This is a genomic window from Streptomyces sp. NPDC051364 (assembly GCF_040682115.1).
Taxonomy (GTDB): domain Bacteria; phylum Actinomycetota; class Actinomycetes; order Streptomycetales; family Streptomycetaceae; genus Streptomyces.
In genome coordinates, this window is sequence record NZ_JBFBAH010000022.1 from 1 (window position 1) to 56,885 (window position 56,885).

50 protein-coding genes, 1 tRNA gene and 1 pseudogene (1 of these 52 running past the window's edge) are annotated in these 56,885 nt (G+C 71.5%); 18 read left to right on the plus strand and 34 right to left on the minus strand.

All coding sequences use genetic code 11. The annotated features are described in order from the left end of the window. Window positions 1-91: 91 nt before the first annotated feature. Entirely contained in the window at window positions 92-1,378 is a 1,287-nt protein-coding gene (gene aceA, locus AB0M76_RS31710) for an isocitrate lyase (RefSeq protein WP_365956185.1), read from the minus strand. Window positions 1,379-1,747: 369 nt separating this feature from the next. Between aceA and AB0M76_RS31715 the strand changes: the two genes are divergently transcribed. Further along, entirely contained in the window at window positions 1,748-3,160 is a 1,413-nt protein-coding gene (locus tag AB0M76_RS31715) for a short-chain fatty acyl-CoA regulator family protein (RefSeq protein ID WP_365956186.1), read from the plus strand. Window positions 3,161-3,196: 36 nt separating this feature from the next. Here the strand turns inward: AB0M76_RS31715 and AB0M76_RS31720 are convergent, their stop codons facing one another. After that, entirely contained in the window at window positions 3,197-3,622 is a 426-nt protein-coding gene (locus tag AB0M76_RS31720) for a secondary thiamine-phosphate synthase enzyme YjbQ (RefSeq protein WP_266660620.1), read from the minus strand. A gap of 390 nt (window positions 3,623-4,012) precedes the next feature. Between AB0M76_RS31720 and AB0M76_RS31725 the strand changes: the two genes are divergently transcribed. Continuing rightward, on the plus strand, window positions 4,013-4,447 hold the full coding sequence (locus AB0M76_RS31725; RefSeq protein ID WP_365956187.1) for a VOC family protein: 435 nt from the start codon (window positions 4,013-4,015) through the stop codon (window positions 4,445-4,447). Window positions 4,448-4,525: 78 nt separating this feature from the next. Here AB0M76_RS31725 and AB0M76_RS31730 read toward each other — a convergent pair whose 3' ends face one another. From AB0M76_RS31730 to AB0M76_RS31740, 3 genes are all read right to left on the minus strand, one after another. Next, window positions 4,526-4,840, minus strand: a complete 315-nt coding sequence (locus AB0M76_RS31730) for a hypothetical protein (protein WP_365956188.1) — start codon at window positions 4,838-4,840, stop codon at window positions 4,526-4,528. 146 nt (window positions 4,841-4,986) lie between these two features. After that, window positions 4,987-5,520, minus strand: coding sequence for an SRPBCC family protein (locus tag AB0M76_RS31735; RefSeq protein WP_365956189.1), 534 nt, complete (start codon window positions 5,518-5,520; stop codon window positions 4,987-4,989). Window positions 5,521-5,579: 59 nt separating this feature from the next. Further along, window positions 5,580-6,611, minus strand: coding sequence for a medium chain dehydrogenase/reductase family protein (locus AB0M76_RS31740; protein ID WP_365956190.1), 1,032 nt, complete (start codon window positions 6,609-6,611; stop codon window positions 5,580-5,582). Window positions 6,612-6,780: 169 nt separating this feature from the next. Between AB0M76_RS31740 and AB0M76_RS31745 the strand changes: the two genes are divergently transcribed. After that, window positions 6,781-7,458: a TetR/AcrR family transcriptional regulator gene (locus AB0M76_RS31745; protein ID WP_365956191.1), complete on the plus strand. Its 678-nt coding sequence runs from the start codon at window positions 6,781-6,783 to the stop codon at window positions 7,456-7,458. Window positions 7,459-7,489: 31 nt separating this feature from the next. On the opposite strand, the gene AB0M76_RS31750 is transcribed toward AB0M76_RS31745, so the two are convergent. Then, entirely contained in the window at window positions 7,490-11,698 is a 4,209-nt protein-coding gene (locus AB0M76_RS31750; protein ID WP_365956192.1) for a bifunctional nitrate reductase/sulfite reductase flavoprotein subunit alpha, read from the minus strand. Window positions 11,699-11,935: 237 nt separating this feature from the next. On the opposite strand from AB0M76_RS31750, the gene AB0M76_RS31755 reads away from it, so the two are divergent. After that, window positions 11,936-12,727: an N-formylglutamate amidohydrolase gene (locus AB0M76_RS31755; protein WP_365956193.1), complete on the plus strand. Its 792-nt coding sequence runs from the start codon at window positions 11,936-11,938 to the stop codon at window positions 12,725-12,727. 70 nt (window positions 12,728-12,797) lie between these two features. Here AB0M76_RS31755 and katG read toward each other — a convergent pair whose 3' ends face one another. Next, complete coding sequence (katG, locus tag AB0M76_RS31760) at window positions 12,798-14,984, minus strand: catalase/peroxidase HPI (RefSeq protein WP_365956194.1); 2,187 nt, start codon at window positions 14,982-14,984, stop codon at window positions 12,798-12,800. A 277-nt stretch (window positions 14,985-15,261) separates the two neighbouring features. Here katG and AB0M76_RS31765 point away from each other — a divergent pair, with 277 nt between their 5' ends. After that, a complete protein-coding gene (locus AB0M76_RS31765) occupies window positions 15,262-16,956 on the plus strand; it encodes a ubiquinol-cytochrome c reductase cytochrome b subunit (RefSeq protein ID WP_365956195.1) in 1,695 nt (564 codons plus the stop codon). A gap of 13 nt (window positions 16,957-16,969) precedes the next feature. On the opposite strand, the gene AB0M76_RS31770 is transcribed toward AB0M76_RS31765, so the two are convergent. The 3 genes from AB0M76_RS31770 to AB0M76_RS31780 all read right to left on the minus strand — a co-directional run bounded on the left by AB0M76_RS31770 (window position 16,970) and on the right by AB0M76_RS31780 (window position 20,159). After that, the gene (locus tag AB0M76_RS31770) at window positions 16,970-17,356 is read right to left on the minus strand and encodes a cytochrome c oxidase subunit 4 (protein WP_266660602.1); all 387 of its coding nucleotides are present in this window, start codon (window positions 17,354-17,356) and stop codon (window positions 16,970-16,972) included. Further along, window positions 17,353-18,933: a cytochrome c oxidase subunit I gene (ctaD, locus tag AB0M76_RS31775; RefSeq protein WP_266672463.1), complete on the minus strand. Its 1,581-nt coding sequence runs from the start codon at window positions 18,931-18,933 to the stop codon at window positions 17,353-17,355. Before ctaD ends, AB0M76_RS31770 begins: the two co-directional genes overlap by 4 nt. A 233-nt stretch (window positions 18,934-19,166) precedes the next feature. After that, the gene (locus AB0M76_RS31780) at window positions 19,167-20,159 is read right to left on the minus strand and encodes a cation diffusion facilitator family transporter (RefSeq protein ID WP_365956196.1); all 993 of its coding nucleotides are present in this window, start codon (window positions 20,157-20,159) and stop codon (window positions 19,167-19,169) included. 242 nt (window positions 20,160-20,401) lie between these two features. Between AB0M76_RS31780 and AB0M76_RS31785 the strand changes: the two genes are divergently transcribed. Together AB0M76_RS31785 and AB0M76_RS31790 are read left to right on the plus strand one after the other, a co-directional pair. Then, window positions 20,402-20,875, plus strand: coding sequence for a DUF6328 family protein (locus AB0M76_RS31785; RefSeq protein WP_365956197.1), 474 nt, complete (start codon window positions 20,402-20,404; stop codon window positions 20,873-20,875). Window positions 20,876-20,962: 87 nt separating this feature from the next. Next, window positions 20,963-21,214, plus strand: coding sequence for a hypothetical protein (locus AB0M76_RS31790; protein WP_365956198.1), 252 nt, complete (start codon window positions 20,963-20,965; stop codon window positions 21,212-21,214). A 5-nt stretch (window positions 21,215-21,219) separates the two neighbouring features. Here the strand turns inward: AB0M76_RS31790 and AB0M76_RS31795 are convergent, their stop codons facing one another. Both AB0M76_RS31795 and AB0M76_RS31800 read right to left on the minus strand, forming a co-directional pair. Beyond that, a complete protein-coding gene (locus AB0M76_RS31795; RefSeq protein ID WP_365956199.1) occupies window positions 21,220-21,942 on the minus strand; it encodes a DUF72 domain-containing protein in 723 nt (240 codons plus the stop codon). A gap of 201 nt (window positions 21,943-22,143) precedes the next feature. Beyond that, window positions 22,144-22,614, minus strand: a complete 471-nt coding sequence (locus AB0M76_RS31800) for a hypothetical protein (RefSeq protein ID WP_365956200.1) — start codon at window positions 22,612-22,614, stop codon at window positions 22,144-22,146. A gap of 328 nt (window positions 22,615-22,942) precedes the next feature. On the opposite strand from AB0M76_RS31800, the gene AB0M76_RS31805 reads away from it, so the two are divergent. The 3 genes from AB0M76_RS31805 (at window position 22,943) to AB0M76_RS31815 (ending at window position 25,524) form a co-directional block, all read left to right on the plus strand. Continuing rightward, window positions 22,943-23,659: a tRNA-dependent cyclodipeptide synthase gene (locus AB0M76_RS31805; protein ID WP_365956201.1), complete on the plus strand. Its 717-nt coding sequence runs from the start codon at window positions 22,943-22,945 to the stop codon at window positions 23,657-23,659. Then, window positions 23,656-24,873 carry a cytochrome P450 gene (locus AB0M76_RS31810; protein ID WP_365956202.1) on the plus strand — a complete coding sequence of 406 codons (1,218 nt, stop codon included), beginning with the start codon at window positions 23,656-23,658 and terminating at the stop codon, window positions 24,871-24,873. Before AB0M76_RS31805 ends, AB0M76_RS31810 begins: the two co-directional genes overlap by 4 nt. Before the next feature lie 129 nt (window positions 24,874-25,002). Next, complete coding sequence (locus AB0M76_RS31815) at window positions 25,003-25,524, plus strand: putative immunity protein (RefSeq protein WP_365956203.1); 522 nt, start codon at window positions 25,003-25,005, stop codon at window positions 25,522-25,524. 16 nt (window positions 25,525-25,540) lie between these two features. On the opposite strand, the gene iolD is transcribed toward AB0M76_RS31815, so the two are convergent. The 13 genes from iolD to AB0M76_RS31880 form a co-directional block, all read right to left on the minus strand. Beyond that, window positions 25,541-27,469 carry a 3D-(3,5/4)-trihydroxycyclohexane-1,2-dione acylhydrolase (decyclizing) gene (gene iolD, locus AB0M76_RS31820; protein ID WP_365956204.1) on the minus strand — a complete coding sequence of 643 codons (1,929 nt, stop codon included), beginning with the start codon at window positions 27,467-27,469 and terminating at the stop codon, window positions 25,541-25,543. After that, window positions 27,469-28,398, minus strand: a complete 930-nt coding sequence (gene iolB / locus AB0M76_RS31825) for a 5-deoxy-glucuronate isomerase (protein ID WP_365956205.1) — start codon at window positions 28,396-28,398, stop codon at window positions 27,469-27,471. The genes iolD and iolB overlap by 1 nt, the downstream gene beginning before the upstream one ends. Before the next feature lie 52 nt (window positions 28,399-28,450). Further along, window positions 28,451-29,374: a deoxyribose-phosphate aldolase gene (locus AB0M76_RS31830; RefSeq protein ID WP_365956269.1), complete on the minus strand. Its 924-nt coding sequence runs from the start codon at window positions 29,372-29,374 to the stop codon at window positions 28,451-28,453. Window positions 29,375-29,379: 5 nt separating this feature from the next. Further along, the gene (gene iolC / locus AB0M76_RS31835; RefSeq protein ID WP_365956206.1) at window positions 29,380-30,453 is read right to left on the minus strand and encodes a 5-dehydro-2-deoxygluconokinase; all 1,074 of its coding nucleotides are present in this window, start codon (window positions 30,451-30,453) and stop codon (window positions 29,380-29,382) included. Then, the gene (locus AB0M76_RS31840) at window positions 30,450-31,367 is read right to left on the minus strand and encodes a TIM barrel protein (RefSeq protein WP_365956207.1); all 918 of its coding nucleotides are present in this window, start codon (window positions 31,365-31,367) and stop codon (window positions 30,450-30,452) included. Before AB0M76_RS31840 ends, iolC begins: the two co-directional genes overlap by 4 nt. Then, entirely contained in the window at window positions 31,364-32,419 is a 1,056-nt protein-coding gene (locus AB0M76_RS31845; protein ID WP_365956208.1) for a Gfo/Idh/MocA family oxidoreductase, read from the minus strand. The genes AB0M76_RS31840 and AB0M76_RS31845 overlap by 4 nt, the downstream gene beginning before the upstream one ends. Window positions 32,420-32,473: 54 nt before the next feature. After that, window positions 32,474-33,286, minus strand: coding sequence for an ATP-binding cassette domain-containing protein (locus AB0M76_RS31850; RefSeq protein ID WP_365956209.1), 813 nt, complete (start codon window positions 33,284-33,286; stop codon window positions 32,474-32,476). Continuing rightward, complete coding sequence (locus tag AB0M76_RS31855) at window positions 33,283-34,359, minus strand: ABC transporter permease (protein WP_266998944.1); 1,077 nt, start codon at window positions 34,357-34,359, stop codon at window positions 33,283-33,285. The genes AB0M76_RS31850 and AB0M76_RS31855 overlap by 4 nt, the downstream gene beginning before the upstream one ends. Continuing rightward, entirely contained in the window at window positions 34,356-35,411 is a 1,056-nt protein-coding gene (locus AB0M76_RS31860; protein ID WP_365956210.1) for a sugar ABC transporter substrate-binding protein, read from the minus strand. Before AB0M76_RS31860 ends, AB0M76_RS31855 begins: the two co-directional genes overlap by 4 nt. 216 nt (window positions 35,412-35,627) lie before the next feature. After that, on the minus strand, window positions 35,628-36,371 hold the full coding sequence (locus AB0M76_RS31865) for a GntR family transcriptional regulator (RefSeq protein WP_365956211.1): 744 nt from the start codon (window positions 36,369-36,371) through the stop codon (window positions 35,628-35,630). Between the two features lie 129 nt (window positions 36,372-36,500). Beyond that, window positions 36,501-37,424, minus strand: coding sequence for an alpha/beta hydrolase (locus AB0M76_RS31870; protein WP_365956212.1), 924 nt, complete (start codon window positions 37,422-37,424; stop codon window positions 36,501-36,503). After that, entirely contained in the window at window positions 37,421-38,164 is a 744-nt protein-coding gene (locus AB0M76_RS31875; protein ID WP_365956213.1) for a TetR/AcrR family transcriptional regulator, read from the minus strand. Before AB0M76_RS31875 ends, AB0M76_RS31870 begins: the two co-directional genes overlap by 4 nt. A 12-nt stretch (window positions 38,165-38,176) precedes the next feature. Continuing rightward, entirely contained in the window at window positions 38,177-38,950 is a 774-nt protein-coding gene (locus tag AB0M76_RS31880) for a class II aldolase/adducin family protein (RefSeq protein ID WP_365956270.1), read from the minus strand. 282 nt (window positions 38,951-39,232) lie between these two features. Here AB0M76_RS31880 and AB0M76_RS31885 point away from each other — a divergent pair, with 282 nt between their 5' ends. Further along, a complete protein-coding gene (locus tag AB0M76_RS31885) occupies window positions 39,233-39,892 on the plus strand; it encodes an amino acid permease (RefSeq protein ID WP_365956215.1) in 660 nt (219 codons plus the stop codon). A 463-nt stretch (window positions 39,893-40,355) separates the two neighbouring features. Here AB0M76_RS31885 and AB0M76_RS31890 read toward each other — a convergent pair whose 3' ends face one another. Further along, window positions 40,356-41,126, minus strand: a complete 771-nt coding sequence (locus AB0M76_RS31890) for a CAP domain-containing protein (RefSeq protein WP_365956216.1) — start codon at window positions 41,124-41,126, stop codon at window positions 40,356-40,358. 697 nt (window positions 41,127-41,823) lie between these two features. On the opposite strand from AB0M76_RS31890, the gene AB0M76_RS31895 reads away from it, so the two are divergent. Further along, the gene (locus tag AB0M76_RS31895) at window positions 41,824-42,591 is read left to right on the plus strand and encodes an NPP1 family protein (RefSeq protein WP_365956217.1); all 768 of its coding nucleotides are present in this window, start codon (window positions 41,824-41,826) and stop codon (window positions 42,589-42,591) included. 427 nt (window positions 42,592-43,018) lie between these two features. Here AB0M76_RS31895 and AB0M76_RS31900 read toward each other — a convergent pair whose 3' ends face one another. Next, window positions 43,019-43,399 (minus strand): hypothetical protein, encoded by a 381-nt coding sequence (locus AB0M76_RS31900; RefSeq protein ID WP_365956218.1) that lies wholly within the window; start codon window positions 43,397-43,399, stop codon window positions 43,019-43,021. Window positions 43,400-43,524: 125 nt separating this feature from the next. Between AB0M76_RS31900 and AB0M76_RS31905 the strand changes: the two genes are divergently transcribed. Together AB0M76_RS31905 and AB0M76_RS31910 are read left to right on the plus strand one after the other, a co-directional pair. Beyond that, window positions 43,525-44,217: a hypothetical protein gene (locus tag AB0M76_RS31905; RefSeq protein ID WP_365956219.1), complete on the plus strand. Its 693-nt coding sequence runs from the start codon at window positions 43,525-43,527 to the stop codon at window positions 44,215-44,217. A 327-nt stretch (window positions 44,218-44,544) separates the two neighbouring features. Then, window positions 44,545-44,961, plus strand: a pseudogene (locus tag AB0M76_RS31910) (DUF4231 domain-containing protein); the annotation flags it as partial. On the opposite strand, the gene AB0M76_RS31915 reads toward AB0M76_RS31910, so the two are convergent. Beyond that, a complete protein-coding gene (locus tag AB0M76_RS31915; protein ID WP_365956220.1) occupies window positions 44,918-45,241 on the minus strand; it encodes a hypothetical protein in 324 nt (107 codons plus the stop codon). The pseudogene AB0M76_RS31910 and the gene AB0M76_RS31915 overlap by 44 nt on opposite strands. A 6-nt stretch (window positions 45,242-45,247) precedes the next feature. Here AB0M76_RS31915 and AB0M76_RS31920 point away from each other — a divergent pair, with 6 nt between their 5' ends. Continuing rightward, window positions 45,248-45,343: a hypothetical protein gene (locus tag AB0M76_RS31920; protein WP_365956271.1), complete on the plus strand. Its 96-nt coding sequence runs from the start codon at window positions 45,248-45,250 to the stop codon at window positions 45,341-45,343. Between the two features lie 221 nt (window positions 45,344-45,564). On the opposite strand, the gene AB0M76_RS31925 is transcribed toward AB0M76_RS31920, so the two are convergent. The 6 genes from AB0M76_RS31925 to AB0M76_RS31950 form a co-directional block, all read right to left on the minus strand. Further along, window positions 45,565-45,639 (minus strand) — tRNA-Trp (locus AB0M76_RS31925). Between the two features lie 46 nt (window positions 45,640-45,685). Then, the gene (locus AB0M76_RS31930) at window positions 45,686-46,786 is read right to left on the minus strand and encodes a substrate-binding domain-containing protein (protein ID WP_365956272.1); all 1,101 of its coding nucleotides are present in this window, start codon (window positions 46,784-46,786) and stop codon (window positions 45,686-45,688) included. Between the two features lie 85 nt (window positions 46,787-46,871). Next, window positions 46,872-47,948, minus strand: a complete 1,077-nt coding sequence (locus tag AB0M76_RS31935) for an ABC transporter permease (RefSeq protein WP_365956221.1) — start codon at window positions 47,946-47,948, stop codon at window positions 46,872-46,874. Next, a complete protein-coding gene (locus tag AB0M76_RS31940; protein ID WP_365956222.1) occupies window positions 47,945-49,531 on the minus strand; it encodes a sugar ABC transporter ATP-binding protein in 1,587 nt (528 codons plus the stop codon). Before AB0M76_RS31940 ends, AB0M76_RS31935 begins: the two co-directional genes overlap by 4 nt. A gap of 169 nt (window positions 49,532-49,700) precedes the next feature. Next, on the minus strand, window positions 49,701-52,445 hold the full coding sequence (locus AB0M76_RS31945) for a SpoIIE family protein phosphatase (RefSeq protein WP_365956223.1): 2,745 nt from the start codon (window positions 52,443-52,445) through the stop codon (window positions 49,701-49,703). 117 nt (window positions 52,446-52,562) lie between these two features. Then, complete coding sequence (locus AB0M76_RS31950; RefSeq protein ID WP_365956224.1) at window positions 52,563-53,540, minus strand: cyclase family protein; 978 nt, start codon at window positions 53,538-53,540, stop codon at window positions 52,563-52,565. 251 nt (window positions 53,541-53,791) lie between these two features. Here AB0M76_RS31950 and AB0M76_RS31955 point away from each other — a divergent pair, with 251 nt between their 5' ends. The 3 genes from AB0M76_RS31955 to AB0M76_RS31965 all read left to right on the plus strand — a co-directional run. Next, window positions 53,792-54,841, plus strand: coding sequence for a PP2C family protein-serine/threonine phosphatase (locus tag AB0M76_RS31955; RefSeq protein WP_365956225.1), 1,050 nt, complete (start codon window positions 53,792-53,794; stop codon window positions 54,839-54,841). Window positions 54,842-55,096: 255 nt separating this feature from the next. Next, complete coding sequence (locus tag AB0M76_RS31960; protein ID WP_365956226.1) at window positions 55,097-56,506, plus strand: family 2B encapsulin nanocompartment shell protein; 1,410 nt, start codon at window positions 55,097-55,099, stop codon at window positions 56,504-56,506. A 137-nt stretch (window positions 56,507-56,643) separates the two neighbouring features. Next, on the plus strand, window positions 56,644-56,885 hold the start of the coding sequence (locus tag AB0M76_RS31965) for a family 2 encapsulin nanocompartment cargo protein terpene cyclase (protein ID WP_365956227.1). 1,006 nt of this gene lie beyond the right edge of the window; the window shows 242 of its 1,248 coding nt (coding positions 1-242); its start codon is at window positions 56,644-56,646; the stop codon falls past the right edge of the window.

Genomic DNA, 56,885 nt, shown 5'->3' on the forward strand with positions numbered 1-56,885 from the left:
ACGTACGTCCAGTACGAGCGCTTGCGGCCGGCACGCCGAGAGCACGCACCGGACGCCGCTCCTTGACGGGCAAACGCTGCCTGACGCGGCACTAGTGGAACTGCTCCTCCTCGGTGGAGCCGGCGAGCGCCGTGGTGGAGGAGGCGGGGTTGACGGCGGTGGAGACCAGGTCGAAGTAGCCGGTGCCGACCTCACGCTGGTGCTTGACGGCTGTGAACCCGTGCTCCTGGGCGGCGAATTCGCGCTCCTGGAGGTCCACGTACGCGGTCATGCCGTGCTCGGCGTAGCCGCGGGCGAGGTCGAACATGCCGTGGTTGAGGGAGTGGAACCCGGCGAGGGTGATGAACTGGAAGCGGTAGCCCATCGCGCCCAGCTCCCGCTGGAACTTGGCGATCTGGTCGTCGTCCAGAGAAGCCTTCCAGTTGAAGGAGGGCGAGCAGTTGTAGGCGAGCATCCGGTCCGGGTACTCGGCGTGGACGGCCTCGGCGAACTCGCGGGCCTGGGCCAGGTCCGGGGTGCCGGTCTCGACCCAGATGAGGTCGGCGTACGGGGCGTACGCGAGGCCGCGGGCGATGACCGGCGCCATGCCGTTCTGGACGCGGTAGAAGCCCTCGGCGGTGCGCTCACCCGTCACGAACTGAGCGTCGCGCTCGTCGACGTCGCTGGTCAGCAGGTTCGCGGCGAGCGCGTCCGTACGGGCGATGATCAGGGTCGGGGTGTCCGCGATGTCGGCGGCCAGGCGGGCCGCGTTCAGGGTGCGGATGTGCTGCGAGGTGGGGACGAGCACCTTGCCGCCGAGGTGGCCGCACTTCTTCTCGGAGGCGAGCTGGTCCTCGTAGTGGATGCCGGCCGCACCCGCCGCGATCATGGCCTTGGTGAGCTCGAAGGCGTTCAGGGGACCGCCGAAACCGGCCTCGGCATCGGCGACGATCGGCGCCAGCCAGTCGATGCCGTCCACGCCGCCCTCGGCGGTGGAGATCTGGTCGGCGCGCAGCAGGGCGTTGTTGATCCGACGGACCACCTGGGGCACGGAGTTGACCGGGTAGAGGCTCTGGTCCGGGTAGGTGTGCCCGGCCTGGTTGGCATCGGCGGCGACCTGCCAGCCGGAGAGGTAGATGGCCTGGAGGCCGGCCCGGACCTGCTGGACGGCCTGGCCGCCGGTCAGGGCGCCGAGGGCGTGGATGTAGTCCCGCTCGTGGAGCTGTCGCCACAGCCGCTCGGCGCCGCGCCGGGCCAGGGTGTGCTCCTCGCGGACGCTGCCGGAGAGCCGGACCACGTCCTCGGCGGAGTAGGTCCGCTCGATGCCGGCCCAGCGCGGGTCGCTCGCCCAGCGCTCGGTGAGGTCCGCTGCCGCTGCCGTCGTGTTCGTGTCTGCCATGACCGTCACCGTCTCCATGATGTCGATTGAGCTGCGCCTGTACGTCAAAGATGCAAAGGCTTGGCACTGTGTGCCGTTCGTGGTGGTCGCGGCCCGCCGTCCGTGCGTGGAACGAGCTGAGCAATGTTGTCGAACCCCAGCCGGAACCTGCCGGGATCGCCGACATCAGGGCATGAATCGCGCCCGGTTGTTCCGTGCCGGCCGCCGAGTCCGGCGGGCCGCAGGACGACTCTCCCAATGACACCCAGTGCCATCAAGAAGGGATGTCTGCTAAGTTCTGCGCATCTTTTCGCGCTGGTTTGCCAAGTCTGCAAAGGCGGACCGATGTGGACTCCCGAGCCGGGTCGGCGCGGGACACGAGGGGGCATCGTGAGCAAGACGTACGCGGGAGCGCGGCTGCGGCGGCTGCGCGAGGAGCGGCGGATGAGCCAGGCCGACCTGGCCCGGGTGCTCGCGATCTCGCCCAGCTACCTCAACCAGATGGAGCACGACTCCCGCCCGCTGACCGTGCCCGTGCTGCTGCGGCTGACCGAGGCCTTCGGCGTCGACCCCGGCTTCTTCTCGGAGCGGGACACCAGCCGCCTCGTCGCGGACCTGCGCGAGGCGCTGGCCGGGGAGGTCGCCGAGGCCCGGGTCTCCACCTCCGACCTCGCCGAACTGGCCTCGCGGATGCCCGCGGTCGCCCAGGTGCTGCTGGACCTCGGCCGACGCAGCCAGCGGCTGGCCGAGGGCCTGGCCGGGGTCGCGGACGGCCGCGACGGGGAGGGCGGCGGACCCCTCTCCCCGCACGAGGAGATCCGCGAGTTCTTCTACCGCCGCCAGAACTACCTCCACGACACCGACCTGGCCGCCGAGGAACTCGCCCGCACCATCGGGATCCGGCCCGGCGAGGTCGTCCGCGCCCTCTCCGCCCGGCTGGCGGACCGGCACGGCGTACGGGTCGTGGTCGCCGGCGACTCGGCGGCCGGCTCCGAGCGGCTGCACCACTACGCGGAATCCGGCCGCGTGCTCCAGCTCTCCGCCCGCCTGAGGCCGGGCCAGCAGGCCTTCCGGATGGCCACCCAGCTGGCCCTGCTCGAGTACGGGGAGGAGCTGGACCGGCTCGCCTCGGAGGACTTCCCCGCCGGTTCCACCCCGCACGGCCTCGCCCGGATCGGCATCGCGAACTACTTCGCCGCCGCGCTGATCCTCCCGTACAGCGCCTTCCATACGGCCGCCGAGGGATTCCGCTACGACATCGAGCGGCTCACCGACCACTTCGGCCTCGGCTACGAGACGGTCTGCCACCGCCTGAGCACGCTCCAACGCCCCAGGCTGCGCGGGGTCCCCTTCTCGTTCGTGCGCGTCGATCGCGCCGGGAACATGTCCAAGCGGCAGTCCGCGACCGGATTCCACTTCTCCCGCGCGGGCGGCACCTGCCCGCTGTGGAACGTGTACGAGGCCTTCGCCGCGCCCGGCCGCATCCACGTCCAGGTCGCCGCCATGCCGGACGGGCAGCGCTACCTGTGGACGGCCCGCGCCATCACCCGCCACCGGGGCGGCTGGGGCGAACCCGGCAAGACCTTCGCGATCGGCCTCGGCTGCGAGATCCGGCACGCCTCGAGGGTCGTCTACTCCGACGGCCTCGACCTGGACAACACCTCCGCCGACACGCCCATCGGCATGGGCTGCCGGATCTGCGAGCGCCTGGAGTGCCCGCAGCGCGCCGTCCCGCCGCTCGGGCGCCCGCTGGCCGTCGACGAGAACAGCAGCACGTTCGTCCCGTACCGGGTCGCCGAGTAGGGCCCCCGCTCCCGGGGGTCGAGAACCGGTGGACGGCTACGAGGACAGGAAGGACAGCCGTACCGTGCGGTGGGGGTTGTCGCGGTTGGTGTCGACCAGTACGACGGACTGCCAGGTACCCAGGGCCAGCCTGCCCCGCACCACCGGCAGCGTGGCGTGCGGCGGTACGAACGCGGGCAGTACGTGGTCGCGGCCGTGCCCCGGGGAGCCGTGCCGGTGGCGCCAGCGGTCGTCGGCGGGCAGCAGGGTACGCAGGGCATCCAGCAGGTCGTCGTCGCTGCCGGCGCCCGTCTCGATGACGGCCAGCCCGGCCGTCGCATGCGGAGTGAACACGTTGAGCAGTCCGTCGCGGCCCCGGGAGGCGTCCTGCAGGAACTCCGTACAAGCCGCGGTCAGGTCGTGCACGGTCTCCGAGGAGCCCGTCGTCACGTCGAGCGTGCGTGTGGTGAAGGTGTCTGCCATGGGCCCATCCTCGCCGGGCACCACGGCGCGGCCGCGGCGCCGCGCCCCGGACCACGGCCAGCCCCGTCCGATCCGGACGGCCCGGACACACGGGGCCTTCCTCCGGCGAGTTCCCCCACGAGACCAACGACGGCGCCAAGGCCGAGTCCTGCATCACCCCCGAGGCTTCGGCGGCTTCCACGAACAGCTCCTCGACCTCGCCTGACCTCTCGCTCGCGATCCGCGGCGGCCGCATCGCCGACCCGGCCGGGGCGCCGGCGTTGGCGTTGGCGTGGCTACAACTCACCTGCGCGCATGCGACGTTCCCGAAGTCGTCTGCCGCTTGCGTCACAACCTGGCCGGGGGCGGGCCCGTGGGGACGACGAGGGCCCCCGCCCCTATGCTGGACCGATGCCATCGATCAAGCAGGTCCAAATCACCTTCGACTGCGCAGAACCCGAGCGCGTCGCTCGTTTCTGGTCCGAGGTGCTGGGGTACGTCGCACCGCCGCCGGAGGGGTTTGCCACTTGGGACGACTTCGATCGCGCAACGAGCCCTGAGCATCAGGGTGCAGCGTACGCATCATGCGCCGACCCCTCGGGTGTGGGCCCGCGACTGTTCTTCCAGCGCGTTCCCGAAGGCAAGATCGTCAAGAACCGGGTGCATCTTGACGTGCGGGTCGGCACCGGGCTCGTGGGTGAAGAGCGACTGGCCGCACTTGAGGCCGAATGCGCACGACTGGTCCCGCTCGGCGCGGTACGCGGACGACTGCTGCTGGCCGATGACGAGAACGAGTCGTGCCTCCTGATGCAGGACATCGAGGGCAACGAGTTCTGTCTCGACTGAGTGGCGAGGGTCGCCGTCCCTCGGCAGGTGGGCGCCGACCGCGTCGACGACGACCGGCTGAGGGTGATCCGGAAGCTGCTACGCCGGCCCTGGCCCACCCTCGTGGGCGTCTGCCGGCAGGTTGCGGGGGACGGTGGCGGCCCCACCGGTGCGTACGGCGTCCACCACGGCCTGGTGCAGGAGGCGGCTGCCGTCCTCGGAGGCGCAGGGCACCGGACTTCCGGTGACGGTGAACCAGTCCGAGCCGCCGCTGTACTGCACGGCCACCTGGGCCTCCTGGCCCGACCACGTGGTGTGCACGGTCAGGTCCCCGCTGAGGACCCCCGCCTCGTCGGTGCTCACTCCGCCGCGTCCGGCGAACACCCCTGTCGTTGTCCACGAAGCCCAGGTCATGGCGCATCGCCCCTCACCACGGAGTCCTCTGACCCTTCCACGTTACGGCGGGTCCGGCGATCCCGCGTGGTCGCCGCCGTGCCGCGCCCGGTATCCGCCCGGTTCGTACGAGCAGCTCACCATGGCGGCCCACGGGCTGACGGGGCTCAGGCCCGGTCTTCGGCCTTGGCCTTCAGGCGGTGGAGCCAGGTGTCGAGCGAGGCGTCGAGCGCCTGCTGGAGAGCGGGGGTGTTGGCGTTGACGGGCGCGCCGGCCCAGGACTCCTCGGTGTGGACGTGCACCCCGTCCTTGCGCTGGGTGAAGGTCCATACGTGGACCGCGGTGATCCCCTGCGCCGGTCCGCCCCACGCGATGCGGCGCTGCGGTACGACCTGCTGGACGGTGGAGTCGATGTCGGCGAGGCCGTGAACGGACCAGCGGAACACGGAGCCGGCCCGCAGCGGGCCTGGCGTGCGCTTGGTCGCCTCGATGACCTCGGGCTGCCACGTCGGCCAGGCTTCCACGTCGGTCTGGATCTTCCAGATCTTGTGCAGCGGCGCATGGATGACGATGTCGTCGCGCGTGATCACCGGGGCGTCGTGGTCGATCTCCACGGGGTGATGGGAGGCGCCGGTGCCGGAGATGCCGATCGTGAACGCGAGGGGCAGGGCAGCGGTCTTGGCGAGCAGGGTGGTCAGCATGGCGGTTCTCCTGGGGAAGTGGGGAAGCGGGGGAGCGGTGACGGCGACGGGTCGGCGGGTCAGGGGACGAGGACGACCTTCCCGGCGACCGTCCCCGACTCGGCCAGGCGCATCGCCTCGGCGACGCGGGCCAGCGGGATCTCGGCCGCGACCTTGGCGGTGATCTCACCGCGCTGCAGCGCCGTGAACACCTGGGTGAGGTCGGAGCGCAGGCGCGCCCGGAAGCGGTTCCTGGCGTAGGCGCGGCCGGCCCACACGTTGAAGAAGTACGCGCGGCGGCCGTTCGGCAGCGCGTTCCACAGCCACACCCGGCCCAGGAGCTTGAGGATCGGCGACGAGCCGGAGCCCTCGTCGTCGCGGGTGGCGGCGCTGCCGTACGAGACGAGCGTGCCGCCGGGGGCCAGGAGCCGCCAGGAATCGACGATGCCCTCACCGCCGACGTGGTCGAACACCGCGTCCACCCCGCCGGGCGCGAGGGCCCGTACCCGTGCGGGAACGTCGCCGGAGCGGTAGTCGACGGGGGCCACGCCGAGGGCGCGCAGTGCGTCGTGGTGGCGGGCGGAGGCGGTACCGATCACCCGGGCGCCCGCGGCGAGCGCCAGCTGGACCAGGATCGAGCCGACACCGCCGTTGGCGCCGTGGATCAGGACGGTCTGGCCTGCGCGCACCCGGGCCTTGCGGTGGAGCATCTGCCAGGCGGTGATGCCGTTGACGACCGCGGTCTCCGCGTCCACCGCGCTGACGCCGTCGGGTACCTCCACCACGTCGGCGGCGTCGAGCGCGATGTGGCTTGCCCAGCCTCCGGTCTTCGTCAGCGCGGCCACCCGCCGGCCGAGGAGGCCGGAGCCGACGCCTGCGCCCACGGCCAGCACCGTGCCGACCAGGTCGTATCCGGGGACGAAGGGGAACGCGGGCTGGTCGTAGTACCGGCCGCGGCGCATCTGCTGCTCGGCGAAGGACACGCCCGTCGCCTCCATCGCGACCACGACCTGTCCGGCGGCCGGTACCGGGACCGGCCGCCGGTGCAACTCCAGGCCTTCCGGCTCGACCTTGCCCGGGAGAACGATCTCGATCAGCTCGGCGGTGTTCATCGCGACCTCCAGTGGTTTCTGCTTCTCGTGTTTGTTAGAAGCTGTAACCAGAATGAGTGGCTGTATCGCCGATGTCAAGGGAGTGGCTCGTCCGATCGCGAGTGGCCCTGCCGATGGTGATAGCCTCTAACCGTCATCTGGTGTGATGGGCGATGAGAGGGTGGCGGGCATGACCGGGAGTACGAAGACCCCCCGTGAGCGGTACCGGCAGCAGGTGCGCGATGAGGTCAAGGAAAAGGCCTGGCAGCAGATCGCCGGCTCCGGCGCCTCCGCCCTCTCCCTCAATGCGATCGCCAAGCAGATGGGCATGAGCGGACCGGCGCTGTACCGGTACTTCGCCAACCGCGACGAGCTGATCACCGAACTCATCCGCGACGCCTACCGCAGCCTCGCCGACGCCTTCATCGCCGCCGGCGACGGGGGGAAAGGCGGAGCGGGCCGACCCGGCCTCGTCGCGCTGGCGAAGGTGCTCCGTCGCTGGGCCCTGGAGGACCCGCACCGCTACTTCCTCGTCTACGGCACCCCGGTACCCGGCTACCACGCACCGCAGGACATCACCGTGATCGCCTCGGAGATGATGTCCGTCCTGCTCGACGCCTGCACAGCCGCCGGGCCGGACCCCGCCCCGGGTGCGGAGCCCCATGCCTTCGAGGACCACCTGGCCGGCCACCGGGAGTGGGCCGCGAGCCACCCGGACGCCCCGCCGCAGGCCCTGCGCCTCGCCCTGGCCTTCTGGACCCGCCTGCACGGCGTGCTGTCCCTGGAGCTGGCGGGCCACTTCACCGGCATGGGCCTGGACCCCGCCCTCCTCTTCGAGGCCGAGGTGGACGGCCTGACCACGCGCTGACCCGCACGCACCCCCCCCGCACGCGCAGCGCTCAGTACACGTCGCGGCCGTACCGCTTGTCGGCGGAGAGCTGCTTCAGGTACGCGGCGGCCTCGTCCTCGTCGAGGCCGCCGTGCGCCACGGCTATGTCGCGCAGCGCCTGGTCGACGTCCTTCGCCATCCGGCTCGCGTCACCGCACACGTAGAAGTGGGCGCCGTCCCGGAGCCAGGACCACAGCTGGGCGCCGTGCTCGCGCATGCGGTCCTGGACGTAGATCTTGGTGCGCTGGTCGCGGGAGAAGGCCAGGTCGAGGCGGCTGAGCGTGCCGTGCCGGTGGAGCTCCTCCAGCTCTTCGCGGTAGTAGAAGTCGGTGGCCCGGCGCTGTTCGCCGAAGAACAGCCAGTTGCCGCCGTGGTGGCCGAGGGCGCGGCGGTGTTCGAGGAAGGCCATGAACGGGGCGACGCCGGTACCCGGGCCGACCATGATCGCCGGTGTGTCCGGGCCGACGGGCGGGCGGAAGTGGGCAGAGCGCTGCACGAACAGCGGTACCGGGGTGCCCGGTTCGGCATCCGCGAGAAAGGCCGAGGCGACGCCTTTGCGCTGTCGGCCGCCCGGCCCCTCGTAGCGCAGGACCGAGACCGTCAGGCTCACCTCGCGCGGGTCGACGAGGGGGCTGGAGGAGATGGAGTAAAGGCGCGGCTGGAGGCGTTTGAGGCGCTCGGCCCACTCCTGGGCGCCGAGGCGGACCGGGAACTCGGCCAGGATGTCGACGGGCTGCCGCCCCCAGGCCCATTGGGCGAGGCCGTCCTTGTTGTCGGGGCGCGTCAGCTGCTTGAGCTTGCGGTCGCCGGTGTGCTCGGTGACGAACCTCAGGAGGTCTGGCGTGAGACGGGTGATGTCCAGGTGCCGGTGCAGCGCCTCGGCGAACGGCATGGGGGCGTGTCCGGGCACGGCCACCTCCGCGTCCGGGGCGAGGCCGGTGGCGGCCAGCCATTCCGTCACCAGGTCGGGGCAGTTGACCGGGAGGACGCCGAGGGCGTCACCCGCCTCGTACGCCGGGCCGTCCTCGCCCAGGTCGAAGGTGAACCGGCGGACCTCCTTGGTGGCGCCGGGCAGGCTCAGCAGCCGGTTGCCGGACAGCCGGGCGGTGTACGGGGAGTTCTTGTCCGGCACCGGACGGGACGGCCCGGCGGTCGCCGGGTCCGGGGCCGCCGGCTCCGGGGCGGCCGCCAGGGCGTCGCGGACCCGCTCCAGCCACTGGGCGGCGGGCTCCTCGTAGTCGGGCTCGCAGTCCACGCGCGGCAGGAGGCGCCGGGCCCCCAGCTCTTCGAGGCGCCGGTCGAGCCGGCGGCCGTGGCCGCAGAACGCGTCGTAGTTGGAGTCGCCGAGCGCGAGGACCGCGTACCGGACGTCCTCGAGCCGGGGCGCGTCGGACTCCTCGAGGGCCTCCCAGAACGGGGCTCCGTTGTCCGGGGCATCGCCGTCGCCGAAGGTGCTCGTGACGACCAGCAGATCCGTTCCGGGAGTGAGGGAGGCGGGGGTGCGGTCCGCCATGCTGTGCACGGTCGCCGCGGTGCCGACGGCGGCCAATTCCGTGCCGATGGTGGCGGCGAGGTCCTCGGCGTTCCCCGTCTGGGAAGCCCAGAGGACCACGGTCTGCCGGGTCGGCGTACCCGGTGCGGCGGGGACCGGTGCCGGGGCGGCCGGAGGCGTGGCGGCCCGGGCCGTCGCCGTACGCGAGTACGTGCCGGCGAGCACTCCGTCGACCCAGAGGGCGTGTCCGGCCTCGAACGGGGCGCCGGCGGGAAGGGCCGGGACGCCCGTGCCGGGCGGGGCGGAGGCGAGCCCGGCGAGGAATCCGGCGAGGTACTGGCGTTCGCGGTCGCAGAGGGCGGGCGGTGTGTGGCCGTCCAGCCCGAACAACGAGGTGAGGGCGGGCGCCACCGCGCTCGCGGCCGTCGTCGGGGCGGTTACGGGACGCATCAGCGTCGCAATGGCACCGCCCGGGTGCGCCCCGGCGGCGACGGGGCTGCCGAGGGCGGGCTCGGCAGCGGGCAGGGCCACGGGAACCGGGGCCCGTGTCTTCGTCAGCGTCACCGCGCACATCTTGAACCCGGGCTGGAAGGAAACCGGGTCGACGGCGTCGTCGGTGACGGCGTTGACGCTGAGGTATTCGCCGAACAGGTCGTTCCAGTGGAAGGGGGCGAAGCAGTTCCCGGGCCGGACCCGGTCGGTGACGACGGCGGGTAGCACGGCCCGCCCGCGCCGGGAGGCCACCTCCACCCCGTCGCCTGCCACGATCCCGAGAGCGGACGCGTCCTGCGGGTGGATCTCCACGAACGGCCCGGGGTTGAGCTTGTTCAGCTTGGCGACCTTGCCGGTCTTGGTCAGGGTGTGCCACTGGTGTTGCAGGCGGCCCGTGTTGAGTACGAACGGGTAGTCGTCGTCCGGGAGTTCGGCGGCCGGAAGGTGGGGCCGGGCGAAGAACACGGCCCGTCCCGTCGCCGTGGGGAACACGAGACGGGGGCGGCTGCCGTCCGGGCGCTCCGACAGGGTCTGGCTGACGCCGTCGTTGAGGTAACGGACCGGGTTGCGGTCCGGCCCGCCCGGGGCGGCCGGCCACTGCACCGGGCCCCCGCGCAGCCGCTCGTACGTGACACCGCGCAGGTCCCAGCCGCTCTTCGGGTTCCAGGCCTGCCGCAGTTCCGCGAACACCTCCTCGGCGCAGCTGTACGTGAACGCCTCGGCGAATCCCATCGCGCAGGCGACCCGGGCGATCAGCTGCCAGTCGGGCAGGGCCTGCCCGGGCGGGTCGGCAGCCCCCTGCACCAGGGTGAGGTTGCGCTCCGAGTTGATCATCACGCCGTCCGTCTCGGCCCAGAGGGTGGCGGGGAGCACGATGTCCGCGTAGGCGTTCGTCTCGGTCTCCGCGAACACGTCCTGCGTGACGACCAGTTCGGCGGTCTCCAGCGCCTTGATGACCGTGCTGCGGTTGGCGACGGAGGCGACCGGGTTGGTGCAGATGATCCAGCATGCCTTGATCTCACCGGCGGCCATCTGCTCGAACATCTCGATGGTCCCGCGTCCGACGTCGGTGCGCAGGGTGTTCTCCGGCAGGCCCCACAGCTTCTCGGTGAAGTCGCGGTCCTCGTCGACCAGTACCGAGCGCTGGCCCGGCAGGCCGGGCCCCATGTAGCCCATCTCGCGGCCGCCCATGGCGTTGGGCTGGCCGGTGAGGGAGAACGGGCCGCTGCCGGGACGGCAGATGGCGCCCGTGGCCAGGTGCAGGTTGACCAGGGCGTTGGTGTTCCAGGTGCCGTGGACGGACTGGTTGAGGCCCATGGTCCAGCAGCTCATCCACTCGCCCGCCTCGCCGATCCAGCGGGCGGCCAGCCGGATGTCCGCCTCCGGTATGCCGGTGATCTCGGCGACCTTCGCGGGCGGGTACTCCCGCAGGAAGGCGGGCATGTCCTCCCAGCCCTCGGTGTGCTCGGCGATGAAGTCCGGGTCGGTCCAGCCGCCCTCGACGAGCAGGTGCAGCAGCCCGTTGAGGAGGGCCAGGTCGGTGCCCGGCCGGATCTGCAGGAACAGGTCGGCCTTGTCGGCGGTGGCGTTGCGCCGGGGGTCGACCACGATCAGCTTGGCGCCGGCGGCCTTGACGCGGTCCATCATCCGAAGGAAGAGGATGGGGTGGCAGTCGGCCATGTTGGCGCCGATGACGAAGAACGCGTCCGCCCGCTCGAAGTCCTCGTACGAGCCGGGCGGCCCGTCGGCGCCCAGCGAGAGCTTGTAGCCGCTGCCGGCGCTCGCCATGCACAGCCGGGAATTGGACTCGATCCGGCTCGTCCGCAGGAACCCCTTGGCCAGCTTGTTGGCGAGGTACTGGGCCTCCAGGGACATCTGGCCGGAGACATAGAGCGCCAGCGCGTCGGGGCCGTGCGCGTCGAGGATCTCCCGGAGGCGGCGGGCCGTCTCGGCGACGGCCGCGTCCACCGCGACGGCGGCGGGCCCGTCACCCCGCTCGCCGCGGATCAGCGCGGTCTCCAGCCGGCCGGGCGCGGCCAGCATGTCGGCGTGCGTGGCGCCCTTGGTGCACAGGCGCCCGGCATTCGCGGGGTGCTGCTTGTCGCCGCTGGCCTTGGCCACCGTACGGCGCCCGTCGGCGCCCCTGGCGATGTCCAGTACGACCCCACAGCCGACGCCGCAGTACGAGCAGACCGTACGCACCTGCTGACCGGCCGCGGCCCTCGCCTCCGCCACAGCAGACCTCCTCGCGCCGCCGGCCGACCCCACCGCGGCCGTGTGCAGGTCGATCCCGTTGCGGCCCAAAGTAGAAAGTCCGTGTTGCGTGCATGTGACGGGCGGTGCCACCCGGGGGTTACAAGCGTCTGCGCCAAGGTCATCACGGGAGGTGAGACACCTCCCACGGGGTCCCTGCCGACCGGACATCATGTCGGTGGCACCTTGATCCGTACGCGACATGCAGCGAGGAACCAGATGAGCGACGCAGCCGCCCTCCTCCACCCCGGGGCTCCCGACTCACCCGTGATACTCCACATCCCGCACTCGTCCCGCGCCATACCCGCGGACGTGCGCGCCGGGATCCTGCTGGACGACCGGGCACTCGAAGGGGAGCTGGACCACATCACCGACTCGCACACGGCGGAGATCGCGGCCAGGGCGGCCGAGGCCGCCCGCGTCACCCCCTGGCGGTTCGAGAACCGGCTTTCGCGGCTGGTCGTCGACCCCGAGCGGTTCCCCGATGAACGGGAGGAGATGCTGGCGCGGGGGATGGGCGCGGTCTACACACGGACGACGCACCGCGACGAGCTCCGCCCGGCCGACTTCGACGGACGACCGCTGATCGAGCGGTACTTCCACCCGTACGCGCAGGCGATGACGGACGCGGTGGAGGAGCGGCTGGGGGCCGTCGGGCGGGCGGTCATCGTCGACGTGCACTCGTATCCGGCGAAGGCACTGCCCTACGAGCTCCACGGTGACGGACCGCGCCCGCCGATCTGCATCGGCACGGACGCTTTCCATACGCCCCGTCCCCTGCGCGAGGCGGCGCAGCAGGCGTTCGCGGGCTTCGGTGGCACGGGGCTGGACAGCCCGTTCGCGGGAACGTACGTGCCGCTGCGCCACTACGGAAAGGACGCGCGGGTCGGCGCGCTGATGGTGGAGATCCGGCGGGACCTCTACATGAGCGGGCCCGGAGGACCGGCGGGCCCCGGTCTGGACGCGCTGGCGGGCGCGCTGGCCGCTCTCGTCGAGTGGGCGACGGGGTGACGTGAAAGGTATGCCGGACGTCCCGATCGGCCGGTGCGCGGCCGGCCGGGACGTCCGGCGAGGCTCAGGTTCAGGCGAGGTCGAACCGGTCGAGGTTCATCACCTTGTCCCACGCGGCCACGAAGTCACGCACGAACTTCTCCCCACCGTCCCCGGACGCGTAGACCTCCGAGATGGCCCGGAGCTGGGAGTGCGAACCGAAGACGAGGTCGACGGCGGTGGCGGTCCACTTGGCCTCGCCCGTGGCGCGGTCCCTGCCCTCGAACACGTTCTCGGTCGAGGTCGACGGCTTCCACTCCGTGCCCATGTCGAGCAGGTTGACGAAGAAGTCGGTGGTCAACGTCTCCGGCCGGTCCGTGAACACGCCGTGCGGGGATCGCCCGAACCCGGTGTTCAGGGCCCGCATGCCACCGATGAGGACCGTCATCTCGGGAGCGGTGAGCGTCAACAGGTTGGCGCGGTCCAGCAGGAGGGTCTCCGGCGACAGCTTCTCCCCCTCCCGCAGGTAGTTGCGGAACCCGTCCGCCGGGGGTTCGAGCACGGCGAACGACTTCACGTCGGTCTGCTCCTGCGAGGCGTCCGTACGCCCCGGTGCGAACGGGACCGTGATGTCGTACCCGGCGTTCTTCGCGGCCTGCTCGACGGCCGCGCACCCGCCCAGGACGATCAGGTCCGCGAGCGAAGCCTTCTTGCCGCCGGCCGAGCCGTTGAACTCCTGCCGGATCTGCTCGAGGGTCTGCAGCGCCTCGGCCACCTCGGGTACGGCGTTGACCTCCCAGTCCCGTTGCGGCGCGAGCCGGATCCGCGCCCCGTTGGCCCCGCCCCGCTTGTCGGTGCCGCGGAAGCTCGCGGCCGCCGCCCAGGCGGTGGTGACCAGCTGGGGGACGGACAGCCCGGAGGCGAGGATCCTGCCCTTGAGGGCAGTGATGTCCGCGTCCCCGACCAGCTCGTGATCGACCGCGGGGACAGGGTCCTGCCACAGCTGCGGCTCGGGAATCCACGGGCCGAGGTAGCGCGGCAGGGGCCCCATGTCGCGGTGCAGCAGCTTGTACCACGCCTTGGCGAAGGCCACCGCGAGCTTGTCCGGGTTCTCGTGGAAGCTCTTCACGATCGGCGCGTAGATCGGATCCCTCTTCAGCGCGAGGTCCGTCGTCAGCATCATCGGCGCGTGCCGCTTCGACGGATCATGGGCATCAGGCACGGTGCCCTGGGCCGACGGATCCGTGGGAGTCCACTGGTTCGCACCGGCGGGACTCGTCGTCAGCTCCCAGTCGTACCTGAACAGGTTGTCCAGGTACCCGTTGTCCCACTTCGTCGGCTCGGAGGTCCACGCGCCCTCGAGCCCACTGGTCAGCGCGTCGACGCCCTTGCCGCTGCCGCACGTGTTCCGCCAGCCGAGGCCCTGCTGCTCGATGGGGCCGGCCTCGGGCTCCGGGCCGATGCAGCCGGGGTCGACCGCACCGTGGCACTTGCCGAACGTGTGGCCGCCGATGATGAGCGCAGCCGTTTCCTCGTCGTCCATGGCCATGCGCGCGAACGTCTCGCGAATGTCCTTCGCGGCTGCCATCGGATCCGGGTTGCCGTTGGGCCCTTCCGGATTGACGTAGATCAGGCCCATCTGTACGGCGCCGAAAGGACCGGTGAGTTCCCTGTCGCCGGCGTAGCGCTCATCTCCGAGCCACGTGTCCTCGGGCCCCCAGAAGATTTCCTCGGGTTCCCAGGTGTCCTCCCGCCCGAATCCGAATCCGAACGTTTTGAAACCCATCGATTCCATGGCGCAGTTTCCGGCGAAAATCAGCAGATCGGCCCAGGAGATCTTCCGGCCGTACTTCTGCTTGACCGGCCAGAGCAAACGGCGCGCCTTGTCCAGGCTCGCATTGTCCGGCCAGCTGTTGAGGGGGGCGAAGCGCTGGGACCCGGCGCCGCCACCGCCCCGGCCGTCGGCGATGCGGTACGTCCCCGCGGCATGCCAGCTCATCCGGATGAAGAGCGGCCCGTAGTGGCCGTAGTCGGCAGGCCACCAGTCCTGGGACGCCGTCATCACCTCGAAGACGTCCCGCTTCAGCGCGTCGACGTCGAGGGCCGCGAATTCCTTCGCGTAGTCGAAGTCCTCGCCCATCGGATCGGACAAGGGTGAATTCTGGTGGAGGACCTGCAGGTCCAGCTGATTCGGCCACCAGTCCCGGTTCGTTCTGGGGCGGGTCGGCGCGGGGGTGGGGGAGGGGATTGCTGGGTTCTCGCTCTCGCTGCCGGACACGTCCGCCCTTCTTCCTGTCTCGGTGTTTCTTCGATGGTCGCGCACCGCGGACCGCGCGGCGGCGAGAACACGCAGGGCGCCGCTTCGTATGAAGAACTCGCGCGCGAGAAGAGCGGTTTATTCAGATGATCGGGATCGTTGCGCGGTCCGCGGCGGGGCTGTCCGCGTGCTTCCGGCCGGCGGACTGCGTGCCTACCGGGCCGTGGGACGCGGGCGCGCGATGCTCCTCCCACGCCGTTCGGGCCCGGTCGGCGGATGTGAGGAGGGCGTGGAGCCGGTGGTTCTCGAGAGGAAGAAAGCCCGTGCGGTCCGCGTGCTGCGACGCTCGGCCGGGCGTACCGTGCTCAGCCTCGACGCCCGGCTGCCCCTGCTGGACGTGGCCAAGGGCGGTGTGCGGAAGGCCTTTCCGGACCACTGGGCGTTCCTGCTCGGCGAGATCGCCCTCTACAGCCTGGTGGTGCTGCTGGTGACCGGCACGTACCTCACGTTCTTCTTCGACCCGTCCATGCGCGAGGTCACGTACAAGGGCTCCTACGGCCCCCTCAGCGGCGTGCCCGTCTCATCCGCCTACGCCTCCACGCTGCGCATCAGCTTCGACGTGCGGGGCGGTCTGCTGATCCGGCAGATGCACCACTGGGCGGCCCTCGTGTTCGTGGCCGCGATCGGCGTCCACCTGCTGCGGGTGTTCTTCACCGGCGCGTTCCGCAAGCCCCGCGAGGTGAACTGGACGGTCGGCGTCACGATGCTGCTGCTCGCGCTGGTCGAGGGGTTCGCGGGCTACTCGCTCCCAGACGACCTGCTGTCGGGTACGGGCCTGCGCACGGCCCAGGGCATCATGCTGTCGCTGCCGGTCGCGGGCACATACCTGAGCCTCTTCGTCTTCGGCGGTGAGTTCCCGGGCGAGGACATCGTGTCCCGGCTCTACCCGGTGCACATCCTCCTCGTACCAGGACTGCTGGTCGCCCTGGTCTCGCTGCACCTGCTGCTGGTCGTGCACCTCAAACACACCCAGTGGGCGGTGCCCGGCAGCAGCGGCCGCAACGTGGTGGGCAAGCCGTTCTTCGCGCAGTACACGGCGAAGTCCGCGGGACTGTTCTTCATGGTCGCCGGCGTGCTGTCCGCGCTCGGGGCGCTGGCGCAGATCAATCCCGTGTGGGCGTACGGGCCCTACCGCCCCGACCTCGTATCGACCGGGTCCCAGCCGGACTGGTACGTCGGCTTCCTCGAAGGGGCCCTGCGGCTGATGCCGGCCTTCGAAACCCGCCTGTGGGGCCACACGCTGAACTGGAATCCACTGATCGCGGGCGTCGTCCTGCCGGGACTGCTGTTCGCCGGCCTGTACGGCTATCCGTTCTTCGAACGCTGGATCACCCCCGAGGGCGGGGAGCAGCACCTGTGCGACCGGCCTCGCCACCGGTCCGCCCGCACCGCGCTGGGGGTCGCCGTGCTCGCCGCCTACACGATCCTGCTGGTGGCCGGTGCGCAGGACATCGTCGCCTTCGTCTTCGAGGTCCCCCTCCAGGCGATCACCTGGTCGCTGCGCTGCGCCGTGCTCGTCGTGCCCCCGGCAGCCTTCTGGCTCACCCGTCGGATCTGTCTCGCCCTCCAGGAGGAGGACGTCAAGGCGCTGAAGAGCGGACTGCCGACGGACGAAGTACATCAGTCGGTCGAGGGCGCGTTCCACCCCACGCACCGGCCGCCGACGGGGGCGGAGCGGTACGTACGGGCCGTCCACCGCGTGCCGGCGCCCGTACCGGTACCCCAGCCCGGGCGGACGGCAGCGGAGCGGCGGACGGCAGGCGAGGGGCGTCCGGCCGTACGGGGCTTCGCGGAGCGGCTGAGGCAGGGCCTGAGCCACTGGTACTACCGAGACCAGCTGGTGCCGCCGCTGACCGAGACACAGCGCCGCCGCGTCGCCGCCGTGCTGGCCGGCCCGGACGGCGAGGGAGCCGGGGCCGGCGGCGAGCACTGACCCCGGTGCCGGATCAGGCGTCCTGGCCCGGGCGGAACACGAATCCGTAGAGTCCAGGGATCACCACGCCGCCGCCGATGAGGGCCAGCCAGAGCCCCTGAACGGCGCCGATGCCCATGAGCGCCGTACCGACGGCGGTGATCACGGGCGCGAAGCTCCTCGCGGGGAACGAGAACTCCCTGCCCCCGCCCGTACGGATCTCCGCATCGGCGGTGTCCTCGGGCCGTCGGCCGCCGCGGCCGTACTGCCGCCACAGGAACGCGGCGACCAGCGCCGACATGAGGAACGACACCGCCAAGGCGGCAATCCCCGCAGGATCACGGGAGAACACCGCGTAGACGCCGCCGGTGACGGCGAAGAAGACCGCCACACCGCTGAACAGCCAAGCCTCCGCCTTCATCGGGGCACCACTTCGGGGTGGTGCAGGTCGAAGGCGGGCGAGTCCGACCGGATCCGGGGCAGCGCCTCGAAGTTGTGCCGGGGCGGCGGGCAGGAAGTGGCCCACTCGAGGGACCGGCCCCACCCCCACGGGTCGTCCACGTCCACGCGCCGGCCGTGGCGATGCGTTTTCCACACGTTGTAGGCGAACGGCAGCACGGACAGCCCCAGGAGGAAGGATCCGATGGTGGAGAGCGTGTTGAGCAGGGTGAACCCGTCGGCCGCCAGGTAGTCGGCGTACCGGCGGGGCATGCCCTGCTCGCCCAGCCAGTGCTGGACGAGGAACGTCAGCTGGAAGCCGGTGAACAGGGTCCAGAAGTGCATCCGCCCCAGGCGTTCGTCGAGCAGTCTGCCCGTGAACTTGGGCCACCAAAAATAGAACCCGGCGAAGGTGGCGAACACGATCGTGCCGAAGAGCACGTAGTGCAGGTGAGCGACCACGAAATAGCTGTCGGTGAGATGGAAGTCCATCGGGGGCGAGGCCACCAGGACCCCCGTCAGACCGCCCAGCAGGAACGTGACCAGGAATCCGATACACCACAGCATCGGCGTCTCGAAGGACAGCGACCCGCCCCACATCGTGCCGATCCAGTTGAAGAACTTCACCCCGGTCGGAACGGCGATGAGGAACGACAGCAGGGAGAAGAACGGCAACAGCACGGCGCCGGTGGCGAACATGTGATGGGCCCACACCGTCGCGGACAGACCCGTGATCGCGATCGTCGCACCGACCAGGGCGGCATAGCCGAAGATGGGTTTGCGGCTGAACACCGGGATGATCTCGCTGACGATCCCGAAGAACGGCAACGCCACGATGTACACCTCCGGATGGCCGAAGAACCAGAACAGGTGCTGCCACAGCAGTGCGCCGCCGTACGCCGCGTCGAAGACGTGCGCCCCGAACTTCCGGTCCGCCTCCAGAACCAGCAGCGCCGCGGTGAGCACCGGAAACGCCAGCAGCGCCAGAATCGAGGTGAACAGCACGTTCCAGGTGAAGATCGGCATCCGGAACACGGTCATGCCCGGCGCCCGCAGGCACACGATCGTCGCGATGAAGTTCACCGCACCGAGGATCGTGCTCAGCCCCGACACCGCCAGCCCCATCACCCACAGGTCGGCGCCCACACCGGGGGAGTACGCCGCCGCGTTCAGCGGGGCGTAGGCGAACCAGCCGAAGGCGGCGGATCCGTTCGCGGTCAGGAGCCCGCTGATCACGGTGAGGCCCCCGAAGAGGTACACCCAGTACGTGAAGGCGTTCAGGCGGGGGAAGGCGACGTCCGGGGCGCCGATCTGCAACGGCATGATCGCGTTGGCGAAGCCCGTGAACGTCGGGGTGGCGAACAGCAGCATCATGATCGTGCCGTGCAGGGTGAAGAGCTGGTTGTACTGCTCGGCGGAGACGATCTGCAGGCCGGGCCGGGCCAGCTCCGCCCGCATGACGAGCGCCAGCACGCCGGCGAACAGGAAGAAGCCGAAGGCGGTGACCAGGTACATGTTGCCGATCACCTTGTGGTCGGTGGTCGACAGCAGGCGCAGCACGTATGACCCCGCCCGCACCCGTCGACCGGTGACCCGCTCCTCGTCCTCCTCCTCCGCTGCTGCCGACAACGGGTCAGTGAGCGACACCAGGGCCTCCAGAAGCGACGACGGACCGGCCGGCCGACGGCCTGTCGGTCAGCCTGGCACCCGGCGTCACCTCCACCGACCAAGCGGGACGGCGCGCCGCCGAGAGTTACCCGCATCGAGGAGCGGAGGCGGTACGTGAGGGCGGTTCAGGCCCTCGCCGGGCCCCGGTCACGGGCCGCTGCGCGGCGGGCTGCCGCGGCGTCCGTGACGTCGAGGAACACCCGGTCCAGCTCGGGCCAGCGCCTCTTCAGCTCGGCCCTGATACGGACCATCGCGTCCTCGACGGTCTCACTGTCGTACCCGGCCGTCAGGTCGACGCTCGCAGCCAGCAGCACGGAATCCGGACCCAGGCGCATCGTCAGCAAGGAGGTGACGGAGTCGATCTCCGGCTGCTGCTGCAGCAGCTCCTTCACTCCGCGCTGCACCTCGGGGTCGGCCGCCTCGCCGATCAACTGGGCGCGGGCACCCTTGCCGAGCGTGTACGCCACGTAGACCAGCAGGACGCCGATCAGGACGGAGGCGGACGCCTCGTACGCCATCTGCCCGGTCGCCATGTGGAGGCCCATCCCGGCCATGGCCAGCAGGACGCCCGTACAGGCCGTGCTGTCCTCCGCCAGAACGGTCCGCAGCGCCGGGTCGTGGCCCGCCCGGATCTCCTCGCGGATGCCGTGCCCGGCGGCCGCAGCCGCGGCGCGGACCTGGAGGACGGCACGGACCAGGGAGGCCCCCTCGGCGAGCAGTGCCACGAAGAGCACGACGAAGCCGATCACATACCCCTCGTGGGACTCGGAACCGCCCGAGCGGAACGCCTCGATGCCTTGGAACACCGAGAAGCAGCCTCCGGTGACGAAGATGCCGACGGCGGCGAGCAGGGACCAGAAGAAGCGCTCCTTGCCGTAGCCGAAGGGGTGCCGCCGGTCGGCCGGGCGCCGGCTGCGCTTGACCGAGGCCAGCAGGAACACCTCGTTGAGGCTGTCGGCCACCGAATGGGCCGCCTCGGACAGCAGGGCGGGCGACGCGGCGACGACGCCACCGATGGCCTTGGCCACACAGATGACGAGGTTGGCCGCGAGGGCCACCCACACCGTGAACCGGGTCTCGGTGTCCCGTTCGGCCGGGGTCCCCTCGGGCTGGGTCATGCACGCTCCGTACCTTGCGGTGGCGGGCCGTCACCTTGCTCCGTCGCGCGGGCTCCTCTCGTACCCCGGGCGCCTGCCCGGAAGGAAACGTCTCAATCAGCGCCGCCGGGGCGGTGGGGCCGCCCGAGGACCGCTCAACTCGCCGACATCGTGTTGCCGGCTCCCGGCGCGGCGTCGCAATAGGCTCGGGAGCGGCGGGTGCCGGTGGCCTGCTGTTTCCCTATGCGGAGGAGGTCCGCCCCATGCCGGACGATCGGGACGAGACCCCTGCGGAGCGGGCCGACCGCCGCTGGAACGAGACGCTGCAAGAGGTCCGCGTCGCCCAGACCGGAGCCCAGATCCTCTTCGGCTTCCTGCTCAGCGTCGCCTTCACCGCCCGCTTCGAGGAGCTGGGCCATTTCGACCGCGGCCTGTACGTGGTGACGGTGGCGCTGGGCGCCCTGGCGACCGGGACCCTGATCGCCCCGGTCGCGTACCACCAACTGCTCGCCGGGCACCACCTCAAGCCGCAGCTGGTCAAGGCGGCGGGCCATCTGGTCTCCGTCGGCATCGTGCTCCTCGCGCTGACCGTGACCTTCTCGGTGCTGCTCCTGCTGCGGGTCGCCACCTCGCACTGGATCGCCTGGCCGGTGACCGCCTGTGTCACCGGCTGGTTCGCGATCTGCTGGCTGGTCATGCCGAGCCTGCTCCTGCGCAGCAATGCCGGGAGCGGGTGAGGCGCGCCGCCTCGTACGCCGTGTGAACAGCCGGCCGCGCAGGGCGACCGCAGGTTTTCGGCCGCGGCGTCGGGGCAGGCGCCGGGTATGGGGGACCGCACGACGTACGAGGAGGGACGGGCCATGGAAGACCAAGGCGGCGCCGGAGGCGTTCCCCTGCACGGCCACGACGACAAGGAACGGCGTCGCGCCCCGCACGTGGCGCCCGGGGCCGGGGCCGGCGGCAAGGACCTGCCGCCCGTCCGGGCGGCGGACACCGACGAGGCGAGCCGTCTGGACCGGCCGAACGAGGCGGCCGAGCCGCCACGCAAGACCCGCCGCCGGGAGTCCGGAGGCTGATCTCGTCAACGGACCAGTCGGGCGAAGGCGCGGGCGTTGACGACGGCGGCACCGCCGGAGTCGTTGTTGAAGTATGCGAAGACATCGGCGTCCGGGGGCCAGGTGCCGGCGATCCGGTCGGCCCAGGAGCGCAGCGCCGTCCGACCGTACCGTGGCGCCGGATCGGCTCGTCCCTCGTGGAACCGTACGTATCCCCAGTCGGCGGTCCGCCACAGCGGGGTCACGGGGCGTGAGCCGCGGTCGGCCCAGCACAGGGCGGCCCGGTGGTCCGCGAGGACCGTGCGCACGTCGGCTGTCCACCACGACTCGTGCCGCGGTTCGACGGCGATGCGGGCGCCGTTGGGGAAACAGGCCAGGCAGGCGTTCAGCAGCTCCGGGTCGGCCTGCAGGGTGGGCGGCAGCTGGAGCAGGATCGGCCCCAGCCGGTCGCCCAGGGCGGCCGCGTGTGTCATCAGCCGGTGGACCGGTTCCTCCGGGTCGTGCAGTCGCTTGATGTGGGTCAGGTACCGGCTGGCCTTCACGGCCATGACGAAGCCCTGGGGCGTGCGTTCCCGCCACTGGGCGAAGGTCTCCGGAGAAGGCAGCCTGTAGAACGCGTTGTTGCTCTCCACGGTGGCGAAGTGCTCCGCGTACACCTCCAGCCACAACCGCCGGGGCCGGTCGGGCGGATAGAGGACCCCTGCCCAGTCCAGGTACTGCCATCCGGAGGTGCCGACGCGTACGGGCATGTCGTCACCGGCTCACGGGGCGAGCGGGGTGTGGTCGGCCGGGACGGCCTCCGCGGCCGTGACGGCCGTCGGCGGTGATCCGGGTGGTGAGGTACCGGTCGTCGCGGGAGTACTCCTTGCCTCGCGTCACATGGCTCACGCCGTCCGCCTACCCGAGAACCACGGCGGCGAACGCGGATGCGGCCCGGAACCCGCCGCGGTTCAGTAACGCAGGGCGGTTCCCGTGCCGGCTTCGACCTCGCCCGACAGCCCCCGGTTGCTGCGGGCCGTTCCCTCACCGGCTGCCCCTGCGGCGACGTCCGAGATGGTGACCACAAGCGTGTCGAGCAGGTTCCCGCCGGTGTCGCGGAAATCGACCTGGACCGCGAACGACTTCTTGCTCGTGACCGTGTTGGACACCGTGACCCGCACGGAGGCGTGCCCGTCGGCGTCCTTGGAGGGTGTTCCGAGCCGGACATCGCTCTTCGCGTCCACCCCGTCCTTCACGCTGTCGAGCTTCTTCTTCGCCTCGGCCGCCGCGGCATTCAGATCCGCTCCCACCGAGGCCACGGCGGAGGCCGCCTTCGACGCGACGTCGGAGGGCGTGGTGTCGCCCGAGCACGCCGTGGCACCCAGCGCGAGAGCCGCGATCACGGCGACCGAGGGCAGGATGCGCCTGCGCACACGGGTCATGCGGGCCTCCACGGGGGTGGTGGGTCGGAGTGCCGCAGGACCGACAGGTTACAGACGGGCGGGTCGCCGACCGCGTGACGACGCGCGGCCAGGAGTCGGAATCCGCAGATCCGGGCGACTGTCGAGCAGGTGACCTGCGGGTAAACCGCCGGTGCCGTCAGCGCCCGCCCGCCTTCGGGGCATGCCGCCGACCACAACGAAATCCGTAGAGTAACCAGCCGGTAGCTCTAGATCATCTGATGGTTTCTCGGCTACCGTCGTGTCTCGCGCCGCCACACCCAGGGCACAAGGCCCTGTTGGGACTCGCGGTGCAGGGGAAATACTCACGTTGACGACTGCCATTCAAGGCATCTTCGCCGTCCGTCCCTATACGCCTCACTGCCAGGTGATCCACGACGAGGGAGACCATGCCGTCATCGGCATCTCGTCCGGGAACTCCTACTTCACCCACGACCGCGTGCTCGATCTCGCCCGGTGGGGGCTCGAACACTTCCGGCAGGTCGATCTCATCTGGACCGACATGCACGTCGCCGAGATGTTCGTGGCCCTCGGCTACCCCGAGGTCGAGGCGCAGCGCAAGGCGGTGAAGAACCTCCGCGGAGTCCGCGCCAAGGTCACCGCCGCCGTCGCCGCCCTCGACCCCGAGGGAGAGCGGCTGCGCGGCCGGCCCATGTCCGCGCTCCTGGAGCTGCCGGCCTACCAGCGCATCCGCTCCCGGCTCGACACCCTCATGACCGACGACCCCGAGTTCCGCGAGGTGTGCGACCAGCTCGCGGCCCGGTTCCTCGCCGACAAGCTGAACGGCCAACCGCCCACCGAGCTGCAGCGCGAGGTGTGCATCAAGTACGTGTGTGCCGAGGTACCCCTGTTCCTCGACACCCCGGCCATCCTCGGGGTCTCCTCCTCGCTCAACTGCTACCACCAGGCACTGCCGTTGGCAGAGCTGCTGTACGCACGGGGCTGGGGTCTGCGTGCCTCGCGCAATCAGGGCCACGCCGTCATCACCCCCGCCGAAGCACCCGAAGAACAGGACCGCTCCGCATGACCACCGCCATCGACCCCACCTCGGCCGCCCCGGCCGACGAGCTCACCCGGTTCCCGTTCGACGCCAACGGCACGCGACTGCCCGACGAGATCACGCACCTGCTCACCAACGAGCCGGTCAAGAAGGTCCGCACCATCGCCGGAGCGGAGGCCTGGCTGGTGTCCTCGTATCCCCTGTGCAGGCAGGTGCTCGACGACGCCAGGTTCTCCCTCAAGGACACCTCCGCCCCGGGCGCGCCCCGCCAGTACGCGCTGACCATCCCCCCCGAGGTGGTCAACAACATGGGGAACATCACGGGTGCCGGGCTCCGCAAGGCCGTGATGAAGGCCCTCAACCCGAAGGCCCCCGGGCTGGAGGAGTGGCTCACCAGCCACGCGCACGCGCTCGTCGACCAGTTGGTGGCGACGGGAGTGCCGGCCGACCTGCGCCGCGACTTCACCGTCCCCTACTCCACCGGGCTGCACTGCCACATCCTCGGCATCCCCCAGAGCGACGGCCCCGACCTCTACCGGTCGCTGCACGTCGCGTTCATGAACAGCCCCCGCACCATCCCCGCGGCGGGCATCAACTGGGACCGCGACATGGGCCACATGATCGACCGTCTCAACGACCCGGCGACGACGGGCCTCATGGCCGAACTCGCGGCCCTGCGGGACGACCCCGACTACGCGCACCTGACGGACGAGATGCTCGCCACCGTCGGCGTCACGATGTTCGGCGCGGGCGTCATCAGCGTCATGGGCTTCCTCACCATGGCACTCGTCTCCCTGATCCAGCACCCCGAACTCAAGGACCGGTTGATCGCCGACCCGGCCCTCATCCCGGCCGCGGTGGACGAACTGCTGCGCATCAACCTGTCGATCGCCGACGGCCTGCCCCGGATCGCCACCGAGACCATGCAGCTCGGTGACGTCACCGTGCAGAAGGGGGAGCTCGTCCTCGTCCTGGTCGAGGCCGCCAACCACGACCCCGCCGAATTCGAGGACCCGCACACCGTGCGCCTCGACCGGCCGAACCCGAACGCGCACCTGTCGTTCGGCGGAGGCGGCCACTACTGCCCCGCCACCGCCCTCGGCAAGCGGCACGCACAGATCGCCGTCGAGGTCCTCCTCGAGCGGCTGCCCGGTCTCGACCTCGCCGTGCCGATCGAGCAGCTGGTGTGGCGCACCGGGTTCATGAAGCGCATCCCCGAGCGGCTGCCCGTGCTCTGGTGATGCAGGGCTAGCGTCCTTCGGACACCGGCAGCCGGGACACCCGGCTGCCGGTGTCCGGTACCCCGTATCCCGTACGCAACAGGACGCAATTGCGGCGACAGGGGACACCGGAACCGGCAGGATGTGCGGGTGAACAGTGTGACCATCAGTGAGGAAGACCGCCGGTCCCTCGGACGCTGGGCTGCCGACTGCGCCGAGCGGGTGCTCCCGCTGTTCGAGGCGAAGGCTCCCTCGGACACCCGCCCGCGCGAGGCCGTCGAGGGCATCCGCTCCTACGCGCGCGAGGAGCTGCGGAAGGGGCCGCTGCGCTCCCTCGCCCTCGCGGCCCTCACCGCCGCGCGTGAAGTCGGGGATCCGGCTGCCACAGCCGCCGCTCGCGCCGCGGGCTACGCGGCGGCGACCCCTTACATCCATGCCCTGGCCACCCCTCACCAGGCGAAACACGCCCTGGGGCCCGCCATGTACGTGGCACGCGCTCGCGAGCTCGCGGCGGACGAGGACACCGGCGTGGGCGACCAGGAGATCTGGTGGGCGATCGAACACGCCCCGCCGGAAGTGCGCGGGATCCTGCGGCAGATGCCGGTTTTCACCCCGGGGCGCAGCCGGCTGGACGAGCTCCGCCACGAGCTCGACGCAGCTCTTCGCCACTGAGGGCCGTCCTTGCCGGTCACAGGTGCCGGCGCTGGGCGCGCCGCTCGGTCTCGTAGCGTTCCCGGGCTTCCCGGGCGGCAGGGGACGCGGAGACCTCCGCCACCGCGACCTCCCACCAGGCGTGGGACTCCAGGGCCGGCAGGTCCGGCTCCGGGGGAACGGTCTCGACGTAGATCGCCGTGGGCCGCTCCGCCTTCCTGGCGTCGAGCACCGCCTGCCGCAACTCCGCGACCGTGCGCGGGCACAGCACGTCGACTCCCAGGCTTTCCATGTTGGCGGCGAGATCGACCGGCAGCGGATGGCCCGCATAGCGGCCGTCGGCCGTGCGGAAGCGGTAGTCGGTGCCGTAGCGTTCCGCGCCCACGCTCTCGGACAGGGCCCCGATGGAAGCGTAGCCGTGGTTCTGCACCAGCACGGGGATGATCTTGATGCCTTCCTGGACGGCCGTCACCAGTTCCGTCGGCATCATCAGGTACGTGCCGTCGCCCACCAGCGCGAACACCTCGCGCTCCGGCGCGGCGAGCCGGACCCCGAGCGCGGCCGGGATCTCGTAGCCCATGCACGAGTAGCCGTACTCGACGTGGTACTGGCGGCGCTCGCGCGGACGCCACAGCCTGTGGAGGTCGCCGGGCATCGATCCGGCCGCGTTGACGACGACATCGGTCGGCTCCAGGAGTTCGCCCAGGATGCCGAGCAGCTGGGCCTGCGTGGGCCGGCGGCTGCCGTTGGGGGCGGCGACGGCCTCGTCGACGGCGCGCTGCCAGCGCGCCACCCGGTCGGCGTACTCCGCCCGATGGCTCTCCGGGACCCGGTACGTGCCCAGGCGCGCGGTCAGCGCCTCCAAGGCGACGCGGGCGTCGGCGACCAGCGGCTGCCCGGCGAGCTTGTGCCCGTCCGAGGCGGCGACGTTGACATTGACGAACCGGACGCCGGGCTCGGCGAACAGCGTGGCCGAGGCCGTGGTGAAGTCGCTCCAGCGGGTGCCGACCCCGATCACCACATCGGCCCGTCGCGCCACCGCGTTGGCCGCCGCCGTACCGGTGTGGCCGAGGCCGCCGAGGGCGCACGGGTGGTCCCACTCCAGCGCGCCCCGGCCGGCCTGGGTCTCCGCGACCGGGATCCCGGTGGCGTCCGCCAGCGCGCGCAGCGCATCCTCGGCGGCGCTGTGGTGGACGCCTCCGCCGGCCACGATCAGCGGGCGCTCGGCGGCGCGGACGAGCCGTACGGCGCGCTCCAGTTCGCCGAGGTCGGGCTGCGGACGGCGGATGTGCCAGACCCGGTCGGCGAAGAACTCCGCCGGCCAGTCGTGGGCCTGCGCCTGGACGTCCTGGGGCAGGGCCAGGGTGACGGCGCCGGTGTCCACCGGATCGGTGAGCACCCGCATCGCCTGGAGCGCCGCCGGGATCAGCATCTCCGGCCGCCAGATCCGGTCGAAGAAGCGGGAGACCGGCCGGAGCGTGTCGTTCACGCTCACGTCGCCGGCCCACGGGGTCTCGAGCTGCTGCAGTACGGGGTCGGCCGGGCGGCCCGCGAAGACGTCACCGGGCAGGAGCAGCACAGGGATCCGGTTGATCGTGGCGAGGGCGGCTCCCGTGACGAGGTTGGTCGCACCAGGGCCGATCGAGGTGGTCACCGCGTGCGTGCTCAGGCGCCCGCTCTGGCGGGCGAACCCGACGGCGGCATGGACCATCGACTGTTCGTTGCGGCCCTGGAGGAAGGGAAGGCACGCCGGGTCTTGTGCCGCGGCCTCGACCAGCGCCTGGCCGAGGCCGGCCACGTTCCCGTGGCCGAAGATGCCCCAGCAGGCCGTGATCAGGCGCTGCCGGTGGCCGTCGCGCTCCGTGTACTGGCAGGAGAGGAAGCGTACGAGCGCCTGGGCGGTGGTCAGCCGGACCGTGCCCGCGGGGGAGACGGTCGCGGGGGTGGTGTCGGGCGGGGTCAGCATCAGTGCGTGCCTTCCGGGGACGGGGCGGTGTAGAGGGGCAGCCGGGGGTCCGCGGGCTCGTCCGGCCAGGTCCCGCGGACCCAGGCGTGCGCGGGGTCGTCGCAGATCAGCCAGCGCCGCTCGGCGCCCGGACCGGCCATCACGTTGAGGTAGTACATGGGGTAGCCGGGGGCGGCCATGGACGGGCCGTGCCAGCCGTCGGGGACCAGGACGGCGTCACCCGTGCGGACTTCGGCCAGGACGTCCGAGGGACCGCCCGCGCCCGAGGGGTACACCCGGTGGTAGCCCATGCCCATGCCCTCGCCCTCACCCATGCCCTCGCCCTTGCCCCCGCTGCCGTCCGGCCCCCCGCCGATGGCGAACCAGTAGACCTCCTCCAGCCGGCACTCCTCGCCCGGCCGGTCCTCGTCATGCTTGTGCGGCGGGTACGAGGACCAGTTCCCGGCCGGGGTCAGGACCTCGACCGCGATCAGCCGGTCCGCCTCGAAGGCCTCGGCGGAGGCGAAGTTGTTGACCTGGCGGGCGGCCCGGCCCGCCCCGCGGATCTCGACCGGCACTCCGGACGCCGGTCCGTAGCGCAGCGGCAGCTTCGAGGTGCACCGGGCCCCGCAGAGCGCGAAACGGCCTCCTCCCGCCGAGTTCACCCGGGCCGTCGCGTCCCGCGGCAGGTAGGCGAAATCGCTGACGGCGCTGAACACGTCCGGACGGCCGTGCAGCCGCAGCCGCGCCCCGTCGCACACGACCTCCGCAGAGCCGGACAGCGGCAGCAGGATCCACTCGCTGTCGCCGGTTTCGAGGGTGTGCGAGCCGCCCGGCGCCAGGTCGAGGATGCGCAGGGACGTGTGGGTCCAGCCGGCGGACTCCGGGTCGATCCGGCAGCGGTACCCGTCCCGCGCCGCGGCGCCGTCGGGCAGGTGGAGTTGTGTCACGTGGTGCTCCAGGTGCAGGGGCGGGGCGAGGGCGGGACGAGACGGCAGGGGTTCAGCGGTCCAGCAGGCCGACGGCCGTGTCGACGGCCCGGGCGACGTCCCCGTCCGGCGGATACAGCACGGTGCGCCCGATCATGAGCCCGCGTACCTGCGGGATGCGCAGGGCCTGGCGCCAGGACTCGTACATGGCGTCGCGGTCCGGGCCGCCCTCGCCGCCCAGCAGCATCGTCGGCAGCGTCGTCGAGGACATCATCCGTTCCATGTCCGCGACGATCGGGAGCTTCAGCCAGGTGTGCGCGGTCGTACGGCCCAGGCCCTGGGCGATGTTGTTCGCCCACATCTGCTCGTCCGCGGTCAGCAGGTTGACGATCCTGCCCCGCTGCCGGCGCGAGCTGAACGGTTCGACCATGGCCATGAGGGATCGCTCGTTCAGGGCGTCCACCGCCCGGGCGGCGCTCTCCAGGGTCCGGATGGTGCGCGAGTCGTGCGGATCGATGCGCAGCAGCATCTTCCCGCCGTCGAGACCGGAGTCGGCGATGCCGGCGGCGTCGTACCCGGTGAACCGGTCGTCCAGCTCGAACGTGGCGCCGCTCAGACCGCCCCGGTTCATCGAGCCGAGCACCAGCTTGCCGTCGAGGGCCCCGAGCAGCGTCAGGTCCTCGACCAGGTCGGCGGTTCCGAGGAAGCCGTCCACACCGGGACGGGCGAGTGCCTCGGCGCAGCGGGCCAGCAGCTCGTGCCGGTCGCCCATGGCGGCGGGGTCGCCGCCGGCGGCCATCGCGCCGCGGGCCGGATGGTCGGCGGCCAGGACGAACATCGGGCGGGCCAGCCGTTCCCGGTCGAACCGCGGGCGCTGGCGGACCAGCCGGCGGACGGCCTCGGGGTCGCAGGCCCGCAGCTCGGTGAGGGCGCTGAGGTCGAACGGCCGCCGCAGGAGGGGCGGGGAGCCTGCGGTCGGCGCGGCGGCCACGGACATCTCGGTCATACGATCATCTCTCGGTGGCCTTCGGTACGGGGGTCCTTGAGCCGGTGTGCAGCCGGCGGCACGGCCAGGACCGGATCGTCCGGGCGCCGCCGCCAGTGGCGGGCGAGCAGCGCCTGGATCTCGTGGGGTTCGGGCATGTCGTCGGCGCACGCGAGGCGTCCGGCGACGAGGGCGCCGGCCGCGTTGGCGGTCTCGACGACCTCCCGCAGCGGGCGGCCGCGGCGCAGCCCGGCGGCCAGCGCGCCGCCGAACGCGTCACCGGCGCCCAGTCCGTTGACGACCTTGACCGCCAAGGGGGAGACCCGGACCTCCTCGCCGGCGGTACGGGCCAGGACGCCCGCCGGTCCCTGCTTGACGACGGCGAGCCGTACGCCCCGCTCCAGCAGCAGGTCGGCGGCCCGGTCGGGGTCCCGGGTACCGACGGCGACCTCGGTCTCGTCGCGGTTGCCGACGGCGACGGTGGCCAGTTCCAGACCCCGGGCGTACCAGGCGGGGGCCTCGGACGGGTCGTCCCAGAAGGACGGGCGCCAGTCGAGGTCGAACACCACGTCGGCGTCGGGCGCGCGCTGGGCCGCCGCGAGCAGGGTGGTGGTCCGTGAGGGGTCGACGGCCAGTCCGCCGCCGGTGATCCAGACGATCGCCGCGGCACGGATGACGTCGAGGTCCAGGGCGTCCGGGGCGATGCACTGGTCGGGGGCGACGGGCCGCCGGTAGAAGACGAGCGGGAAGTCGTCCGGCGGGTGCATCTCGCAGAAGACCACGGGGGTCTGAGTGCCGGGGACGGTGACCACCTGGCGGTCGTCGACGCCGAACGCGCGCAGAGTCTGCCGTACGTACGGGCCGAAGGGGTCGTCCCCCACTCCGGTGACGACCGCGGTGCGCAGACCGTGCCGGGTGGCGGCCACGGCGACGTTGGTGGCCGTGCCGCCGAGCGATTTGGCGAACGTTCGCACATCGGCCAGGGGCAGGCCGGTCTGCTGCGGATAGAGGTCGACTCCCACGCGCCCCAGGGCCACCAGGTCGTACGACGGGGTCCGGCCCCCGCCCCCGGCGATGCCCGCGGCGCTCATCGGCCGACCGTCCACTGGCCGGCGCCCAGGCCGGCGAGGAACCGCAGCCCCGCGGTGACGTCGCGGACGGGTCCCTCGCCGGGCGCGGGTTCGGCGGTGAGGACGGCGTCCTGCTCCATCACGTACCAGCCGTCGTACCCGCCGGCCTCCAGCACGCCGACCAGTTCGGCGATCTGCGCATCGCCCTGGCCGAGCGGCCGGTACATGCCGGCTGCGACGGCGGAGGTGTAGCCGAGCCTGCCGGCGCGGACCTGCTCGGCCGTCGCGGCGTCGACGTCCTTGAGGTGGACGTGGGCGATCCGGTCGGCGGCCCGGCGGGCCAGCGCAAGCGGGTCCGTCCCGCCGACGAGGAGGTGGCCGGTGTCCAGGCAGAGCAGGACGTCGCTGCCGTCGAGCACGCGCAGGACCTCGTCCACCCGCTCGACCATCGTGCCCACATGGGGGTGGAGGGTGGCGGTGATGCCGTACTCGCGGGCTGCGGCGCTGATGGAGTCGAGGCGGGTGAGGAGGGTGCGCCAGCCGTCGGTGCCGAGGCTCGGGCGGCTGTCGTACCCGTCCAGGCCGGTGGCCGCGGCGAGTACGAGGGTGTCCGCGGAACAGGCGGCGAAGGCGGCGAGGGCCGCGCGGACCGCCGGCAGCGGATCGAGGTCCGGATCGTGCAGCACGGCGGGGACGAAGCCGCCCACCGCGCGCATGCCGTGCGCGCCGAGTACGGCGAGGCGCTGGTCGGGGGCGTCCGGAAGGAATCCGTCGGGCCCGAACTCGGTGGCCGCGAGGCCCAGTTCCCGCATCTCGCGCAGCACCCGGGCAGGCGACATCTGATGGCCCCAGCCGGGGACCTCGCACACGCCCCAGGAGATCGGGGCCGCGGCGATCCGGTCGGCCAGGGGCCGGGCGGTGTCCGTCGTGCTCATCGGGCATCCCCTTCGGCTTCGGCCTCGGCTTCGGCTTCGGCGCGGACGTCGTCGACGCGGACCGGGCTGCCGAGCCGCCGGGAGCGTTCGCAGGCCTCGGCGACGAGCAGTGCCTCGAGGGCGTCGTGCCCGCTGCACGGGCTGGGGCGCAGACCCCGCGCGACATCGAGGAAGGCGTCCAGCTCGGCGACGTAGGCGTCGTGGAAGCGGGCGAGGAAATCGGGCCAGGGGTCGGCGGGGGCCTTGGGGCCGTCGGGTTCGGCCGAGGTCAGCGGAGCCCGGGCGTCGAGGCCGGCGACCAGGGTGCCCCGGCTGCCGGAGACCTCCATGCGTACGTCGTACCCGGCGCCGTTGTAGCGCGTGGCGTTGCAGCTGACCAGGGTGCCGTCGTCGAGGGTCAGGAGCGCGGCCGCCGTGTCGACGTCACCGGCCTCGGAGAAGAAAGGCTCACCGAGGTTGGAGCCGGTGGCGAAGACACTGACGACCTCACGGCCGGTGACCCAGCGGACGATGTCGAAATCGTGGACGCAGCAGTCCCGGAAGAGCCCGCCGGAGGTGGGCACGTACGAGGCCGGGGGCGGGGCCGGGTCGGCGGTGACGGCCCGGATCGTGTGCACGAAGCCGAGGCCGCCGGTACGGACCGCCTCGCGGACCGCGCCGTACCCGGCGTCGAAGCGCCGCTGGAAGCCGAGCTGGAGGGCGGTACCGCAGCGCTCCACCTCGCGCAGCGCCGCGAGCGTGCCCGGGACGTCGGTGGCGATCGGCTTCTCGCAGTAGGCGGGCAGCCCGGCCCGGGCGGCGCGGATGATCAGATCCGAATGGGCGTCCGTGGCGGTCGCGATGACCACGGCGTCGACGCCTGCCCGGAGCACGGCGTCGACCGTGTCGAGAGCGGCGACGGATGCCCGGGCGTCCGCGAGGCCGTCCGCCACGTCGTGCGCGCGGGCGGGATCGGTGTCGGCCACGAGGAGCTCGGTGACCGCGGGGTGGGTGGCCAGTGTTCTGGCGTGGAAGGAGCCGATACGGCCCGTTCCCAGAAGACCGACGCGCATGGTGTCGCCTTTCGATGGAGCGGAGATCAAGGGAGAGATGGAGCGGGCCTGCCGTCAGTCGGAGGAAGCGGGGGCGGGCGCGCGGAGCTCGTGCTCCAAGGCCTCGAGTTCGGCTCCGCCGGCCATCTGGCGGGTCAGCTCGGCCAGCGAGATGTCGGCCTTCTCGAAACAGCCCAGACTGCGGCCCCGCTTGAGGAGCAGGAACCGGTCGCCGACCGGGTAGGCGTGGTGCGGGTTGTGCGTGATCAGGACCACGCCGAGACCCCGGTCCCGTGCTTGCGCCACGTAACGCAGCACCACACCGGCCTGCTTGACGCCGAGCGCGGCGGTCGGCTCGTCCAGAATGAGCACCCGGGCCCCGAAGTGGACCGCCCGGGCGATGGCGACGCACTGCCGCTCACCGCCCGACAGCGTGCCGACCGGCTGCTCGACGTCGCGCAGGTCGATGCCCATCTCGCGCAGTGCCGTACGGGCCGTCTCCCGGCCGTACTTCCGGTCGAGGAGGCGCACCGGCCCGAAGCGGCGTACGGGCTCGGAGCCCAGGAAGAAGTTGCGCCACACGCTCATCAGCGGCACGACCGAGAGGTCCTGGAACACCGTGGCGATACCCCGGTCGAGTGCCGCGCGCGGTGAGGGGAAGTGCACCGGCTCGCCGTCGAGGAGCAGTTCGCCTCCGGTGTGCTGGTGCGCACCGGCCAGGATCTTGATCAGCGTGGACTTGCCGGCTCCGTTGTCGCCCAGTACGCAGGTGACCTGGCCGGGGTTGACGACCGCGCTCACGTCGCGCAGGGCGATGACGGAGCCGTATGACTTGCCGATGCCCTTGGCCTCCAGCAGCGGGCGTACCGCCCGGGATGCGTCCTTCATCGCCGTACCCTTTCCGCCCGACGCCGGAACGTGTTGTTCACCAGGACGGCGGAGAGCAGCATCACGCCGAGGAATGCCATGAACCAGTCGCTGTTCCACTGGGCGAAGACGATGCCCTGGCGGGCCATGCCGAAGATGAGCGCGCCGATCGCGGCGCCGACCGCCGAGCCGTACCCGCCGGTCATCAGGCAGCCGCCGATGACCGCCGCGATGATGTACTGGAACTCCAGCCCGACGCCCTGGTTGGCCTGCACGGTGGTGAACCGCAGGATGTTGATGGTGCCGACCAGCCAGGCGGCGGCCGCCGTGGTCATGAACAGCGTGATCTTCGTACGCTCCACGGGCACGCCCACCTGACGGGCGCTCAGTGCCGAGCCGCCCACCGCGAAGATCCAGTTTCCGCCGCGGGTGCGCATCAGGACGAGCGAGGCGAGCACCGTCGCCACGACCCACCACACCAGCGAGATCTGGAACGATGTGCCCCCGATGTCGATGGTGGAGGCGAACACATAGCCTGCCGATTCGAACCCCGGCGCGCTGCGCATACCGCTGACCTGCACGGTTCCCGTCACCGCGCGGGTCACGCCGAGGTTGAGGCCCTGGAGGGCGAGGAACGAGCCGAGGGTGACGATGAAGCTCGGCAGGCCGGTGCGCATGACCAGCCAGCCGTTCAGGGCTCCCACACCGAGGGCGAAGGCCAGCGAGACGAGGAGCGCGAGCCAGACGTTCCAGCCGAGCTCGACCGAGAGCAGCGCGGTCACCAGGGCCGTGGACGCCGTCATCACACCGGCCGAGAGGTCGAACTCGCCGCCGATCATGAGCAGTGCGACGGCGACGGCGACGATGCCGAGCGTCGCCGAGTCGTCGAGCCAGGTCGCCGCGCCCAGCGGGCTGAGGAACTGGCCGGTGACCGCGGAGAAGAAGGTGAAGACGAGCAACGCGCCGAGGAGCGCGCCGAGTTCGGGCCGCAGGAGCAGCCGGCCCAGCGGGCCGCGCCGGGCGAGCCGCTCGTCGGGGGCGGAACCGTGCTGCGGGGCGGCAGGGGTGGTCGGGGCGGGGGAGGTCGCCGTCATCGGGTGCCCCGGGCCGCGTACTTCGCAACCTGGTCGACGTTGGACGCATCGACGAAGGCGGGGCCGGTGAGAACGGGCAGGCCGCCGCCGACGGTGTTGCCGTTGTCGTGCTGGAGCTTCAGCATGACGACGGGCAGGTAGCCCTGCTCGTACTGCTGCTGGTCCACGGCGAAGGCGATGGCGCCGGCCTTGACGGCGCTGATCACGTCGGTGTTGAGGTCGAAGGTGGCGACCTGCGCCTTGGAGCTGAGGGCCTTGACCGCCTCGGTGGCCGTCGCGGCTATCTGGGCGTTGAGGGTCAGGACGCCGTCGACCGCGGGGTCGGCCTGAAGGGCGCCGCGGATCCGGGACAGTACGTCGGTCGGGTTGGCCGCGTCGACCTGGAGGTTGACCACGTCGCCGCCGAAGCCCTTGCGGGCGCCGTCGCAGCGCTGGTTGAGGCCGATGTTGCCGGCCTCGTGGATCACGCAGAGGACCTTGTGCCGCCCGCTCTGCTTGAGCTTGGCGCCCGCGCCCTCACCGGCGACCGATTCCTCCTGGCCCACGTGCCCGATGGCGCCGAACTCCCGGCTCTTGGCGGATCCCGAGTTGATGGTGATCACCGGGATCCCGGCCGCGACGGCGGCCTTGACCGAGCTCTGGAGGGCGTCGGGGTTGGCCATCGAGACGACCAGGCCGCCGACGTGCTGGGCGACCGCGTTGTCGATGAGTTTGGCCTGGCCGGACGGGTCCGGGTCGGAGTTGTAGTCCACCTGTACGCCGAGCTGCTTGCCCGCGTCGGTGGAACCGTTCTTCACCACGTTCCAGAAGGCGTCGCCCGGACCGCCGTGGCTGATCACCGCGATGTGCAGGGATCCGTTTCCGGGAGCCGGCTTGGCACCGGACGCGTCGGCGGCCGGACTCTTGGCCGAACCGCCGTCGGCGGCAGGGCCGCTGCAGGCGGCGGCGAAGGCGAGGACGACGGCGACCGCGGCGGTGGGCAGCAGGCGGGGCAGGCTGCGTCTGCGGGACGCGGAGGGGCGGCGTGCGGGTACGGAGTGGTTCACGTTCATGGGGTGCGACCTCCGATGAGGGGCTGCGGGGCCGGAGGCGAGGTGTCGGCCCTGAAGGGGAGTACGTGCGCCGGTCGCTGGGGCACCCCGGGTGGCGGGTGGGTGTGCCGCAGCGATGTGGCATCACCTTCGTCCCGCGCAAGTCAGTATGTCAAGACATACGGACTTGGTTGATGGGTGTGTGAGATCGAACCGTGATGGGTCCGGGCGTACGCCTCAGCGCGCCATGAGGGTGATTTCGAAGGAGTAGAGCGAGGCTCGGTAGAGGTGGTCGCCGTACTCCACGGGGCGGCCGTCGCTGTCGTACGCCGTGCGCCGCATGGCCAGCAGCGGGGCGCCCCGGACCTCGGAGAGCAGCCGGGCCTCGGCGGTGGACGCCCGCCGGGCGGTGATCGACTGGTCGGCGAGGCTCAGCCGGGTACCGGCCGCGCGCAGCAGCTCGTACAGGCCCCGGTCCGCAAGATCCTCCACCGTGAACCGGCACAGCTCGACGGGGACGTGGTTGCGGAGCAGGGCGAGCGGCTCGTCGTCCGCGTAGCGCAGCCGCTCGAGCGCGACGACCTCGCCGCCCGGCGGCAGGCGCAGCGCGGCCGCCACCTCGTCCGGGGCCGGAACGCGCTCCATCGACAGGACCTCGGTGCGCGGATGCCGGTCGGCGCGGAGCAGGTCGTCGTGGAGGCTGGTCAGTTCGACCTGGCGGCGGACCCGGCTGTGCACCACCTGAGTGCCGACGCCGCGCTTGCGGACCAGCAGCCCCTTGTCGACGAGATGCTGGATGGCCTGCCGCATGGTGGGACGGGACAGGCCCAGGTCACCGGCAAGGGCGACCTCGTTCTCCAGCCGGGATCCCGCGGGCAGCTCGCCGCCGGCGATCAGCTCCTCCAGCCGCACGGCCACCTGGAAGTACAGGGGAACCGGGCTGGTGCGGTCGATGCTGATCAGCGAGGCGAGCGAAGACATCGTGGGCTCCAGCGGCCGGTGGGCGAGAGTGCCATTATCCCTCGCGCCGCCTCGTTGATCAGCATGATGTCCTGACGTCCTGATGCCCGGACGCCTTGACCGGTGGAACCCCGATGGACTCCTGGGGCCTCAGGGCGTGAGGAACGCGGTGAGCGCGGCCGCCACCGCTTCGGGATCCTCCAGCTGCGGGTAGTGCCCGACGGCCGACGGCCCGGCGAGCTCAACGACATGGGCCTGTGGCATCCGTTCCCGGATCCGGGGGAGTACGTGGGCCCCGCTGATCGGGTCGGCGGGTCCCCACACGAACAGCGTGGGTCCGGGGAAGCCCTCCAGGGCCGAGGTCCAGCGCGCGGCATGCCGGCGGCGCTCGTCGATGTAGCGCAGCAGCCGGGGGGCGAGGCGGTGGCCGCCTGCCCGGGACGCGGCTGCCCACAGGTCGTGCAGGTCCTCGTCGTGGACCGGTCGTCCGAGCACGGCGCGCAGGGACGCGGCGAACCGCCGCTCCGTGGTGAGGGGCGCCAGCAGCGGACCCAGCGGGCCGTGCAGCAGGCGCTGGATCGGCACGGGGCGGTGCAGATCGGGGTAGAGGCCGCCGTTGAGCCAGGCCATGCGGGTGATCCGGGCCGGGTCGCGGGCCAGCAGCTCCTGGCCGACGCTCACCCCATAGTCGTGTGCGACCAGGGCGGTACCGCCGATCCCGTACCGCCGCCAGACCTCCTCGACCAGTGAGGCCTGGTCGAGCACCGAGTAGCGGTGGCGCCGGGGCTTGTCGCTCTCCCCGAAGCCGAGCAGGTCCAGCGTGGTGACCCGGAGTCCGGCCGCGACGAGCGCCGGGACGACGGCGGCCCAGTCGTGTGAGGAGGTCGGGAAACCGTGGACGAGGGTGACGGGCGCGCCGTGCGCGGGCCCGTCCTGGCGAACGAAGACCGCGTGGCCGTCGATCCGTACGGTGCTGCCGCCCTCGGTCCAGCGGCGCAGCGGCGGCAGAACGCGTGGGCTGGTCATGCGGCCGCTCGAGTTGCCGGTCGTGCCGTCGCTCATGCCGTCGGTCATGCGCGGGCCTCCTCGTCGTGCAGGTGGCCCAGGCCGTGCAGCAGCGCCCGCAGGCCGAACGCGAACTCGGCCTCGGCGTCGAGCGAGTTGAGCAGTTCGGCGTGGCGGTGGACCACCGGGTGGGTGCGCGGGGAGAGGGAGGCGAACAGTCCGGCCATCGCGGCACGTTGGCCGGCGGTACGGGCCGCGCCGCCGGAGTCGAGCACGGCGGCACCGATCACGAAGTGGGTGACCGTCAGGTAGACATGCACGGCCGACCGCGGGGCCCAACCGTGCGCAAGGAGCTGTCCGAGGGCGTGCTCACGGGCCCGCAGGGCATTGGGGCCGAGCAGCTGACCGGCGGTCAGCAGCGGGACGACCGCCGGGTGTGCCGCGAGCACCCGGCGGAACTCCCGGGCCCCGCCTTCCAGCCCGGCCCGCCAGTCCCCGTCGAGGGAGGGCAGCCGGATCTCCCCGAGCATGTGGTCGACCGTCTCGATCAACAGCTCCTCGCGGCTCGCGACGTGCCGGTAGAGGGAGGTGTGGCGGACCTGGAGGTGATCGCCGAGCCGGCGCATCGTGAGCGCCTCCAGGCCCTCGTGGTCGGCCAGTTCGAGTGCGCCCGCGGTGATCCGGTCGAGCGTCAGCCCGCCCTGGCGGGGCCTGCGCCGGTCGCGCTCGGCGTACCGGTCCTGCCACCAGGCGGGGGAGCCGGGCTCCGCGGGGGCGGGTTCGCCATCGGCTTCGGGCTGGAGTTTCATGGGTGGTGGCGCCTATTCGAAGAGGTCGGGTTCCGTGCGGGCGATCTCGTCCCAGAGGGGCTGGAAGGAGAACCAGCCCGCGAGCGGGAATCCGGTCTGGTCCCTTGTGTGCCGGGCGGCCTCGGGGTCGATCAGGTGAGGGGTGCCCGCGGCTTGCGCGAGCAGCTGCGCCTGGGCGCTGCGCTCCATGGATATGAACCACCAGGCCGCCTCGTCGACCGATTCGCCGACCGTGAAGATGCCGTGGTTCTGGTGGATGACGGCCTTGTGCTGCCCCAGCCCCGCGGCGAGCTGCCGGCCGGCCTCCTCCTCGACCACCACGGCGCCGGCGCCGTCCCGGTGGACGGTGTGCTGCTCGTACACGGCGCACGCGTCCTGGGTGATCGGGTCCAGCAGGCGCCCCAGGCTGGAGAACGCCTTCCCGTGGACGGCGTGGGCGTGACAGGCGGCGATCACGTCGGGGCGGGCGGCGTGGATGGCCGAATGGATCACGAATCCGGCCCGGTTGACCGGGCGCCTGCCGTGGCGGACCTGTCCCTCGTGGTCGACGAGGATCAGGTCGCTGACGCGGACGTGCCGGAAGGACATGCCGAACGGGTTGACCCAGAACATGTCCGGGTACTCCGGGTCCCGCACGGTGATGTGTCCCGCGACACCTTCGGAGAAGCCGAGGCGGCCGAAGATGCGGCAGGCTCCGGCGAGCCGCTGCTTGCGGTGCTCGCGCTCCTGCGCGAGGTCGGTGAACACGGGCGGCAGGGGCAGTTCGAGGTTCTCCTGGCGCGGCACGAACGCACTCCCGCGCAGCCCGGCCCCTGCCGCTGCGCCTGTCCCCGTATCCGTCTCCGTGCCCGTACCGTGCTGCCCTCGGGTGCCTGTCGTCCGGTCCACGCCCGCCTCCTCTGTTATGCGTCCATTGGACGCACATATTGAGTCCAATGGACGCGTGATGCAAGACCTCCGATGCCGGCGGGCGTGCGGCGGCGGCGCGAGGCCGATCCCTTGACGGATTAAGTAAACGTTCTTAATTTTATCGCGGCCGATGCCCCAGCCGAGTCCAGGGAGCCCTCCATGTCCGGATCGCCACCTCCGAGCGGCGGGTTCGTCCGCCGCGTCGGGCTGTTCCAGGCCACCGCCATCAACATGAGCCAGATGTGCGGAATCGGACCGTTCGTCACGATCCCGCTCATGGTCGCGGCCTTCGGCGGGCCGCAGGCCGTCGCCGGCTTCATCGCGGGCGCCGTCCTCGCCCTCGCCGACGGCCTCATCTGGGCCGAGCTCGGGGCGTCGATGCCGGGCTCGGGCGGCAGCTACGTCTACCTGCGCCAGGCGTTCCAGTACCGTACGGGGCGGCTCATGCCCTTCCTGTTCGTGTGGACCGCCATGCTCTTCATCCCGCTGATCATGTCCACCGGAGTCGTCGGATTCGTCCAGTACCTCGGCTACCTGGTCCCGGACCTCGGGCAGACCGGCGGTGACCTCGTCGGGCTCGCCGTGATCGCACTGGTGGTCCTGCTGCTGTGGCGGGGCATCGAGCACATCGCCAAGATCACCGCCGTCATGTGGGCCGTCATGATCGCCGCCGTGAGCCTGGTCATCGTCGCCGCGGCCAAGGTCCCGTCGGGCGGCAAGGCCCGCCGCTCGAGATGGCTCAGTTCGCCGCGCCGTCGACGCGCTCGTAGGTCACAGTCGCGGAATGGTGGTGGAGGCCGGTACCGGCCTCCAGGTTGACCGGGCCGGCCACGGTGTCCGCAGAGGCCGCAGCCGCTCCTCCCGCTACGGTCGCGGCGACCATCGCGACGGTGACAGACAGGGCGGGTATGCGCATGTTCCGTCTCCACGTGGCCAGTTGAGGAGACCTCGCCGTATCCGGGCGGGCGGGCCTGCGCGGTACCGGCATCCGTCAACCGGTGGCCGGAATCGAAGGAAGCCCGCGTCGTCCGGTGCCGTGCGACGGCCCGGGCGGCCGAGCGGGCGGTCGCGGAGGGCGGTGACTCCCCGGTCCCCGGCCTGCTGCTCAGCGACCGGCACCCGGGCCGATCCACCACCCGGGTGCGCTACACCCACCGCCGGCCGGCCGGCCGGCCCGCCCGTCGACGATGCTGCTCGGCGCCGTCCGCGAACACCCCGTCCTGCAGGGGGCGCCGAAGTGCGCCCTGGTCGCGACCGGGGACGAGGTGTTCGGCACCTCCCGCTAGCGGGCCGTGCCGAAGTCCTGCGTCCAGAAGAAGTTCGGCTGCGCGAGGCCGACGCCGATCTCCTTGAAGGCACAGTTGAGGATGTTCTCCCGGTGCCCGGGGCTGTTCATCCAGCCGGTCATGACCTGCTCGGGCGTGTTGTAGCCGTAGGCGACGTTCTCGCCGTAGGTCGTCCAGGTGTATCCCGCACGGGTGATGCGCTGGCCCGGGTCCGAACCGTCGGAGCCGGTGTGCGACATGTTGGCGTGCGCGGCCATGTCCTCGCTGTGCTTCAGCGCGGCATCCGTCAGCTTCGCATTGACGGTCAGCGCGGAGCACCCGACCTTGGCGCGCTCCTTGTTCACGAGGGCCACCACCTGGGCGGCCGGGCCGGAGGGCGCAGCGGTCGGGGTGGTCGGCTTCTGCGGAGTCACGGGAGCCGTCGGCCGGGCCGGGGCCGGCTGCGCGGGCTTCGGCGCCGCGGGGGCTGTCGACGGCTCGGTGGGCTCCGTCGTCTGCGGAGCCTGCTCGGTCTGCTCGACCGGCACGGCCGGTGCCGTCTCGACCGGGGCGTCCGCCGGACCCGCCTGGATCTGGATCGACTCGCTGGGGGACGGGGCACTGTGGGAGGGGCGCATGCCGTGGTGCCGGCCGGCGGCCCTCGCAGAGCCCGCCTCCTGGGTGTCCAGGCACGCCATGGCGGCGGTGGGTATGCCCACGATGCCGAGGGTGACGGCGGCGATGGTTATTTTCTTGTAGTGCGTCCGCTTTTTACGGTGCTTTTGCATGCGTGACCTCACTTGGTTTCTGCGATGCGTCCTGCGCCTGAGCTGCTGGAGCGCCGGGGCCGGGCCGCCATTCTTAGAAGCCCTGGAAGGGGCTGGCAAGTCTCGCCGCCGGGCCCCGCGGCACCTCCGTACAGCGGGCTTGAAATGGGCGGAAACTCGTGCTGCCCGTCCGGTCGGCCGACTGCGCGAGACGAAGACCGACCATCAGACACGGCTGTGACGTGGCGAGTTGCCGCAGAACGCCCTGCTCCTCAAAATGCCCATTTCGATGAAGAGGGGAATGTCGATTCCAGTGGGACAAATATCGACATGTCGGTGAAACGTGAGCGGACGTAATGCTTCCGTGATCTCTCGCCTCATGGTGATGCATGTCACTGTTTCGCGCGGGAACCAGGTGCCGGCGGCAGGCGTCCGATGGGTCCTGTGACGGCGCCGGCGGATGGCTCGCGGCGTCGCGCGACGCCGGTCACTGCGCCGGGCGCCCCGTCGGCTGCCGCGCGGCGGGGGCGCTCCGGATCCCGGGCCGCCTCAACTCACCCTGAAACCAGCGCTGTTGCGAGAGCCCGATTGCAGGTGAACAGCTGCTGTCGGGACCCTTGCTGTGCCGTCGGGGTTCGCGAATGATGCTCGCTGAGCGACGCCGGCCACACAGCCGGGATCCGACCGCCCCCCGAATCGACCGCCCCGGAGGCCTGCTTTGCGGACGAGCCAGCACATCCGGAGATCATCCTTGGTCGTCGGCGCCGCCCTCGCGCTGGTCGTCGCCGCCGCCCAGACGGCCTTCGCGGCTCCACCCCCGGCGCTCCCCGCCAACGCCGAGGCCATCGAGGTGACCTTCCAGCCGGCGTACGACTACGACACCGACGGCTGCTATCCGACGCCCGCCATAGGCCCGACCGGCGTCCTGAACGGCGGTCTCAAGCCCAGCGGGGCCCTCGACGGCAGCTGCCGCGACGCCTCGGACCTCGCCAACACCAACGGCTACTCCCGCGCCACCTGCAACAACGGCTGGTGCGCCGTGGTGTACGCGCTGTACTTCGAGAAGGACCAGGCCGTCCCCGGCATCGGCCTCGGCGGCCACCGCCACGACTGGGAACACGTCGTGGTGTGGATCCAGGGCAACGAGGCGAAGTACGTCGCCACCTCCGCCCACGGTGACTTCGAGATCCACGCGCGCGACCAGATCCGCTGGGACGGTACCCATCCCAAGATCGTCTACCACAAGGACGGCATCGGCACGCACTGCTTCCGAGCGGCGAACACGAACGACGAACCGCCGGAGAACCACCGCCGCACCTGGCAGTTCCCCGCGCTCGTCGGCTGGTCGGGCTACCCGGCCACACTCCGGGAGAAGCTCAGCCAGGCCGACTTCGGCAGTGCCCACTTCGGCCTGAAGGACGGTGCCTTCTCCTCCCACCTCGCGGAGGCCAAGCCGGCGGGCATCCCCTTCGACCCGTACCAGTAGGCGGCGCACGCATCCCGGGGACCGTCCACATGCGGGGCCCCGGAGAGCTGCCCCCGAGCTCGTCGACACGGCGAACGGCGTCACCCGTACCACCAGGACCACCTGCGACGCCGTCGGCCGTGCCACCAAGGTCGTCATCTCCGGCGGTACGGGTCAGCCGGTCCCCGAGGCGACCGCCTGGTCGGCGCCGGCTACGCGTACGACGCGCTCGGCTGCACCACTGTGCTGATCGGTCGGTCGGTCGCTCCGTCATAGGGTCGGGTGGGCGTGCGAGCACCGCTGCAGACCCGTCCAGAGAGGTGTCTGACCCACTCTCCCGATATCGCCGCCGAGGCGGTCGCCGCACTGCGGCGCCTCTCGAACTCGACGGCTGCGATCGTGCCCGGCGTTGCTGCCGCGTGCGTCGCAAGCCTCCGCGACGGAGCGGTCACGCCTCCCTGCGGCGCCGCCGGACGGCGAAGACGATCGCGGCGATGACGAGCAGAACGATGAGCAGGGTGCCGATAAGAGCGACGGTGCCCAACTTCTTGAAGAAGCCCTTCTTCTTGCCCTTCTTGTTCTTGTCCTTCTTCTTGTCGCCCTTCTTGTCGCCGTCGACGACGTTGGCGGAGCCGACTGCAGAGTGCCGGAGCTGCGCAGATGCTGCCTGGGCCGGTGCGCCCTGGGACGGAAGCTGCGTCACAGCAGCAGCGGCGACCGCGACCGGACGAACCGTCACCGGCGCAGCCTGAGCCTCCGCCTGCGGACTCAGCAGCAGCCCGGCCAGCGCGAGTGCGGGTATGGCACGGACGATCCTGCGACTGATCACTTGCTTCATCCCCTTGGGTCGTTGTTGTCTCCACGATCATCGCAGGCCGGTCGGCCGCCTCTTACAGTGCCCTTATACCCGGCCTGCGCCGGCCGGATGCAAGGGCTGGGAAGTATGAGGTGGGCATGAAGATCAATCGTCCGGGGCGGCCGGAGGACCTTCCGGAAGCGAGCGTGTTGTGGGCGCGCTGGGCCGCGTTTGCCGTGGCGACCTGGAATGCCGAAGAGGAGAAGGAGCGCTTCCGGAGCGGGTATTGGCTCGGCGACAGCGACAGCGACTTGCACTACGACGACGGCGCTTGCAGCCGGTGGGGGTTCATCCGGGCCGAAGGCGGCCGCGCTGTTCTCTTCGGGCAGGACGATTCCAGCAAGGTTGCGCGGTACGAGCCGCCGATCGATCTCCTCGCCGCGGCGCCCGGGTGGGTGCACCGGGAACTCCCGCACGACCTTCTGGAGCAAGGCGGGATCGAGTGCGTCTACTGGTTCGAGGACGGTTCCTGGCACCGTGCGCCGTACCCCGACGACCTTCACGACGATGGGCTCGACTGCGGGATCGGCCACCTGACTTCGCGTGACCACGCCGTCGGCGAGATCTGTGCACTGTTCGAGTTCGACAACGACTGCGAAGGCGCCGTGGAGGCCTGCGAGCAGTTCTTCGAGCACGCGGAGCGGGGCACGGTCACCGGCAAGGTCGTGCGCTCCTTCGCCGATGAGATCTTCCGGATCCAGACGGAGTACGAACTGCTCTGGCCCGAGGCCCCGATCGCCCGGTCGGAGACGGACCTTGCCGCGATGACCGCCCTGGTGCGCTGGAGGTGACGCCGCGGCCGGTGTCCCGGCGTGGACCTGAACGCCGTACCGCCCACCGCTGCGCCGTCACGGTGGCCCTGGCGACCGGTGGTTCTGGCTCGGGGACGCAGTGAGCAGCGCGGCATCCATATTCTGGGCTGACAGTGGGGACACTCCCGTGGGTCCGTTGGCGACGTCTTCGCAGGAGGCGCCGCCCGCCGCACCCGCGCGGGTGCGGCGGCGAGCGGTGGGGGCGAGATGGCGGCGAACGGTCCGGCGGAGATAGGTCTGACGCCGGTGGAGGCCGCCGGCCGCCTGCTCGACAAGATCCGGTAGGGCAACGAGTACGCCCACGGGAAGAAGAGGCGCTTTCGCCGGTCCTCGTCGGTGATCAAGATGCTGACGCTCACGCTGTCCGCAGCGTCCACAGTGATCCTCGGCCTGCAGAACCTCAATGTATGGGCGGGTTTCGCCTTCGCACTCGTGGCGTTGGGGACGCTGCTGGGGGCCATCGAGCCGTTCTTCAACTGGAGATCGCGCTGGGTTCTCATGGAAGAGACGCAGCACCGATTTCAGCGTCTCGCCGACGAGCTCGAACACTTCCTGGCAACGACCGCCGTCGGCCGCGGCATCGCCGACGCTTGGTACGGCAATCTGCCCGTCCCCTGTCACCGGGGGAGGCGCTGTCGGGCGGCGGCTGCGACGCCCGTGGAACCCGGAGCCCGGCCCGTCAGTGCCCGTCGTCCGGCGGCAAGCTGGGCACATCGGCACTGAAGAGGCTGACCAGCAACCCGTACGGCTTGCCGTGCGCGCTGTCGGTGGCCGGATGCGGCTCTGCAGCCAGCGCGCGCAGCCGGGCTTCGAGCGTGTGCGCCTCGGCGTCGGTGAGCCAGAGGTGGCGCAGCGCGGTGTGCGAGGGCCGGCCGGGTTGGCTCGGCAGCATCTCGCCGAGCGCGGCGTTGATCAGGAACTCCGGCCCGACCACGGCGTCCTCGTGCACCTTGAAGTCCTCGGCGGCAGCGTCCTCGACCCCGCGTACCAGCAGGAGCACCACGTGGCGATGCGCCGCCTGAACGACCTGATCACGGCCGACGAGCGGGTGGACTCGGTGATGCTGTCGATGCGTGACGGAGTGACCATAACCCGGCGCCGCTAAGCGGCGTCGGTGAAGTGGGGTTTCGTTTTCGCGTCGTGCGGTGCGGTGCATCGCAAGGCGGAGCGGCACGTTTGTACTGGACGTACCAGGGTGCTGCGAGACCGCGGCGAGGCGCCGTGCCGGGCGGCGCGGGGGCGTGCCCCACTTCCCCGAGGCCGCTTAGTGCATCGGCATGACAGTGCCCCGGCATCCGATGCCGGGGCCACTGGCAGATGCCCGGAGGGAGCCGGCCGGAATCGAACCGGCGTCCTCGCGGTTTTGGAGACCGCGCGCGACGACCTCTGCGCTACGGCCCCGCCCGGGCCACCATCATACGAGGCCTGCCGGCCACCGGAGGCCCGGTCAGCCGCGCCAGATCTTCTCGTACGCCTCCTGGTAGCCCTGGGGGTTCCAGGAGGTGGCCCCGCTGCTGTTCGCCGCCGTGGCGATGTGGACGGGAGCCACGTAGCCGCTGGCGGGCTGCTGGGCGAAGGCCCGATTGAACTCGTCGACGATCTGCCAGCCCTGCTGCGAGAGCGGCTCCGGGACGGTCGCGGACTGGAACTGCTTGTTGTTGATGCGCCGGAACGCGGAGGGGTCGCCGTCGCCGGCGCCGATGTTGAAGGGCGGCCCGGCGCCGGGCCTGCCGGCGCCGCGGAAGGCCGGGGCGGCATCGTCGAAGTACAGGTCGTTGATGGCGACGGAGTACGTCCAGTCCTTCGGGAAACGGGACAGGAGCGAGGAGACCTCCTGGGGGGTGCGCCGGCTCGCGTCCGGGATCGGGATGTTCGCGTGCGCCAGGAGCTTCACGCCGGGGCAGGCGGCGAGCCGCCGCTCGATCAGCTGGGACTTCGTACCGGCGAACGGGATCGAGTCGTCGGTGAAGACGACGACCCCGGCGTCGCCGTCGGACTGGGCGATGACCCAGTCCGCGCCGGCCTTCGCCACCTCCTCCACCTTCGTGGTGATGTTGGTGAAGAGCTTGGGACTCGTGCTCGGGCCGGGGGAGCTGACCGCGTGCCAGCCGATGAGCGGGATCCCCGCCTCCTCGGCCCGCGCCACCTGCTGTGAGGTCGGGCGGGGATCGAAGCCGCCGATGACGATGCCCGAGGGCTTGAGGGTGACGGCCTGGCTGAGTGCCGCCTGGATGCCGGCCGGGGTACCCTCCCCGTCGATGACCCGGACATCCCAGCCGATGGCCTGCGCCGCCTCCTTGACGCCCTTCGCGACTCCGGCGACGCCCGGGTTGGTCATGGTCTGCGCGACGTAGACGATGGTCTTGCCGGGGACCGCCTTGGGCCCGGTGGTGGGGCCGTTCCACGAGGTGTCCTTGCTCTCGGCCCGCTGAACGGCCGCCTTCGCCTCCTGGAGGACGGCCGGGCAACCGGCGGCCGAGGAAGGGCCGGTGGGGTTCGATGAGCCGCTCTCGCAGCCGGCGACGGCGCCGGCGGCTGCTGCCAGCAGGACGGCGGCAGCGAGGGCGGTCTTGCGGTTCGGGTACACGGTGCTCCTGACGCTGGTGTGCGCTGCGAGGTGTTCTCCGGGAGGTTCAGGGGGCGCCGTCGTCGTCGCCCGCCGCCGCGGCCGGCTGTTTCGCGGGTGGCGGGCCGGTGGCCGTGGCGCCGGCGCGCAGCCGCCGGCGGGCCGCGTAGCCGGCCAGCCCGACCGCGATGAGCAGAGTGCCGCCGTTGAACAGCGGGGTGGCCCAGAAATCGGCGCCGAGCTGGCCGATCCCGGCGAGGCCGACGGCGAGTACGGCGACGGCGACCAGCGTGCCCAGGGCGTTGGCCCGACCCGGCTTGATCGTGGTGGAGCCGAGCAGGACGCCGACGAACGCGGGCAGCAGGTAGTCCAGGCCGACACTGGGATTGCCGATCTGCTGCTGCGCGGCGAGCAGCACACCGGCGAAGCCGACGACCGCGCCCGATCCGGCGAAGGCATAGACGCAGTACCGGTGCGTGGGGATGCCGATGATCTCGGCGGCGCGGGGATTGGAGCCGATGACGTACAGATACCGGCCGAACGGCAGCCGCTCCAGCACCAGCCAGAGGACGGCGACGAGGCCGAGTACGTAGAAGGCGGGTACCGGCAGGCCGAGGAACCGGGAGTCGTAGAGGCCGGTGAAGGCCGCCGGAAGACCGTCGGGGCCGGGGACGATCCGGCTCCCGTCGGTGATCCAGCCGGTGACGGCGTACATCATGCTGCCGGTGCCGAGCGTGGCGATGAAGGAGTCGATACGGGCGAACTCGACGACGACACCGTTCACGGCGCCGGCCAGGGTCCCCCCGAGGACCACCGTGAGGCAGGCGAGCGGCCAGGGCCAGCCCGCGTCGACGATGAGGTACAGCACCAGGACGTGCGCCAGGCCCAGGGCGTAACCGATGGACAGGTCGAACTTGCCGCTCGCGATGGGGATCGTCGCGCCGAGCGCCATGACGGCCGGAATCGACTGGTTGGAGAGGATCGAGGAGACGTTGTCCCGTGTGGGGAACGTGTCGGGGAGGACGAGAGAGAAGAGCAGGAAGAGCAGGACGGTGAGGGCCAGGAGGCCGTACGTGCCGATGAAGTGCCCGTGCAGACGACCCGTCAGGGGTCGGCGCGAGGCCGAGGAGGGTGCGGGGCTCACCGGCTCCCCGCGCTTCCGGTGATCGCGGGCAGGGCCGAGGCGGTGCGGGTGAGTTCGGTAACGCTCAGCGTCTCACCCGCCAGCTCGGCCACCACGCTCCCGCGCCCGAACACGAGCGCGCGGTGGCACACGTCGGCGACCTCCTCGAAATCGGTGGAGATGAGCAGGACCGCCAGGCCGGCGGCCAGCGCCTCGCCGAGGAGCCGGTGGATCGCGGCCTTGGCGCCGACATCCACGCCGGCCGTCGGCTCCTCGAGGATCAGCAGACGCAGCCTCCCGCGGAGCCGGCGGCCGACCATGACCTTCTGCTGGTTGCCGCCGGACAGGGTGGCGATCGGCACCTCGCTGTCGCGGGGGCGTACGTGGAACCGCTCGATCAGGGCGGCGGCCTCGGCGCGCTCGCGCCGCGGGGCGACCCAGTGCCACGCCGGCACACCGGCTGCGCGGGGATTGGCCAGGAAGTTCTCCCGTACCGTCAGTTCCGCGGCGCAGCCCTCCTCCTGCCGGTTGGCGGCCACGAAACCGACGCCGGAGCCGAGGGCGGCGGTGACCGTGCGCGGGTGGTACGGACGGCCATCGAGCAGTGCCCGGCCGCCGAGGAGCGGAGTTGCGCCGGCGAGGGCGCGGCCCAGGTGCATGTGGCCGGCCCCGGTCAGCCCGACCATGGCGAGGATCTCGCCTTCGCGCAGCTCCAGACTGACCGGGACCGTGCGTTCTGTCGTCACGCCGTCGAGGCGCAGTACGGGCGGGCGGACGGGCACGGAGCGGGAAGCAGGGGCGGAAGGGAACCCGGGGGCGGCTGCGGGGGGCGGGCCGCCGGCCGGTTCGGGGCCCACGATGTCGCGTACCAGACGGGTGGGACTGTACGGGGCGAGGGGGCCGTGGCTGACGAGCCGTCCGTCGCGCAGGACGGCGAAGGTGTCGGCGACCTCGTACACCTCGTCGAGGCGGTGGCTGACGTAGAGGATGCCGTGCCCCCGGTCTCGCAGGGCGTGCAGTACGTCGAAGAGGCGGGCGCAGTCCGCGGCGGGGAGGGTGGCGGTCGGCTCGTCCAGGACGAACAGCTCCGCCTGTCTGGCCAGGGCGCGGGCGATCGCGACCAGCGAGCGTTCGGCGGGGGCCAGGTCGGCGATGCGGGCGTCGGCGTCCAGGTGTCCGGCGACGATCCGCAGTGCCTCGGCGCAGTTCCTCCGGGTCTCGCGCCAGGAGATCAGGCCGCGGCGGCGGGGGTATCCGGTCCCGAGGGCGATGTTCTCGGCGACGGTCATCCACTCGACCAGACCGAGGTCCTGGTGGATGAAGGACATGGTTCGGCGGGCCGCGTCGGAGCCGAGCGGGTGCCCGGCGACGGTCACCTCGCCCGCGTCGGCGCGGTGAACCCCGGCGAGCACCTTGATGAGGGTGGACTTCCCGGCACCGTTGGGGCCGAGGAGGGCGAGGACGCTGCCGCCGTGGACGTCGAGGCTGACGCCGTCGAGGGCGACGGTGCCGCCGAACCGTTTGCCGAGACCGCGTATGCGGACGAGGGGCGCTCCGCCGGAGCGCGAGGGCGGGCTCGTCGAGGTGACGGGAGTGTCATGCACGGACTTCTCCGGGGCCGCCTGGGGAGGTGCTTCCTGAAGCGATGAGGACATCGCTGACGGACGTCGCTGAGGGACATCGGTGATGCTACTGGTGACTATCGCCATATGAGCGATATGCCGCTGTCTGTGCCTCCGATGGTCGAGTGCCGAGAGGATCGAGGGGTGACGGTCAGGCCGCGTCCAGGGCGCATTCGGCCCAGATGACCTTGCCGTGGGTGGTGTAGCGGGTGCCCCAGGCGTGGGCGAGCTGTGCGACGAGGAACAGGCCGCGTCCGCCCTCCTCCGTCGTGGCCGCCCGCCGCAGGTGCGGGGCGGTGCTGCTGCCGTCGGCGACCTCGCAGATCAGGTTGCGGTCGCGGACCAGCCGTACCTGGATGGGCTCGGTGCCGTAGCGGACCGCGTTGGTGACCAGCTCGCTGAGCATCAGCTCGGCGGCGAACGCGAGCTCCTCCAACCCCCAGTCGGCCAGCTGGCGGGTGGCGGCGGCACGGATGCCGGAGACGAGGGCCGGGTCCGCGGGCACCTCCCACGTGGCGATCCGGTCGGCGGGCACGGTCCGGGTGCGGGCGACGAGCAACGCGATGTCGTCCGCGGGGTGGTCGGGCGCAACCGCGTCGATGACCGCCTGACAGGTGTCCTCCGGCGTGCGGTCCGGGTGGGACAGGACACGGCTCAGCTGCTCGAGGGCGACATCGATGTCGCGATGGCGGTCCTCGACGAGCCCGTCGGTGTAGAGGACCAGCGTGCTCCCCTCGGGGAGCTGGATCTCGGCCGTTTCGAAGGGCAGACCGCCCAGGCCCAGCGGCGGTCCGGCCGGCAGGTCGGGGAACGTCACGACGCCGCCGGGGTGGACCAGGGCGGGCGGGGGGTGGCCGGCGCGGGCCATGGTGCACTGCCGAGTCGTGGGGTCGTAGACGGCGTAGAGGCAGGTGGCGCCGACGATGCCGGTACTGCCGGAGTCGTTCTCGCCGCCCTCCTCCCGGTCCAGCCGCACCAGGAGGTTGTCCAGGTGGGTGAGAAGCTCGTCGGGGGCGAGTTCCAGTTCGGCGAAGTTGCGGGCGGCGGTACGCAGCCGGCCCATGGTGGCGGCGGCGTGCAGGCCGTGGCCCACGACGTCTCCGACGAGCATGGCGACCCGGGTGCCGGAGAGCGGGATGACGTCGAACCAGTCGCCGCCCACCCCGGATTCGGCGGGCAGGTAGCGGTGCGCGACCTCGACGGCGCCCTGGTCGGGTACGCCGTGCGGGAGCAGGCTCTGCTGCAGGGCCAGGGCCAGGGTGTGCTCGTGGGTGTAGCGGCGGGCGTTGTCGATGCAGAGCGCGGCGCGGGCGGCGAGTTCCTGGGCCAGCCAGCTGTCGTCGTCCCCGAAGGGGGCGGGGTCCTCCGAGCGGTAGAAGCTGGCGACCCCCAGCAGGACGCCGCGGGCCAGCAGGGGGACGGAGACCAGGGAGTGCACGTTGTGGGCGAAGATCTGCCGAGCGTGCTCGGGCTCCTGGTCGATCCAGCCGACGGCATGCCTCAGATCCGCCTCCAGTACCGCCTGCCCGCTGTCCAGACACCGCATGTGGGGAGTGCCGGGGCGCAGCTCCACCCGCTGCCCGACCGGGTAGAACGGGCAGTCCTCGCGAATGCCGTGGACCACCGTGCGGTGCAGCTCGGTCCGGGGATCGGCGGACTCCTCGCCGCGCAGCACGGCCTCGGGCACGTCGATGGTGACGTAGTCGGCCAGGCGCGGAACGGCCATCTCGGCGAGCTCCCAGGCGGTGCGGGTCACGTCCAGGGTGGTGCCGATACGGGTACTGGCCTCGGCCAGCAGCTCCAGGCGACGGCGTGCCGCGACGGCGTACTTCCCCACTTCCGGCTCGCCGACCAGCACCAGTCCTCTGACCTTGCCGCGGGTGTGGCCGGCGGCGGCCGGAGCGGCGGGAGCGGCGAGAGGGCCGGGCGGCGGACCGGAGGGCGGTCCGGTGCGGGGCAGGAGGGAGAGGTGGTGCACCGGCGCCGCATCGCCGCTGAGCACAGCCTCGACGACGACGCCCTCCACCCCCGAGCGGCTCACGAGCGGGCTGCTCATGAGGGTGACACCCCGCCCGTGGGGCAGGGCCACCTCTACGGCGGCCCGCTGGGCCGAGGAGATGAGCTCGGTGGCCTTCTCCTTGAGGATCATCTGATCGCTCCGGTCCAGCCCGCTGTCGCCGAGCTCGTCCAGCGCGATCAGATGCCCGTTCCCGGCGGCCGAGCCGGTCCGGGTGAGGTGGCTGGCGTCGAGGTACGTCCGCAGCAGGGCGCGCTCGCGCTCCGAATGCTGCTCCATCAGCCGCCGCTCGATGCTCTCGGCCGCCCGGCGGACCAGGGTGGGCAGTGCCGGGTCCTCGTAGCCGTGCGGGTAACCGAAGCACAGGACACCGACGACGTGTCCGCTCAGCTGGTCGCGGATCGGGGTGGCGGAGCAGGCGTTCGACTGGGAGCGCTCGGCGAAGTGCTCGGCCCCGTAGACCTGGACGAGCCGCCGCTCGGCGAGCGCGAGACCGATGCCGTTGGTCCCCGCGAAGCGCTCGGCGAAGACGAAGCCGGGGACGCTCTGGATGGGGGGGAGGTCATGGGCAAGGGCGGGCTCCCCGAAGCGGCGCTGCAGCACCGTTCCGTTCCCGTCGGCGAGGGAGACGTTCATCTGGCTGCCCGTGAAACGGGATGCCAGCTGGTCGAGCACGGGTGTGGCCGCACGGACGAGCCGGCTGTCCGGATCGAAATCGTCCCGGTAGGGAAGTTCGGTCTGGTCCGGTGACAGTCCCAGGGACTGGCAGCGCAGCCAGGAGTTCAGGATCGGGCTGCGTACCCCGCTCGCGACCGGCTCGCCCAGCAGGAACCGCTCACGGGAGCGTGCGGGGCCGATCTCGTCTCCCGTGACCCCCATATGCATCACTTCTCCTTACCGGGCCCTCGGCCTCGGCCGTACCGGAGCACTTGCCCCGAGTAAGCGTCTTTCGAGTATATTCCTCCCGGTTTATTCGGATCATTCGGATCATTCGAATCAGAGGATTCCGACCGGATCGACGGGCGAGCCCGTCCCGCCCGGCACGTTCAGCGGCGCCACGACGATCATGAACTCGTACCGCCCCGCCTCGGCGCAGGCGGCGGAGAGCGCCTCGAGGTCCAGGTTGTCCAGCAGCGGCACCCCCATGGCCGCCACGGCGAGGGCATGGACGGGGGAGTGGACGCCCTCGACCGGCGAGGGGCGCAGGTCGCTGTCCCCGTCGCCGCCGAGCAGGGCGACGGCGCGCTCGGCCAGCAGGGGCACGGCGTCCACGTGGAAGCCCGCGCTCGCGGCGTCCGAGTCCCAGGGGCCGGTCTCCCGGCGGCGCCGGAAGCGGCCGGAGCGCAGCAGCACCGCGCAGCCGTCGTCGATCGTCACTCCCAGTGCCCGCTCCGCCGCGGCGACGTCCCGCGCGTGGACCGCATGCCCGGGCTCCAGCCAGTCGACCCCGAGGACGGCCGGCAGATCGAGGAGTACCCCCTTGGTGACGAGGGGGCCGAGCGCCGCCACCGAGCCGAAGCGCGCACCTGCGGCGCCGACGGCCTCGCGTGCCGGCCGCCCGTCGTAGAGCCGCCCCTCGTACGCGACGTGCGACAGGGCGTCCAGGTGGCTCACGGCCTTGCCGTGGTAGTCGACGCCGATGAAGTCCTTGTACGTGGCGGGTTCCCCGGGCTCCACGTCACCGAGATCGGACATGTAGTGCAGGGCCGGCTTGCCGTTGTCCGGTCCGGGCCGGGTGTCCCAGGGCAGACCCAGCGGGACCGCCGTACCGGAACGGATCAGGGCGGCGGCCCGCCGTACGTGGTCCGGGGTGACGCGGTTCCAGGCTCCGCGGCCGGCCGGGGCCCAGCGGCCCCACGTGCGGACCGCGGCGAAGATCGCGTCGAACTCCTGACGGGAGACTGCGGGCTCCCCGCCGGCAGGGGCAGGCGGGGGTGTGGGGGGCGTCGGGTCGTCCGCGGGGCTGCTGCTCATCCGAACTCAGCGCTCCAAGGCTCGGAGGGGCCTCGCCCTGGGGCGGGACCGGGGGACGAGCGCCCCGACGCCCGCACCGCATCACATGCCCGGCGGTCCCGGTCCCTACGCCTGAGAGGCCCCGCACGGGGGATGGGTGGCGGCGAGCAGCTTCGACGGGGCACGCTGGAGCCATGCGGATGCCCTTCCCCTCACCTCCTCGACCGGGAGCGGGCGGCCGTCACCAGGTCCTTTTCGTACTCGCGGAATGTGTGCCCTTCGTGATCGCGCTCTCGGTGCTGATCATCGAATTCACGCCCGCTCACGTGCTGTACACCGGCCCCCTCCTGGTCGCGACGCCGGCGCTGGCCGCGGTGGCGATGGGTCCCAAGGGCACCCTTGCGGCGGTGGCCGTGGCCGTGGCCGTGAGCGTGACCACGGCCACCTACAACGGGGCGTGGGGCACTCAGCAGGTCTACACGAACTTCCTGGCCCTGTTCCTGGTGTCGCTGGCGAGCCTCGCGACGAGCAGCACCGTCCGCAGGCGGCGGGAGGACGAACTCGACCAGGTCCGCCGGATCGCCGTGGCGGCGCAGGAGGCCGTGCTGCGGCCCGTCCCGGCCCGGCTGGGCCCCGTACGCGTGGCCGGCATGTACCTCGCGGCCGAGACGGGAGCGCAGATCGGAGGCGATCTGTACGAGGCCGTACAGACGAAGTACGGGGTCCGCTTGATCGTCGGTGACGTCCGCGGCAAGGGGCTGCCGGCCGTACGTGCGGCCGCGGCCGTGCTCGGCGCGTTCCGCGAGGCCGTGCACTACGAGGACGAACTGGTGGGGGTCATCCACCGCTGCGAGGCGGCACTGCTGCGCGATGCCGCCGTGCCCGGCGTGATCGACCCGGAAGAACTCGTGGAGGGCTTCGTCACCGCGCTGGTGGCCCAGGTGCCGGACGGGCCCGTCGTCGAGGTCGTCAACCGCGGCCATCCGCCTCCGCTGCTCCTGCGTGACGGGACGGCAGGCGCCCTGATGCCCACCTGCCCGCTGCCGCCGCTCGGACTCGCGGAGTTCATCACCGGTCCCCCCGGCAGGGTGGACCGCTATTCCTTCGCACCCGGAGACCGGCTGCTCCTGTACACCGACGGCGTCATCGAAGCCCGCAACAGCGGCAACGACTTCTTCGCCCTGCCCGAGGCGATGGAGGCGGTGAACGCGATGCCCGACGGCGGTCCGCAGGAGTTCCTGGACCAACTGCACCGGAGACTGCTCCGCCACACCCAGGATCGCCTGGCGGACGACGCGGCGATGTTCCTCGTCGATCGGTGACGACCCGTCAGGCTACGTCTGTAGAGCAGATGTTCGACCGGGCTCGAACCTCGCCGAAGCGGGGCCGTAAACGCCCGCCGCAAGATCACCGCATCGAGGTAATGGCAGTGGCTTCGTGAGCTGGTCTGCTGCTTCGACGGTTAGTGTGCTCCCGGATCCGGATGGAATGCCCGGATTTTCGCCCTCTTTTTCTTCTTTCACCGGTGACGTGTGCCCGTATGCCGTTCACCGCCCTTACGAAGGAGAACCTGCCCGATGACCGTGGACACCAGCCCGGAGGCGCAGCTCGAGCCTCCGCAGACCAGCCTGGGCACGGCGGCCGCCCGCAACCTTGCCACCACGACCAAGTCCGCCCCGCAGATGCAGGAGATCACCTCCCGCTGGCTGCTGAAGATGCTCCCCTGGGTGGAGACCAAGGGCGGCACGTACCGGGTGAACCGGCGGCTGACCTACACCGTCGGCGACGGGCGCATCGACTTCGTCCAGGACGGTGCCCAGGTCCGGGTGATCCCGCGTGAGCTCGGCGAACTCGCCATGCTGCGCGGCTTCGACGACATGGACGTGCTGACCGCCCTCGCCGGCCGGTGCGTCCAGCGTGACTTCCGCGCCGGTGAGGTGCTGGTCGAGCGCGGCACCCCCGCGAACGAGATCCACCTGATCGCCCACGGCCGGGTCAACCAGACCTCCGTCGGCAAGTACGGTGACGAGGTCGCCGTCGCCGTGCTCGCCGACGGCGACCGGTTCGGCGAGAACGCCTTGCTGGACGGTGCCGGGGGCTGGGACTACACGGCCACCGCCGCCACGCCCGGCACCCTGCTCACGCTGTCCCGCTCGGACTTCGCCGCCGTCCTGTCCTCGGCGCCGCACCTCCAGGCCCACGTCGAGCGGTTCGGCGCGCTTCCGCACCAGCGGCAGAACAAGCACGGCGAGGCCGAAATCGCGATGTCCGCCGGCCACACCGGCGAACCCGAGCTGCCCGGCACCTTCGTCGACTACGAGCCCCACCCACGCGAGTACGAACTCTCCATCGCCCAGACGGTACTGCGGGTCCACACGAGGGTCGCCGACCTCTACAACGAGCCGATGAACCAGACCGAGGAGCAGCTCAGGCTCACCATCGAGGCGCTGCGCGAGCGCCAGGAGCACGAGCTGGTCAACAACCGGGAGTTCGGCCTGCTCCACAACGCCGACTTCAAGCAGCGGATCCAGACCCACTCCGGCCCTCCCACCCCGGACGACCTCGACGAGCTGCTCTGCCGCCGCCGCGGCTCCAAGCTCTTCCTGGCCCACCCCAAGGCCATCGCGGCGATCGGGCGCGAGTTCAACGCCCGCGGGCTCTACCCGGACCACGTCGACCTCGGCGGACAGCAGGTCCCGGCCTGGCGCGGGGTCCCGATCCTGCCCTGCAACAAGATCCCGATCAGCAAGGAGAACACCAGCTCGATCCTGGTGATGCGAACCGGCGAGGACAACCAGGGCGTCATCGGCCTGCGCCAGACCGGTCTGCCGGAGGAGTACGAGCCGGGCCTGTCGGTGCGCTTCATGGGCATCGACGAGAAGTCGATCATTTCCTACCTGGTCTCCACCTACTACTCCGCCGCCGTCCTGGTGCCCGACGCGCTCGGCGTGCTGGAGAACGTGCAGATCGCCCGCAGGCACGACTGAGCGGACCTGCCCCACGGCCACGACAACCGCTCCGCGGCGGCCGCTACACCCACGCCGGCCACGGCCCGGGCCCTCCCGGGCCGGCCGGGCATGCCCGGGATCCGGGACAGCCCAACCACCTCACCAAGGAGCCAAGGATGCCCGATCCCGGGCCTTCCCCTCTGCAGTCGAGTCTCCCTGCAGCCGCGGCCCGCTTCGGGGCCCACGGCCACGGCCACGGCATCGAAGCCGTCGGCTGCGTCCGGCCTGCCCTGTTCGCCCCGCCCGCCCAGCCCTCGGCCCCCGTCACCACACCGAGCCCCGCCCTGGAGCGGATCCTGCGCGGCCCCAGCGGTCTGGGCGCGACAGGGCTGTCCCTGGCCCGGCGCGAGGAGCCGCC

Coding starts and splice junctions, on each gene's coding strand:
- AB0M76_RS31870 (WP_365956212.1), bottom strand. CDS start 37,424: ATGACCGACGGCATGAGCGACGGCACGACCGGCAACTCGAGCGGCCGC.
- AB0M76_RS31860 (WP_365956210.1), bottom strand. CDS start 35,411: ATGAACGTGAACCACTCCGTACCCGCACGCCGCCCCTCCGCGTCCCGC.
- AB0M76_RS31810 (WP_365956202.1), top strand. CDS start 23,656: ATGACCACCGCCATCGACCCCACCTCGGCCGCCCCGGCCGACGAGCTC.
- aceA (WP_365956185.1), bottom strand. CDS start 1,378: ATGGCAGACACGAACACGACGGCAGCGGCAGCGGACCTCACCGAGCGC.
- AB0M76_RS31790 (WP_365956198.1), top strand. CDS start 20,963: ATGGGGGACCGCACGACGTACGAGGAGGGACGGGCCATGGAAGACCAA.
- AB0M76_RS31885 (WP_365956215.1), top strand. CDS start 39,233: ATGTCCGGATCGCCACCTCCGAGCGGCGGGTTCGTCCGCCGCGTCGGG.
- AB0M76_RS31890 (WP_365956216.1), bottom strand. CDS start 41,126: ATGCAAAAGCACCGTAAAAAGCGGACGCACTACAAGAAAATAACCATC.
- AB0M76_RS31770 (WP_266660602.1), bottom strand. CDS start 17,356: ATGAAGGCGGAGGCTTGGCTGTTCAGCGGTGTGGCGGTCTTCTTCGCC.
- AB0M76_RS31785 (WP_365956197.1), top strand. CDS start 20,402: ATGCCGGACGATCGGGACGAGACCCCTGCGGAGCGGGCCGACCGCCGC.
- AB0M76_RS31845 (WP_365956208.1), bottom strand. CDS start 32,419: ATGCGCGTCGGTCTTCTGGGAACGGGCCGTATCGGCTCCTTCCACGCC.
- AB0M76_RS31960 (WP_365956226.1), top strand. CDS start 55,097: ATGACCGTGGACACCAGCCCGGAGGCGCAGCTCGAGCCTCCGCAGACC.
- iolD (WP_365956204.1), bottom strand. CDS start 27,469: ATGCTGACCCCGCCCGACACCACCCCCGCGACCGTCTCCCCCGCGGGC.
- AB0M76_RS31740 (WP_365956190.1), bottom strand. CDS start 6,611: ATGAACACCGCCGAGCTGATCGAGATCGTTCTCCCGGGCAAGGTCGAG.
- AB0M76_RS31745 (WP_365956191.1), top strand. CDS start 6,781: ATGACCGGGAGTACGAAGACCCCCCGTGAGCGGTACCGGCAGCAGGTG.
- AB0M76_RS31950 (WP_365956224.1), bottom strand. CDS start 53,540: ATGAGCAGCAGCCCCGCGGACGACCCGACGCCCCCCACACCCCCGCCT.
- AB0M76_RS31855 (WP_266998944.1), bottom strand. CDS start 34,359: ATGACGGCGACCTCCCCCGCCCCGACCACCCCTGCCGCCCCGCAGCAC.
- iolC (WP_365956206.1), bottom strand. CDS start 30,453: ATGAGCGCCGCGGGCATCGCCGGGGGCGGGGGCCGGACCCCGTCGTAC.
- AB0M76_RS31720 (WP_266660620.1), bottom strand. CDS start 3,622: ATGGCAGACACCTTCACCACACGCACGCTCGACGTGACGACGGGCTCC.
- AB0M76_RS31830 (WP_365956269.1), bottom strand. CDS start 29,374: ATGTCCGTGGCCGCCGCGCCGACCGCAGGCTCCCCGCCCCTCCTGCGG.
- AB0M76_RS31945 (WP_365956223.1), bottom strand. CDS start 52,445: ATGGGGGTCACGGGAGACGAGATCGGCCCCGCACGCTCCCGTGAGCGG.
- AB0M76_RS31875 (WP_365956213.1), bottom strand. CDS start 38,164: ATGAAACTCCAGCCCGAAGCCGATGGCGAACCCGCCCCCGCGGAGCCC.
- AB0M76_RS31920 (WP_365956271.1), top strand. CDS start 45,248: ATGCGCCGCCTGAACGACCTGATCACGGCCGACGAGCGGGTGGACTCG.
- AB0M76_RS31800 (WP_365956200.1), bottom strand. CDS start 22,614: ATGACCCGTGTGCGCAGGCGCATCCTGCCCTCGGTCGCCGTGATCGCG.
- AB0M76_RS31795 (WP_365956199.1), bottom strand. CDS start 21,942: ATGCCCGTACGCGTCGGCACCTCCGGATGGCAGTACCTGGACTGGGCA.
- AB0M76_RS31850 (WP_365956209.1), bottom strand. CDS start 33,286: ATGAAGGACGCATCCCGGGCGGTACGCCCGCTGCTGGAGGCCAAGGGC.
- AB0M76_RS31905 (WP_365956219.1), top strand. CDS start 43,525: ATGAAGATCAATCGTCCGGGGCGGCCGGAGGACCTTCCGGAAGCGAGC.
- AB0M76_RS31730 (WP_365956188.1), bottom strand. CDS start 4,840: ATGACCTGGGCTTCGTGGACAACGACAGGGGTGTTCGCCGGACGCGGC.
- AB0M76_RS31840 (WP_365956207.1), bottom strand. CDS start 31,367: ATGAGCACGACGGACACCGCCCGGCCCCTGGCCGACCGGATCGCCGCG.
- AB0M76_RS31735 (WP_365956189.1), bottom strand. CDS start 5,520: ATGCTGACCACCCTGCTCGCCAAGACCGCTGCCCTGCCCCTCGCGTTC.
- AB0M76_RS31780 (WP_365956196.1), bottom strand. CDS start 20,159: ATGACCCAGCCCGAGGGGACCCCGGCCGAACGGGACACCGAGACCCGG.
- AB0M76_RS31865 (WP_365956211.1), bottom strand. CDS start 36,371: ATGTCTTCGCTCGCCTCGCTGATCAGCATCGACCGCACCAGCCCGGTT.
- AB0M76_RS31725 (WP_365956187.1), top strand. CDS start 4,013: ATGCCATCGATCAAGCAGGTCCAAATCACCTTCGACTGCGCAGAACCC.
- AB0M76_RS31755 (WP_365956193.1), top strand. CDS start 11,936: ATGAGCGACGCAGCCGCCCTCCTCCACCCCGGGGCTCCCGACTCACCC.